Consider the following 57,671-nt stretch of genomic DNA (forward strand, 5'->3'; position numbering starts at 1 on the left):
TAGCTTTTCGCCGCTTCGCTCAAAGCACTGTCGAACCGGCCTACCGCAACGCGACGCGCCAGCGCCTGCAGCACCGCCTGATAATCCAGACGGACAATCGGGCTCACATCCTCGAAACTGTCTGCCAGCCCATGCGTGTCGTAGATCAGCATCTGTTCCTCGGGCGTAAATTCGCCGCCGATCCCGACGCGCCGAAAGGCGGCCAGGCAGGCGGGATCATCCAGCAGGCGCTGCGCAAAATCCTGTATCTGCCCGGTGCGAAACAACCGCTCGGTCATTTCCTCATGCGTGGGTTCACCCAGGCCGCTGTTTGTCAAACTCATATCATCACCCCAAAGCCAGCACCTGAAAACGCAGAGTCACGCTGCCATAGCGTACGGCATCATGTCGCCATCATCTTTGAAGAGGCCGCTTCGCTTGCTGTCGATGACGTAAAGTATACGCGGATCACCTGTATAAATGTTGCTGTAGAGATATTTGCAATAGCTGGTCCTCGTTGCCCCCAGAATGATAGCCATGCCATCCCTCATAAGTTGCGGAAGTTGCCCGGAGCTTTCCGTGCAATGTCAGAGCCAACGGGCATACCCAACGCCGTCTCACGCCCGATCAGGGTGCGCTGATCATCAGTGATGTAATCACGCACAATCGGTGCCGCATCCCGCTTGCGGGATAGCTGCATGTGGAACACAAGCTGACTGCCGGTGCGAAACATCATCTCAGCGCTGATCAGATAGAATTCCCACATGCGCGCAAAACGCTCATCATAGAGCGCGATCACTTGATCACGGTTTTGCGCAAACCGCTCCGCCCAATGGGCTAGCGTGGTCGCATAGTGCACGCGCAGAAACTCGAGATCTGTGACCCACAAGCTGTTGCGCTCCACAACGTCAAACACTTCTGACAGGGCCGGAGAATACGCGCCCGGAAAGATATATTTGCGCAGCCATGCGCTTGCCATTCCCGGCGGGCTCATATGACCGATGGAATGCAACAGCGCGACACCGTCATCGGGCATCAAAGTGTTCAGCTTGGCAAAAAACTCGTCATAATGGTGTACGCCGACATGCTCGAACATGCCGATGGAGACGATCCGGTCAAACTGCGCGTTAACGTCCCGGTAGTCCCTCAGTTCAAATGTCACCCTATCGACCACGCCCGCATCGATTGCCCGTTGCGTTGCAAGCACCTGTTGCTCTTTGGATAGTGTCACACCCAACACGGTAACATCCGCGATGGCTGCCAGATACAGCGCCATATCCCCCCAGCCGCAGCCAATATCCAGCACCCGCATGCCGGGCTGAAGACAGAGCTTGGCAGCAATCAGCCGCAGCTTGTTGCGCTGGGCCTGCTCAAGTGTATCTTCGGGATTACGAAAATAGCCACAGGAATAGAGCATGTTCTCATCGAGAAACAACTTATAGAACGGATTGCCGAGATCATAATGGTGCGCAACATTCTGCTGCGCCTGGCCTTTTTTGTTGGACTGCTGCCGCTTGCGGAAGCGCATTTTCACGGCCCGCAGCCATTTTTGTATGGGATACGACCCCAGTGAAAGGCGATTGATGGAAAACAGGTAAAGAAAGTCGCGCAAGGTCGATCCTTCTTCAAACCGCATAGTTCCATCCATATAGGCTTCGCCTGCCGCCAGCTCGGCATTCAGCACCAGTGAACGATAAAGCTTCTTGTCGGTCAGCCGCATGGTAACGGCGGGGCCATCGGTTCCGGAATAAACGTGCCGCTGCCCCTCGGCATCGATAACGGTCAGTTGACCCTTTTGAATAAACGCCTTCAACATATGCGAGAGTAGAAACATGCACGTCCCCTCGTTGTGGCAATGAGAACAGACTGGAACCCTCGGTGGCGCAAGTCAATCTGTTTCACGTGAAGCCAACGTCCGTGCTATTCCTTCACACCTGAAAAGGCGTATAATTCCGATTTTGGGAGGATACCATGCTCACCGAACTCACCCCGCAGGAATGCGTTGATTTCGTCAATTCGGCGTCGCTCGGACATCTGGCCTGCGCTCAGGAAGGCCAGCCCTACAGCGTGCCGGTGCGCTTTGCCTGTGAGTATCCCTACCTCTACAGCTTTTCCATGCCTGGGCAAAAGATTGAATGGATGCGGGCCAACCCGCAGGTCTGCCTGTCCGTGCTGGAGCTGAAGTCCGATCATGACTGGCGCAGTGTCATCGTCACCGGCCGGTTTGAAGAACTGCCGGATACGCCGGAACTGCATACAACGCATCACCACGCATGGACCCTGCTGCAGAGCAGACCGAACTGGTGGGAGCCGGGGGCTATCAAGCCGGATACCACGCCCGGAACAACGTCCGTTGCGCCGGTGTTCTACCGCATTCACATGGCACACCTGACGGGCCGGCGTTCTTCACCATCATGAATGCACAAGATGAACGGACGCCGTTAAAGACACATATGCGCCTTTTCTATCTGGCAGCCGGTTGGGCTATGGTTGTTCTTGGCGTCGTTGGTATTTTTCTGCCCCTGTTGCCCACCACACCCTTTCTGCTTGCTGCTGCCTGGTTTTTCTCTCGTGGCTCGCCGGTCCTGGAACGCTGGTTGCTGAACCACAAAACTTTGGGCCCGCCGTTGCAAGACTGGCGTGCCCGGGGCGCGATCTCCCGGCGCGCGAAAATGACGGCCATCGCTATGATCATCGCCAGCTACTGTCTTCTGCTTTTCTATGTGCAGCCCTCAACCATCGTTTTGGTCGTGGTGGGTATAACGCTGATGGGCAGCAGCACATTTATTCTGACGCGGCCCGGACGTTAAAGTTCATAACCGCGTCAAAGATGTTTTGCATCGCAGCGAATGTTGGGTAATGTAAGCAGGAGCTTGTTCGGCACCTTGGAGGGCACCGAACAGTGGGGGGAGCCACTGATGCCAAACAATTGCCAAAGGCGTTCGTAAGCCACCCCCATCATTGTGATTGTGCGCATCTGTTGCGCCTGATGGAGGAGTAGAGTGTGAAACAATTTTTTCTGGCATCTCTCGTTGCGGGCGCTCTGTCGCTGCCTGCCTTTGCAGCTGATTATACGCTGATCGCACCGGCCAACCCCGGCGGCGGCTGGGACCAGACGGCCCGTTCCCTGCAAACGGTCATGCAGGAAGAAGGCATTTCCGGCAACGTACAGGTACAGAACGTACCCGGCGCCGGTGGCACAATCGGTCTTGCGCAGTTTGCAAGCCAGGCCAAGGGCAACCCGAATACGCTGATCGTCGGCGGCTATGTCATGGTCGGGGCCATTCTCACCAACAAATCACCCGTAACCCTCAAGGATGTAACCCCGATTGCCCGCCTCACCGGCGAGTACGAGGCCATTGTGGTTCCAGCCGCGTCGCCCATTCAAACCATTGCGGACCTGATTGCCGCCCTGAAGGCCGATCCGGGTGCGGTATCCTGGGCCGGTGGGTCTGCGGGCGGTACGGACCATATCGCCGTGGGTCTGGTTGCAAAGGCGGCCGGTGTCGACCCCAAGAAAATCAACTATATCGCGTTTTCCGGCGGTGGCGAGGCTTTGGCCGCAATTCTGGGCAATCAGGTAACGGCTGGCATTTCCGGGTATGGCGAGTTTGAGTCGCAGGTCAAATCCGGCACCTTGCGGTTGCTGGCTGTCACCAGTGCCGAGCGCATTGCGGGCGTTGATGGTCCGACGTTGAAAGAGTCCGGCCTCGATGTGGTTGTCGAGAACTGGCGCATGGTTGCGGCTGCCCCCGGCCTGACACCGGAGCAAACGGCTGTGATTTCCGCTGATGTGGAAAAGACTGTGAAATCGGCCAGCTGGCAGGAGCTTTTGAAAACCAAGGGCTGGCAGGATACCTATCTGGCCGGAGATGCGTTCAAAGCCCAGCTTGACAAGGATATCGCATCCTCCGAAGCGGTCCTGAAAGAAATCGGGCTGGTTGAATGAGCATCGACGCGCCTCAAACGCCAACACGCAGCGGCCCCAACAGGGCCGCTCTTGTCATTGCCCTCTGTCTCTTCGCCCTTGGCTGCCTGATTCTCTGGGATACATCACGCCTGAGTGCCATGGCGAGCTATGCCCGCATCGGCCCCGCAACCGTGCCCAACATCATCGCCGGGGGCCTTGTCATTCTGGCGCTTTGCACCGGTTACACGGCCTTTCGTGGTGGCTTTCCGGAAATGGAGCAGCTTGATGTGCCTCCGGTGCTGTGGATCGTGGCGGGCCTTGTGGCGCAATTGCTGCTGCTGAAACCCCTTGGATTTTCGATTGCCACAGGCCTTCTGTTCGCGTTGACGGCGCGGGGTTTTGGCAAGCGCAAATTGTGGTTCTCCATTCCAATCGGCATTGTCATCTGCTTTGTCGTGTGGATCATCTTTTCCAAGCTGTTGCAGCTTTCGCTTCCAGCCGGCCCGCTTGAGCGGCTGTTTTTCTCGTGAGGCACAATGGCTACGTTTGAATTTCTGCTCCAGGGTATCGTCGTCGCCTGTCAGCCGATGAATCTTCTTTATGCCCTGATTGGCGTAACCCTCGGCACCGCCGTGGGTGTGCTTCCGGGCATTGGTCCGGCACTCACCGTCGCGCTGCTGCTGCCGGTGACCTACAAGCTCGATCCGGCTGGCTCGCTCATCATGTTTGCCGGCATCTATTACGGTGGCATGTATGGCGGCTCGACCACGTCCATCCTGCTGAATACCCCCGGCGAAAGCTCGTCCATCGTTACCGCGCTGGAGGGCAACAAAATGGCCCGGGCGGGCCGTGGAGGACCGGCGCTGGCCACGGCTGCAATCGGCTCCTTTGTGGCAGGCCTCATTGCTACCCTGGGTTTGGCGTTCATTGCCCCCTTTATCGTCAAGTTCGCGCTTGTCTTCGGTCCGCGTGAGTATTTCGCGCTGATGGTGCTGGCCTTCATCACCGTGTCCTCAGCGTTCGGGGATTCGACACTTCGCGGTCTTACCGCGCTGTTCATCGGCTTTGCGCTTGCGATTATCGGCATTGATCAACAGACCGGTCAGGCCCGCATGAGCTTCGGCATTCCCGATCTTCTGGACGGGATCGAAGTTACGACGCTGGCTGTCGCCATGTTTGCCATCGGGGAGAGCCTCTACATCGCAGCACAAGGCGACCGGGGTCCCGACAAGGTGGAAGCCGTGCGCGGCTCTGTGTGGATGACAGCACAGGACTGGGCGCGCTCGTGGAAGCCATGGTTGCGCGGTACGTTGATTGGTTTTCCAATCGGTGCCATGCCCGCGGGCGGTGCCGAAATCGGCACTTTCCTGTCCTACGCCACGGAAAAACGGCTGACCAAGCATCCGGACGAGTTCGGCCACGGTGCCATTGAAGGCGTTGCGGGACCCGAGGCGGCCAACAACGCCTCGGCGGCTGGCACGCTGGTGCCCCTGCTGACGCTTGGTCTACCAACCACCGCAACTGCCGCCATCATGCTGGCGGGTTTCCAGCAATACGGTCTGCAACCCGGTCCACTGCTGTTTGCAACCAACCCGCAACTGGTCTGGGGGCTGATCGCCAGCCTGTTGATTGCCAACTTCATGCTGCTGGTTCTGAATCTTCCACTTGTGGGCCTTTGGGTACGGCTTCTGACCATTCCCAAACCATGGCTTTATGCAGGCATTCTGCTGTTTGCGACCCTTGGCACCATCGGCGCAAACCCGTCGGTCTTTGAACTCGGAATGTTGCTTGCGTTCGGGCTTCTTGGGTTTGTCATGCGTATCTTCGGCTACCCGATTGCACCAGTGGTCGTGGGCCTTATTCTTGGCCCCATGGCAGAACAGCAATTGCGCCGTGCGCTGGCAATCAGCCAGGGCGATCTGACCACGTTGGTGGCCTCGCCAATTGCCGCCGTCCTTCTTGCAGTCGCGGCAGCGGCGTTGGTCGTACCGCTGATCCTTCGAGCACGCGGTAAAGGCAAAGTTCTGTCGGATCTCGCTGCCAGCGAAGACTAATCAGCCGATACCATCTGGAATGAAAAAAGGCCGCTCTTTTGACGCGGCCTTTTTCTTGCTCTTATATCAAGCGCCTTACATTTTTGCATGGGAGATGTGAAAAGCTGCAACTTGTGCCTGCAAGCTTGAAAGATCATCTTAAGTCCATCAACACTTTGAGGCATCTCATGAGCAACCGTAACACACATAGTCAGAACATCTTCACACGCGCCTTTGCCGTGTTCAGTGCTGCCACAACGGCTGCAGCTGCTATCGAAGGCCGTCGCCGCCCCACAGACCGCGACCTGCGCACCCTCGGTATCGATCCAAACCACTTCAACGATGTTGGCCGTGGCTAAGCATGTCCATTAAAAGCGGGATCGCTTTTACCTCTAGCAAATGCCTTGAATGCTTCAAGGCATAAAAAACACCGGCACGAGGTCCCGCGAGACGGGCGAGCAATCAGCGTTCGTTTCCATGATATCGGCCATGTGCGCCCACCAGCGCTGCATCACCGGATGCTCTGGCAGACTGTCCATGGAGTGGCCCGCGGCGCGGGTCAAAACACCGAACAGCGTGTTGGTCTGTTGATCCAGATGGATTGAGTAATCCGAAACGCCTGCGTCGTGCAGAAGCTCCCTCAGTTCCGGCCATAGGTCATCATGGCGGCGCTTGTACTCGGCCTCCATGCCGGGGTTCAGTTTCATGACAAATGCGTAGCGTTCACTCATCGCAGGCTGCGTCCCTTCATGCGTCGCGCTACGATGGGCAGCGCAATCGTGATGATCAACAGCAGGCCGATGAAAATCGACATGACGATTCCAGGGACATTAAGAAGCCCAAGGCCGAATGTCACCAGCCCCATGACGAACGCCGCAATCACGACGCCACCAATGGTGCCGGACCCGCCCAGGATCGAAATACCGCCCAGCACGACCATGGTTACCACTTCCAACTCCCACCCTTGAGCAATGGAGGGACGGGTAGAGCCAAGGCGTGAGGTCAGGCACACAGCCGCTATGCCGCTCATCAATCCTGTGAGCAGAAACAGAATGAACTTGACCCGCTCCACTGGCACACCGGAAAAGCGCGCCGCAAACGGGTTGTTTCCGATGACATAGACCTGACGTCCAAAATTGGTTGCGTGCAGCAGGACAGCAAACACAACAGCCGCTACGGCAAACAGCGCGAACTCGAAAGAAAACACCCAGACGACATAGCCCTGCCCGAAATAGGCAAAGCTTGCCGGATAACCGCCATAGGCCTTATCGCCTAGCACCATGTAGGATAGGCCGCGAAACAAGCTCATCGTACCGATGGTGACAACGATGGATGGCAGCTTCAAACCGGACACAAGGAAACCGTTGACCGCGCCACAGGCAAGCCCGGTACCGACCCCGATCAAAACCAGTGCAGGTGTGCCCAATCCCATCTGCGCCGCCGCACCCATAGCGGTTGAGGCCAGCGCGATGATGGCGGCCACCGACAGGTCAATTTCGCCCGCGATAATCAGCAGCGCCATGGCGAAGGCGATCAACGCTTTTTCCGTAAAGTTGAAGGTTGCGTCCGACAGGTTCCACGCGTTGAGGAAATAAGGGGAGGCGAACGCATTGGCGATGAAAATCACCACCGCGACAATCAGCAGCAACACTTCCCAGCTTGCCAGAATGCGGGTGAACGGTGTTCCCAGCCGGTCCGGTATGGCGCGGCGGGTCTGGGCGCTGTCGCTGTTTGTGGGGTCCGTCAAAGCGCTCATGCACCACCCTCTGCTTTCGAATGGGCGCGCAGAATCATGCGGCCCCGGTTACGCTCTGCACGCGCATTAAAGATGACCGCCAGAATGATCACGAGACCGGAAATAGCCATCTGCGCGAAAGGCGAGATGCCAATGACCGGCAATGCATTCTTGATCACGCCGAGGAACAACGCTCCCAGCACCGCACCGCCCACGGAACCAATGCCGCCGGCAATCGAAATGCCGCCGATCACGCAGGCTGCCACACTGTCCAGCTCAAAACCGGCAGCAATATCCACATAGGCAACTGCGTAGCGTGAAACCCATAGATAACCAGAAAGACCCGCCAGCGCACCGGACAGCACAAAGGCGTAGAACTTGGTTCGGCCCACATCGATGCCCGCATAGGTCGCCGCCACCGGGTTACCACCGGATGCATAGGTCGCGCGGCCAAAGCCGGTGCGTGACAGCACGAACACCATCAGTGCCACGATCAGAATGGCAACCCAGCCCAGCACCGGCAGACCCAGGAGCATGGTGCGCGGTGTGTTGAGAAAGGTCGGCGTCATCTGATGCGCATTGATCCAGCTTCCACCGGACAGAACAAAGGCCATGCCGCGATAGATCGTCAGCGTTCCAAGCGTCACCACAATCGGCGGAATGCCGAGCGCCCAAACGAGATAGCCGTTGATTGCGCCCAGAGCCGCTCCCATGCCAATGGCAACACCAAGGATCAGCACCAGCGGCAGGGCAGGATAGGCTGCATTCAACATGGCCACCGCCATACCGGTAAACGCCAGATTGGCGGCCACTGACAAATCAATGGATTTTGTAAGGATAACCGTCATTTGCCCCAGTGCCAGAATGATGAGGATAGACGTATCGTTGAAGATATTGGCGAGGTTTTTGGGTCCGGCAAAGCCCGGTGCCCGCGTGGCGAACAAGGCAATCATGACAGCAATAATCACGACCAGCAGGACTTCACGGTTTTTCAGCAGATGTTTCATTCCTGTCCCTGCATATTTCCAGTTGCGGCGCGCACCAGCGTTTCGGCGTTCAATTGGTCTCGCTCGAACAAGCCAGCACTTAAACCCTCATGCATGACTAGCACCCGGTCCGACATGCCCAATATCTCCGGCAGTTCGGAGGAAATCATGATGATGGATAGCCCTTCCGCCGCCAGTTCACTGATAAAGCCGTGCACCGCCGCCTTGGAGCCGATGTCGATCCCCTTGGTCGGTTCGTCCAGAATGATTACTTTTGGCCGGGTCGCGAGCCATTTGCCGATCACCACCTTTTGCTGGTTGCCACCTGATAGCGTGCCGACAGGCACAGACAGGGCAGCCGCGCGCAGGTCCAGCCGCTCCGCATAGGTGCGCGACAGTTTGAGTTCTTCCGCCGCGCGTAGAAAACCGCTGCGCGACGTGCGCGATAGTGACGGCAAGGACATGTTCTGAAAAATCGGCATGGGCAGCGCCACCCCGTGGCGGCCACGCTCTTCGGGCACATAGACAATACCAGCCGCAATGGCATCTGCCGAGGAGCGGATGCTTAAGTCCTTGCCGTCCATGGTCAGGCGACCGCTGGATGGCCGGGAAATGCCGAACAGCGACTGGCAAATTTCCGACCGCCCCGCGCCGATCAGCCCATACAGCCCAAGTATTTCACCGCGACGCAGATCAAACGAGATGTCGCGATACTCCGTCTCGTGGCAATAGTTCTCAACAGTGAGAACGGGCCTGCCGATGGCTACATCCACCTTGGGAAAAGCTTTGGCAACATCTCGCCCTACCATCAGGCGCACGATTTCGTTCTGGCCCGCATCGGCCAGTTGTCCTGCCCCCACCGATTGCCCGTCACGAAAAACCACGTAGTTTTCCGCGATTTCGTAGACCTCATCGAATTTGTGGCTGATAAACAGAATGGCTTTGCCCTGCGCCTTCAACCGCGTCACGATGCGGAAAAGGTCGTCAATTTCCTTGCGCGACAGGGCCGCCGTTGGCTCATCCATGATAACAATGCCGGATTCCACCGACAGAGCCCGCGCGATGGCTACCAGATGCCGCTGAGCAATCGACAAGTCCCGCAGCCGCATGGCCGGGTCTATTTCCGTTTCCAGTGCCTGCAACAGGCTGGCCGCCTTGGTATTCATCGTCTTCCAGTCGATCAGCCCGAAACGCGTGCGCGGCGCATGACCCAGATAGATGTTTTCACCCACCGTCAGATCATCAAACAGCACGGTTTCCTGATGAATGGCTGTCACACCGGCGTCAATCGCGCCTTGCGCATTGGTGAATGTTACCGGCTGGCTATCCAGCAAAATTTCACCCTCGTCAGGCTGGTAGATGCCGGTCAGAATTTTGACGAGCGTGGATTTTCCTGCGCCGTTTTCCCCGATCAGCGCTGTTACCTCACCGGCTTTCAGCGCAATATTGACCCGGTCCAGCGCCTTGATGCCCGGAAATATCTTGGAAATGCCGCGCATCTCCAGCCGTGGAGCGGCCATGTCGACGGCTGGCTGTCGAAGAGCTGTGGTCATGTTGGAGTCCAGGTTGACGTATGTTCAGGCATAATCTGGTTGATCCTCGTTCACTCCGGTCGGATCAAGCCGGTGACGATCCGGTGACGTGCCACCGGATCGCCATGCGCATCAAAATACTTTAGAGAATTCGTCGATGTTCGACGCGTTGTAGATGAACGGGTCGGCCATGGCCGCTTCGCCGCCTTCACCTACCTTGATCTTGCCCATGCGCCCGGCTTCGATTTCAGCGCCGACCGCTGCGTCCGTATCGCCCTTGACAAGATGATAGGCGATTTCTGTAATGGAATAGCCAAGATCGATCGGGTTCCAGATCGCAAATTCCTTGGTCGCCCCGGACTTGATCGCACCGGCCATTTCCGAAGGAAGACCCAGACCCGTCACGTAGACTTGACCGATCTTGCCCGCATCCTTTACCGCCTGCGATGCAGCCAACACGCCCACCGTTGTTGGCGCTACGATAACTTTCACATTCGGCTGCGACGTCAGGATGCCCTGTGCTTCGCGATAGCTTTTGTCGGCCAGATCATCCCCGTAAACCGTGGTGACGAGATTGAGGCCCGGAAAATCGCCCATCTGCTTCTTCATTTGCTCAATCCAGATATTCTGGTTTGTGGAGGTCGTTGTGGCCGACAGGATTGCAAAATCACCCTTGCCATCGGGCAAATGGTTTTTCACCAGTTGCAGGCACATCTTGCCGATCAGCGCATTGGATGATGGCGTCAGGTGCATGATACGGCCTTCTGCGGCCACGCCGGAATCCCAGGAAACGACCTTGATACCACGGCTCATCGCGCGCTTCAGCGCCGGGACCACAGCATCCGGATCATTGGCGGAGATGGCGATTGCGTCCACCTTCTGCGCAATCAGCGCATTGATCACTTCAATCTGGCCTTCTGCGGTGGTGGATGTAGGGCCGGTATAGATTACCTCTACACCACCTAGCTCTTTCGCTGCTTCCTGCGCGCCCTTGTTGGCAGCTTCAAAAAAGCCGTTGCCAAGCGATTTGGCCACCAGACCAATTTTTATATCGGCAGCGTTGGCCATACCAACTGCCGCCAGTGTTGCGATTGCAAAGGCCACGCCCGCGGCCAGTGTCTTGAACCTGTTCATAATGTCTCCTCCCAATGAACCCGATGTATCATCCCCGAACCGGCATCATGCCGTCAACGAGGCCGTCTCTCTCCCCGCCGCCGTCGCTTTCGCCACAACGAGCGTAATTCCTGCGTTTTCAATCATCGTGCGGGAGGCATCGCTGATGCCTTCGTCCGTGATGATCGTGCTGACCCGTTCCAGCGGACATAACAGCAGGCTGGACCGCCGGTCGAACTTCGATGAATCAACCATCACCACCAGTTCATCGGCTTGATTGATCAGTTTCTGCTCGCTTTGGATAATCAGCGCATCCGATTCCATAATTCCCAGCGGTCCCACCCCCTGCGCGCCCATGAACATGCGCCGGGCCGAAAAATTCCGGGTCGCGTCATTGTCAAAGGGTGACAGGATCAGGCTCTGTTCGCGATAGATGGCGCCGCCCGGCACCGTCACGGTGCTTTTGGAATGCTTCACCAGATGCTCGGCGATGGCGAAGGAATTGGTCATGACCTGCAAGCGGCGCGCCGCCATGAAGTGCACCATCTGGAAAGTCGTCGTCCCGCCATTGATAATAATGGCGTCACCTTCCGCACACAAATCCACAGCAGCGCGTGCAATGGCGCGCTTGGCGGACGCGTGCTCCGTTTCCGATACCCGGAATGGCCGCCCCGCAAGGTTACCGAGCTGCGGTGGATGCAACGCTTCCGCGCCGCCGCGCACCCGCCGCAACTTGCCTTGCAGGTGCAACGCCGCAATATCGCGCCGGATCGTCGCCTCGGACGCCTCCGTCAACCCGGCAATATCCAGCACGGTTACGACAGGCTTCTCCTGTATCGCGCTCAAGATAATGCGGTGGCGTTCACGTTCGTGCATCGGCTCTCCTCTTGTGCCCGATACTTGGCTGAAATCCAGCCGTTGTCAATCGTCTTCGCTCACGAACATTCAATGTCCGCCATTTTTGCGCGTTTATGATCGTTATAGATTGACAGACTTTGTGAAATTGGGCGATACCGGTGCAGGAACGATCAGGCTTGGTCAATGGCCGCCTGATCCTGAGGATTTTGGGAGGATACCATGACTGGCACGCCAAACTTCGTTGAGAAGGCAGGCCTTCTTGACAACCGTTGGGATGATACCATTGCCGCGACACTGGATGAGCCCGGCAAGCTTCTTTACCGCTCCAATCTTCTGGGCGCTGACAAGCGCATTACAAATTACGGCGGCGGCAACACCTCCGCCAAGGTTATGGAAACCGATCCCCTGACCGGTCAGCCTGTCAAAGTCCTGTGGGTCAAAGGCTCCGGCGGCGATGTCGGCACTATTAAACTGGATGGTTTCGCGACGCTCTATCAGGACAAGCTGGATGCATTGAAAGGCATTTATCAGGGTGTGGCGGACGAAGACCGCATGGTTGGCTTCCTGCCCCATTGCACCTTCAATCTCAACAGCCGGGCAGCGTCCATCGACACGCCCCTGCATGGTTTCGTGCCGTTTACCCACGTCGATCACATGCACCCGGACGCCATTATCGCCATTGCCGCCTCCAAAAATTCGCGCGAACTGACGCAGCAGATTTTCGGCAGTGATATCGGCTGGCTGCCATGGCGGCGCCCCGGTTTTCAACTTGGTCTGGATCTGGAAGCGTTCGTCAAGGCGAACCCGTCAGCCAAGGGCGTCGTGCTGGAGAGCCATGGCCTCTTCACCTGGGCCAATGATGCCAAGGTCTGCTATGAGTTGACGCTTGATATCATCAACAAGGCAATCGTCTGGTTTGATCAGCAGACCTCTGGCAAGACCATTTTTGGTGGAGCCGTAGCGCAGAGCTTGGCCCCCGATCAGCGTCGCGCAATTGCAGCCCGCCTTATGCCGGAAATTCGCGGCCGTATCGGCAAGGCGGAACGCAAGCTGGGCGACTTTGATGATCAGGACGCAGTGCTGGAATTTGTCAATTCCGCTCAGTTGCGCCCTCTCGGCCAATTGGGAACGTCCTGCCCGGACCATTTTCTCCGCACAAAAATTCGCCCGTTGATCGTTGATTTCGATCCCGCCAACCCGGACGTTGATACCATCGTCGCAGGGCTGGATGCGGCTTTGGAAGACTACCGGGCCGATTATGCCCGGTATTACAACGCCTGCAAGCACGATAACTCCCCGGCGATGCGTGATCCCAATCCGGTTATCTTCCTGATTCCCGGGGTTGGTATGCTGTCATTCGCTCGGGATAAGGCCACCGCGCGCATTGCGGGTGAGTTCTATGTCAACGCTATCAACGTCATGCGAGGCGCATCCACCGTCTCGGAGTATCAAGGGCTGCCGGAACAGGAGGCCTTTGATATTGAGTACTGGTTGCTGGAAGAAGCCAAGCTCCAGCGTATGCCGAAGCCAAAGAGCCTTGCGGGCCGCGTTGCATTCGTTACGGGTGGTGCGGGCGGCATTGGCCGCGCGACCGCAGAGCGTCTGGTGGCTGAAGGTGCCTGCGTGGTTCTGGCCGATATCGATGCCGCAGCACTCGACACCGCAAAACAGGATTTCACCAAACGCTTTGGCGCAGACAGTGTGCGCGGCGTCCATCTGGATGTAACCCGGGAAGACTCCGTCATCACGTCCTTCATCGAGGCCTGCGTCGAGTTCGGGGGCATTGATATTCTGGTGTCCAATGCGGGTATCGCATCGGCATCCGCGGTAGAGGATACGGAACTCAGCGTCTGGAACCGCAACATGGAAATTCTTGCGACCGGGTATTTCCTCGTTTCACGTGAAGCATTCCGGCTGTTCAAGCGTCAGAAAATCGGCGGCAATATCGTGTTTGTTGCGTCAAAGAATGGTTTGGCGGCATCCCAAGGTGCGTCGGCCTATTGCGCCGCAAAGGCTTCGGAAATCCACTTGGCCCGGTGCCTGGCGCTGGAGGGTGCCGATGCAGGCATTCGTGTCAACACGGTAAACCCCGACGCAGTGCTGCGCGGATCCAAAATCTGGAACGGCGAATGGCGTGAGCAGCGTGCGGCGTTATCCAATCTCGCTGTGGACGATCTGGAGGAGCACTATCGCAAGCGCTCACTCCTGAAACTGAATGTTCTTCCAGAGGATATTGCCGAAGCCATTTACTTCCTCGCATCGGATGCGTCCGCGAAGTCAACCGGCAATATCATTAACGTGGATGCGGGCAACGCGCAGAGCTTTACCCGCTAACGCAACGGTGGGCTACCGACGCAGAATCACCCAGATGGCATGGATGATGCCGGGAACGTAGCCCATCAGCGTCAACAGAATATTCAGCCAGAACTGAAGACCAAGGCCAACCTGCAGGAACACGCCAACGGGCGGCAAGAGGATGGCAAGAAGAATACGAAGAATGTCCACTGGCGCCTCACGGGAGTTGTAGGGGGTTTCAGGGATGATAACGCATCATATGCGTTTTTGTTCAAATACCATAGGGGAGGAGCAATCCGTGGAAACCAGAATTTCGCCTGACCTCGTTCAGTCAGACAATGACGCACGCGCAAAAGCCCTGAATTCCGACTATCAGGCGTTAGGGAACAAGCTATCACGCAGCGGGATAGATATTGACGCAGTTACAGCCAAAGTGTCTGAATTCTTCGTTGCCGTTCCCTCATGGGGTGTCGGCACGGGCGGCACACGCTTTGCCCGCTTCCCCGGCATCGGCGAACCACGTGGCATTTTTGACAAGCTGAATGACTGTGCGGTTATCCAGCAACTGACACGCGCGACGCCCAACGTCTCGCTGCATATTCCCTGGGACAAGGCCGACCCGAACGAACTGCGTGACCATGCCACGGCGCTAGGGCTTGGCTTCGATGCCATCAACTCCAACAGTTTCTCCGATGCGCCGGACCAAACGCATTCCTATAAATTCGGCTCTCTCAGCCATGTGACACCGGAAACGCGTGCGCAGGCGGTGGAGCACAACATCGAGTGCATTGAAATAGGCGACGCACTTGGCTCAAAAGCGTTGACCGTCTGGATTGGGGACGGGTCCAACTTCCCCGGTCAAACCAATTTTACCCGCAGTTTCGAGCGCTACCTTGACGCCATGGGCGATATCTACAAAGCGCTGCCCGATGACTGGCGTATCTTCTCCGAGCACAAGATGTATGAGCCGGCGTTCTACTCTACCGTTGTACAGGACTGGGGCAGCAACCTGCTGATTGCCCAGACCCTTGGCGAAAAGGCTTTCTGCCTTGTTGACCTCGGCCATCATGCGCCCAACACCAATATTGAAATGATCGTAGCCCGTCTGATCCAGTTCAAGAAACTGGGTGGCTTCCACTTCAACGATTCGAAATATGGTGATGACGATCTGGATGCCGGGTCCATAGACCCGTACCGCCTGTTCCTTGTCTTCAACGAACTGGTCGATGCCGAGCACCGCGGGGTTGAGAATTTCCATCCGGCCCACATGATCGACCAGTCGCACAATGTCACTGATCCCATCGAAAGCCTGATGGCCAGCGCCAACGAGATTCGCCGCGCCTATGCGCAGGCCCTGCTGGTGGACCGGGAAGCCCTGTCCGAATATCAGGATGATAATGATGCCATTATGGCAACTGAGACACTGAAACGCGCTTTCCGCACCGATGTGGAGCCCATTCTTGCACAAGCTCGCTTGCGGTCCGGCGGTGCCATTGATCCCGTGGCTGCCTACCGCGCCAGTGGCTACCGGGCCAAAGTGGGCGCGGAGCGGCCCGCATCCAAGGCAGGCAGTGGCGGCATAGTGTAACGCGAAAGCATTTCCGGTAAAAAAGCGGAGTTGCTGTTACGTCCGGACAATGCGTCAACAAAGGTTATAAAAAAACCCGCCTGAACCGGCGGGTTTTTCATTCGAAGCCTATCGTTTAAGCGACGTGCAAGGTCCGGCGCACGTCGTCATCGGTCAGAATACCGCTGGCGCGCAGCAAGCCGGCGAAGCGGCCATTGCTCTGGCTGAGTTCATCGAACCCGCCCATTTCGACCACACGACCGTGATCCATGAAGATCACCAGATCGGCCTCGCGAACCGTCGACAAACGGTGGGCGATGATGAAGGTTGTGCGGTCCTTGCGCAGGTTGTCAATCGCAACCTTAACACGGGCTTCCGTCTCGACATCCAGCGCGCTGGTTGCTTCGTCCAGAACCAGGATCGGAGCGTCCTTCAGAATGGCACGAGCGATAGCGATACGCTGACGCTCACCACCGGACAGACGGTTACCGCGTTCACCCACATGGGTATCAAAACCGTCCTGACGGCTCAGAATAAAGTCACGGGCAGCGGCGGCTTCAGCAGCTTCCGATACCTGCTCTTCTGTCGCTTCTTCGCGGCCAAGACGAATATTGTCGCTAATCGAACGGTTCAAGAGACCCGCATCCTGAAACACAGTGGCAATGGACTGGCGCAGAGACTTGCGTGTTACCGTGCTGATATCCGTACCATCGACAAGGATCTTGCCGTCCTGCGGCTCAAACACGCGCTGAAGCAGGTTGACGAGCGTTGTCTTACCGGCACCGGTCGGTCCGACGATTGCAACCGTCTGGCCGGCTTTCACCGTAAAGGAAACATCCCGCACGCCCTGTGTCGTATTGGCAAAATCGAAGGACACATCGCGGAACTCGATATCGCCACGCACCTTGCCCAGGATCTTGGCATCAGCAGGCTCTTCACGGTCCTGAACCGAATCTTCCAGAACGAAGAAGTCTTCGAGCTTTGCACGGGCTTCAAAAATCTGCGTTACGAAAGCCTTCATCTGGTCCAGACGACCGATCAACAGACCGGCAAAGCCGATGAACGCAATCACATCACCGATTTTCAGCTCGCCGCGCTGCACAAGGAAAGTACCGAGAACCAGAATCACCATCATGGAGATTGTAGAGGCCATGCGGTTCAGCGCACTGGCAAGCGCCCACCAGTCCAGCACAGGAAGCTGTGCGGAAATCAGACGGTTGGCAAAGTTCTTCAGTTCGCGTGTTTCGGTTTCGATACGGTTGTAGCTGTGCACGACCGATACGTTGCTGATGGCATCAGACACATGGGCAAACACGGTGTGGTAATGGCCTTCAACCTGCGCCTGACCCTCTTTGGTGCGGTCCATCACGACCTTGCCGATGATGACATAAAGCGCACCGAGAACAACAAGCACGATAGACATACGCACGTCCATGCTGAACGCGGTCGGCACCAGCAGAACCAGGGCAACGGCGGTAGCCAAGTGCGTCCGCATGAATTCCAGCCAGAGGCTGAACAGCGTTTCACACGCGCGCAGCAGGGTGTGCAGCGCATTCGATGTGCCACGCTTGCTGTGCCAGGACAGCGGCATGGAGATGATTCGACCAAACGCCTCGGTAATCAGCGACGCACGGCGGCCATGGGCCAACCGGTCGGCTTCGCGCGCCACCAGAACGAACGCAATGGTGTTGAACACGCCGAGACCGGCCCACATGAACAACATGGGAGCAACATCGTCACGGCTGGAAATCGAATCGATGATACGGCCAAACAGAATCGGCTCCGCGATGGTGATCAGCGCCAGAACGATATTGGCCGCTACAATCGACGAAACACGAAGTTTATAAGCCGCAAGATATTTAAGAGCTCTTGCATAGACCTGAAACAATGTCACTGTTAAACCCCTTCTCGGGTCGCCTGTTTTTACGCCGCAACACGCTGCATGCGACCAGTGCAGATCGACAGGAACTGGAGTGGAAAGGATCACCTGTGATTTCAATTCTGAAACGGTCGGGACCGGCTTTGTCATTCCTGCTCTGTCGATGATTGCGAACCAGACACGTTGCTCTGGGAGGAAGCAGGAGGCCGATCCACAATTCGTAGTCGGATTATCGACTCGTGAACATGAATGAGCGCTGAACGCTTTGGCTGCCGCGGCAGGTATTTACCAAGGTCCGTAAGGGGGAAATATGAAGACAGACTTGTTGCTGACATTTAATCATAAACTGGACGAATACGAGACCGTTCAAGACATTGTTTCCGCCTTTGCCCAGATCATGGATCAGTACGGGTTTCGCTTCTACGGCCTTTTGCGACAACCCAAACCGCATGAGAACCCGGCCAGTCTGGTTCTGGCCGGTCGATGGCCGGAAGAATGGCCCGAAGTCTACATTCGGAAGAAATACGTGCTGATTGACCCGACTGTGCGCTATCTCAACCATGCCCAGCGCGGTTTTCGCTGGGCGGAGACCATGGAAATCTATAAGTCCGACCCCCTGCGCAAGCGCATGGAACGCATGATGGTCGACGCTCGCAGCCACGGTATGGAAGATGGCTATATCTTCCCCATCCATGGGCGACAGGGCCTGCTTGGCAATCTTTCCATGGGCGGCAAGACCGTTGACCTGCCTACGCTGGACATGCTGCTATTTGAGGCGCTGGCCAAGAAGATGTTCTGGCGGATGCTGACGCTGCAAGACCCGATTGCCAGTTCTCTCCTGCAAGCCGCAGCAAACATTCAGTTGACCCGACGGGAAATGGAAGCCCTGAACTTTCTGGCCGACGGCATGACCTCCATCGAAATCGGCAAAGTGTTGCAGATATCCAACCATACGGTCGACTGGTACATGAATGGCATTCAGGAAAAGCTGAACGCGAAAAACCGCCAGCATGCGGTGGCCATTGCCTACCGTCTCGGTCTGATTTCCTGACCCCGAATCACCTACATTGAACTTTTCACCGGAGAACGCTACACCTGTTCTCCGGTGCTTTTGCGCTGTTTCAAGTCCTGAGGAGTCCGACTTGCCTATATCCAAGATTCTCGTCGCCAATCGGTCTGAAATCGCTATTCGCGTGTTCCGCGCGGCCAATGAGCTGGGTATAAAAACGGTCGCGATCTGGGCGGAAGAAGACAAGCTTTCTCTGCATCGTTTCAAGGCAGATGAATCCTATCAGGTGGGCCGCGGTCCGCATCTGGCGCGCGATCTTGGTCCTATCGAAGCCTATCTGTCCATTGACGAGGTGATTCGCGTTGCGCGGCTCTCGGGCGCCGATGCCATTCACCCCGGCTACGGCCTTTTGTCAGAAAGTCCGGAATTCGCCGATGCGTGCGCTGAGGCCGGTATTATCTTTATCGGCCCCAAGCCCGATACCATGCGCCGGCTGGGCAACAAGGTAGCGGCGCGTGAACTGGCCATCAGCGTGGGCGTGCCGGTGGTCCCGGCTACCGATCCCCTGCCCGACGATATGGACGAGGTTGTCCGAATGGCCGAGGAAATCGGCTATCCCGTGATGCTCAAAGCATCCTGGGGCGGCGGCGGGCGCGGTATGCGCGCCGTGCGCGATCCCAAGGATCTTATTCGCGAGGTGACAGAGGGCAAGCGCGAGGCCATGGCTGCCTTCGGCAAGGACGAGGTCTACCTCGAAAAGCTGGTGGAACGCGCCCGCCATGTGGAAAGCCAGATTTTGGGCGATACTCACGGCAATGTCGTGCATCTGTTCGAGCGCGACTGCTCCATCCAGCGCCGAAATCAGAAGGTTGTTGAGCGCGCGCCCGCACCGTATCTCAGCGACGAACAACGACAGGAATTGAGCAGCTACTCGATCAAAATTGCGCAGGCGACCAATTATATTGGCGCGGGCACGGTTGAATATCTGATGGATGCCGACACCGGCAAGTTCTACTTCATTGAAGTGAACCCGCGTATTCAGGTCGAGCATACGGTGACCGAGGTCGTCACCGGAATCGATATTGTCAAGGCACAGATCCACATTCTCGATGGCTTTGCCATCGGCACCCCGGAATCGGGAGTCCCTGCGCAGAAAGATATCCGGCTAAACGGTCATGCGCTCCAGTGCCGCATCACCACCGAAGACCCGGAGCAGAACTTTATTCCCGACTATGGCCGCATCACTGCCTATCGCGGTGCGACTGGTTTCGGCATTCGGCTGGATGGGGGCACAGCCTATTCCGGCGCGTTCATTACCCGCTATTACGATCCGCTGCTGGAGAAAGTCACCGCTTGGGCCCCCGGCCCGCAGGAGGCCATCCAGCGGATGCACCGTGCGCTTCGCGAGTTCCGCATTCGCGGTGTTGCGACCAACCTGACCTTTCTTGAAGCCATCATCACCCATGAGAAGTTTCGTGACAGCACGTACACGACGCGCTTCATCGACACGACACCGGAGTTGTTTCAGCAGGTCAAGCGTGCTGACCGCGCAACCAAGCTTCTCACCTATCTGGCCGACGTCACCGTCAACGGCCATCCAGAAGCCAAAAACCGCCCGCGCCCGAGCAGTGATGCTGCCGAACCCATTGTGCCGTATATCGACGCCAAAATTCCCGATGGCACGAAGCAGAAGCTCGATGAACTCGGTCCCGTAAAGTTCGGCGAATGGATGCGTGCGCGCAAAGAGGTGCTGATCACCGATACCACCATGCGCGACGGGCACCAGTCATTGCTTGCCACGCGTATGCGTACCTATGACATTGCGCGCATTGCCGGAACCTACGCCCGCGCGTTGCCCAATCTTTTCTCACTGGAATGCTGGGGCGGTGCGACGTTCGACGTGTCGATGCGCTTCCTGACCGAAGACCCATGGGAACGGCTGGCCATGGTGCGCGAAGATGCGCCCAACATTCTGCTGCAAATGCTGCTGCGCGGTGCCAACGGCGTCGGCTACAAAAACTACCCGGACAATGTAGTCAAATACTTTGTCCGTCAGGCGGCTGCGGGCGGTATCGATCTCTTCCGCGTCTTCGACTGCCTGAACTGGGTGGAGAACATGCGCGTATCGATGGATGCCGTGGCAGAGGAAAATAAGCTGTGTGAGGCCGCCATCTGCTACACCGGCGATATCCTGAACTCGGCCCGGCCAAAATACGATCTGAAATACTATACCGCACTCGCCGCTGAGCTACAGGCAGCCGGTGCGCATATCATTGCCGTCAAGGATATGGCCGGATTGCTGAAGCCCGCCGCCGCCCGTGTTCTGTTCAAGGCACTGCGTGAAGCGACCGATCTTCCTATCCACTTCCACACGCACGATACATCCGGCATTTCCGCCGCCACGGTTCTTGCGGTGGTTGAGGCTGGCGTGGACGTGGTAGATGCCGCCATGGACAGCTTCTCCGGCAACACGTCGCAACCGTGCCTTGGCTCCATCGTCGAAGCGTTGCGCGGCACGGATCGTGATCCCGGTCTGGACCCGGAATGGATTCGCCGCATTTCCTTCTATTGGGAGGCGGTGCGCAACCAGTATGCGGCGTTTGAAAGCGACCTGAAAGGTCCCGCATCGGAAGTCTATCTGCATGAAATGCCCGGCGGTCAATTTACGAACCTGAAGGAACAGGCGCGCTCACTGGGACTGGAAACCCGTTGGCACGAGGTGGCGCAGGCCTATGCGGATGCCAACCAGATGTTTGGCGATATCGTCAAGGTTACGCCGTCCTCCAAGGTTGTGGGTGACATGGCGCTGATGATGGTCAGCCAGGATCTGAGCGTCGCGGACGTCGAGAATCCGGCGAAAGACATGTCATTCCCGGAATCTGTCGTGTCGATGCTCAAGGGTGATTTGGGTCAGCCGCCGTCCGGCTGGCCGGAAGCGTTGCAGAAGAAGGCACTGAAGGGCGATGCAGCCTATACGGTGCGTCCGGGTTCGCTGCTGCCAGACGCCGATCTCGACGCCGAGCGCAAGGAGATCGAAACCAAGCTGGAACGCGAGGTCAGCGATAACGAGTTCGCGTCCTACCTGATGTATCCCAAAGTCTTTACCGATTATGCTTTGGCTGCGGAGACCTACGGCCCGGTCAGCATTCTACCGACGCCCGCCTACTTCTATGGTTTGGAAGCGGGTGACGAGTTGTTTGCCGATCTCGAAAAAGGCAAAACGCTGGTGGTCCTCAATCAGGCGATCGGGGATGTTGATGACAAGGGCATGGTCAAGGTCTTCTTTGAGCTGAACGGCCAGCCCCGCCCGATCAAGGTTCCAGACCGCACCCGTGGCGGTTCCAGTGCTGCGCGTCGGAAAGCAGAAGCTGGCAACGCGGCCCATCTGGGTGCGCCCATGCCGGGCGTAATCTCGGCGGTATCCGTACAGCCGGGTGCGGCCGTTAAAGCAGGCGATGTGCTTGTGTCTATTGAAGCGATGAAGATGGAAACCGCGCTTCATGCTGAGAAAGACGGCACCGTCGCCGAGGTTCTTGTGAAGATCGGAGATCAGATTGACGCCAAGGACCTGCTGATCGTCTGGGGCTGAATGTGCTGTGACCAATGACAAGGGAGGCCGAAGCCTCCCTTTTTTATGTCTTGTTGGTGCCAAGGCTGACTAGATTGTCAGCCCGTCATCTGTACCAACGTCAACACCGTCGATTGTGACAGCGTAGCCACCCTCAGCGCGTGTGACGGCGATAGTGCGTGGCTTGCCGTCCAACACCAGCGTGGCAGTGAAACCCGGCCATTCTGTCGGAAGAACCGGCTTCACAAACAAGCGGTCGCCCTTCTTGTGAATACCGAGAATGCCTTCTATAGCAGCGCGGTACAGCCAGCCCGCCGAACCGGTGTACCACGTCCAGCCGCCGCGGCCGGTCAACTGGCCCTCGCCGTAAATATCAGCTGCAACGACATAGGGTTCGGTGCGGTACAGTTCGGCCTCGCCTGCGTTTTCCGCATGTTTGACCGGGTTCAGCATTTGGAAGCAGCGATAGGCATCGTCGGCCCGGCCCTGCGCCGCCAGAGCCAGCACCACCCATGTGGCTGCGTGGGTATACTGGCCACCATTTTCACGCACGCCTGGCGGGTACGACTTGATGTAACCGGGTTCCTGCTTGGTGTGCGACAGCGGCGGCGTGAACAGGCGGATAATACCGTGCTCCTCATCGACCAACTGCGCCAGTACGGCATCCATGGCGCGGTGAGACCGCTCCGGTGTTCCCTCGCCGGAAAGAACACTCCACGACTGGGCAATAGAGTCGATCCGGCATTCCTCGCTGGAGGCGGAGCCGAGCAGTTCACCATCGTCAAACGTTCCGCGACGATAATAGTCACCGTCCCATCCAGCCGATTCCAGTGCGTCCTTCAATGCTGGAAGATGCGCTTCCCACGCCTGTACACGGGCGGTATCGCCGCGTGCTTCGGCAATGGGCAGAAATGCGCGCAACGTGCCGGCAAGGAACCAGCCGAGCCAGACGCTGGTCCCCTTGCCCTTCTCGCCAACGCGGTTCATGCCATCATTCCAGTCGCCACCGAGTATTAACGGCATACCGTTTTCACCCGTGCGCTGAATGGCGAGGTCGAGGGCCTTTGCGCAATGCTCGTAGAGGCTCGCGGTCGTTTCCGAGATTTTGGGTGTGAAGAACGAATCGTGCTGACCTTCGGCAAGCGCGGCACCCTCAATGAACGGAATATCCGTATCCAGAATCGCCTGATCACCTGTCACGGACACGTAGTTCTGTACCGCATGGGCCAGCCAGACCACATCATCGGAGATGATCGTGCGCACCCCCGCACCGGTGCCCGGTAGCCACCAATGCAGCACATCTCCCTCGATAAATTGACGGGCTGACGCGTTGAGAATTTGCGCGCGTGCCAGTTCCGGCTGGTGGATGAGGAAGGCCAGAGTATCCTGCAACTGGTCGCGGAACCCGAATGCGCCGCTGGCTTGATAGAACGCCGAACGCGCCATGATGCGGCACCCCAGACTCTGATAGGGCAGCCAGGCGTTGACCATGTTGTTCAGCGCAACGTCCGGCGTATCCACCTGCAACGTTCCCGTAAAGCTCTTCCAGAAGGTGCGGTTGTCTTCCAGAACCTTGTTGACGTCATGCAGTCGCACATCGCCCAGCACCGCCCGGGCCTGCGCTTCATTTTCTGCATCTCCAAGAAGGAAGGTAACGCTCTGCGATTCACCGGCCTTCAGGGTGATGTCAACCGCGAGCGCTGCGCACGGGTCTCCATCGGCATCCGTTGTGCCGGACAGAAGCGATCCGCCCAATACGGACTGCGGCGCATAGATACCGCCGCCCCGGCCCAGAAACTCCCGACGGCTGGCTGTGAAGCCAGAGACCGGCTCGCTGGCCGAGAAGAAGGCGGCCCGCGTGGAGTTGTCAACGCTATAGGGGTTGGATGCCATCAGCGCATTCTGCGCCTGTTCATGCGTGGTCATCACAAAAGGCGCGGTTTTGGTGGGGTTGTTGCCGAGCACCCATTCCACATACCCATAAAGCCGCAGCTTGCGCCGCACTCCGCCTGTGTTCGTCAGTGTCATGCGGGCGTATTTGACCGGCTTCTGGCGGTCGACCGTCTGCAACACCTCGATATCAAGACCATTCTGCTGGCTGGAAAACACCGAATAGCCAAGGCCATGACGGGTTTCAAACACGACTGAGCGATCCCGCGACAGTGCGGCGTAGGGCGTATAGACCTCGCCATTACCGAGATCCTTGATGAACAGCGCTTCACCGGGACGGTTGATCACCGGATCATTGGTCCAGGGGGTGAGCTGATAATCACGCGAGTTCTTGCTCCACGTAAATGCCGCACCTTCGGAAGACACATGGAAGCCGAACACATCGTTGGAGATCACGTTGATCCACGGATGCGGGGTCGCTTCGCCACCACGCAGCCGTGTTACATACTCATCACCATCGGGTGAAAACCCGCCGAAGCCGTTCCAGAACGTCAAGCCATCGCCATTCACCGCTGCATCGGCAATCGGCTCAACCGGCAACATGGCAGACACCAGCAGTGGCACCGCAGGCTCTGCCTTCACACCGGGGGTTACGAACAGGGATGCTGCGCGCAGTATCTGGTCGGCAATCTTGCCATTGCGGGCGTGGAAGACCGCACGCGCCGAGGCCAGAAGCGCCTGCCACGTCGCTGCGTCCATCACATCGCGGCGAACCGCAAAGATGTGCTGACGCAGACCATCGCCGTGGCCACGCAGGTTTTCGCACATGGCATCCAGCGTGTGCTGCATGTCCTGCGCATAGGATGCCGCCCGCTCATTGATGATGACCAGATCGGCAATCACGCCGCGCGCCCGCAAATATTCCTGAGCCCGCAGCGCTTCCTTGGCGATGCCGAGATCGACATCGTCATTGATGCGCAGAGCAAAGATCGGGAAATCTCCGGAAATGGCCAGTGGCCAGAGCAGAGACTGAGGACCGAGACCGGCCTGCACGGTAGCAAGGTCGGCGCGCAACTGCATATCCGGGTAAGTGAGATAGCGACCAAGGGTCTGGAAGCTGGCAGCTTCCTGCGAGGTAATGCCCACATGGCGCATCTGCACCTGGCTTCGCGTCCATGCATGGCTGAGTTCGTGCGTGAAGCTGTCGGGGTGGCGATAGGCATCCACCGCCCGTTCCACTTCCTCCCGGCTTGGTGCAGCGATGGTCCAGAAGATCACCGCTACCTTCTTGCCGGCGGGAATGCGCACCACGCGCCGCAGCGCCATGATGGGGTCCAGCGTAAAGCCATCCGTACCAGACAGCTTGGCATTGCTGTCAAACGCTGCGGCTTCGGCCAAGGTGCGCCCGCGCCCGATAAAGCGGCGGCGGTCCGTCTCCACTTCGGTGTGGCGCGAGGTTCCAGCATTGTCGGCAATCATATGCGCAACCTGAATATCAGGCTCGCTTGGGCTGCGCTTGTTGCGGGCGACATAGATCACATCACCGGTTTTGCCAATTTCCGTTTTCAGGAACATTTTTGAAAACAGCGGGTGCGCACTGTCGGCATCGTCCGAGCCGACAACAGGCTCGGCGTAGGACGTGACTTCGATGAAGCGGTCTTCCGTGCCGAAATTGTGCAACGTGATCCGGCGACCTTCGGCGTCATGCTCGGTTGCGATGATGCATTCGACCTCGCTGGTGAGATCGCCAACGGATTTGACGAATTCCACCTTGTCGTCGCCGAACAGCGCTCTTGTGGTTTCCCCTTCCGCGCGGCGCGGCTCGGCAGTGGCAGACCACCACGCGCCGCTTTCCGTATCCCGCAGGAAGATGAACGTGCCCCAGCGATCTTCCGTCGGATCGGGCTTCCAGCGGGTAACCGACTGGCCGTTCCAGCGCGAATAGCCCGAACCGGATGCCGTCATCATGACGGAGTAATGGCCGTTGGACAGGAATGCGGTTTCGCGTTCCTTCGCCAGCGGTTCCACGATGGTCCGCACTTCCGGGCGCAGCAGATCGTCCTGACCCGTGCCAAGAGACTCCGGCTCCCGTTTTGCATTTATGATCGGAATGTCGCGCGGTGCCTTTTCCTGCAACAGCAGTTCAGCAGCCTCGATCACGGGATCGGCATGGAAGCGCTCACGCAAAATCCCGTCAAAAGCGACATTGGCGACGGCGGCAATCGACATGCCATGGTGGTGCGCATAGTAGTTGCGCACAACGGCATAGGTCTGCCCTTCCGGCACGCGGGTCGGCGTGAAGTCCACCGCATCGTGGTAGCCATAGGCACCCATGGCACCGAGTTTGCGCAGGCGCATAAGGTTTTCCAGCGATGCTTCCGGCTCATACTGGCTGGCGAGAATCGAGGCATAGGGTGCCACCACCGCATTTTGACCCAAACCGCGCTTCAGGCCGAGGGTAGGTACACCGAAGTTGGTATACTGATAGGTCAATTCGTGGTCGCGCGCATTGAAAGCGGCCTCTGAAATCCCCCAGGGGATATTCAGACGGCGGCCATGATTCATCTGCTCCTGCACGATCAAATTGTTGGTTTGGTTGAGAATACCGCCTTGACGCTCCTGCATGACCAGCGGGGGCATCAGATATTCGAACATCGAGCCCGACCAGGAAATCAGGGCACCCCGTGCACCGATCGGCACGATGGGGCGGCCAAGCTTGTACCAGTGCTCGGTGGGCAAATCGCCCTTGGCAATGGCAAACAAGCTGGTCAGACGTGCTTCCGAGGCCAGAAGATCGTAGCAGGATTCGTCCAGTTCGCCGGAATCGACACGGAAACCGATGGACAACAGGCGACGCTCGTGACGGAACAGGAAGCTGAAATCCATTGAGAACGCGATGTCGCGGGTGCGGTCCCGCAGCACGTTCAGCCGCTGGCGCATGGATTCGATAGCGCCGATATCATAAACGCTGTCGGCAATATGCGCCTCGCAGGTGTGCACCAGCGTGTTGGCCCAATAGGTCAACTCGCCGCTTTGGACACTGCGCACTTCATGGTCGAGGTTGACGGTCAGCTTGTGCAGATCCCGTGCCAGCACCGCCAGATTCAGCACGCGAATGGACGCGAACTCCGGCTCCCGCTGCACGGCTTGCAGGGCGTTGCCAAAGCCTGTGATACGCTCTTCAATCAGACGGCGCAAAGGACGCACGGTCTTGCGGTCATCGGGTAGATCGTGAAGGGCTTCGCCCACGATGGCCGCAACATCACCAATGCCGGTAAAGCTACCCTGAACATGCGCGGATGGCGCTTCTGCCCACTCACGGCACATGGAGGAAACGGCAACCAGATGGCCCGCAAGGTTTCCGCTGTCGACAGCAGAAACATATTTCGGCTCCATCGTCGCCAGCGTGTCGGTGGTGTACCAGTTGAACAAATGGCCGCGATATTTCGGCAGACGGTCGATGGTGGCGACGGTCTGTTCCAGACGGCGAATGGTCTCCTCGAAACTGATCCAGCCGAAATCACGGGCCGAGATGACCGACAGCAGGTAGACGCCCATATTGGTCGGCGACGTGCGCGCCGCAATGACCGGCTGCGGGGTTTCCTGATAATTATCCGGTGGCAGGAAGTTCTGTTCCGGCGTAACGAAGGTATCGAAGTAGCGCCATGTACGCCGCGCAATCATGCGCAGTTCATGCACAACGCTTTCCGACACCACGAGTTGGTCTTCCGTTTCGGCGGACTGGCTGACGAACCACGCGACGGCGGGGGAGAGGGCCCAGATCAAGGCAAATGGAATGCCAATAAACGGCAGGCCGGTTGATGAGACAGCCGCCAGCGCGAGCGACAGAACAGCTAGAGCCGGGGCAGCCCACATGGCCTTGTAGTAATCGGCAATGCTGGTGTGGGCAGAGCTTTGCGCCTGCGCTGCCGTGCGCCATTCCAGCATCAGCTTGCGGCTGACGAAGGTGCGGTACAGGGAGCGCACGATGGCGTCCGTCATCATGGCAGCGCCATGGGCGATGAAGATAATCCGCAACGCTACCTGTGCATTGGCTGCACGGATTTCCGACAGGACCGCATGGAAATGTGCACGTGCAACGATATCATTGCGGCGCGGCATCAGGCCGGATACGAGCGAAAGCGTGGGCGCCACGAACAGGCTGAAAATCAGTACCACCTGCCAGATCAGCGCCTGTGTGGGCTGCATGTAGTACCAGCCCATAACGGAGGCCGCCAGCCACGCCAGCGGAATGAGAGAGCGACGCAGATTGTCGTACATTTTCCAGCGGCCCAGCATGGACACGCCGTTGGTCAGATCCGCCATGTACGGCAGCAACTGCCAGTCGCCCCGCGCCCAGCGGTGCTGACGCGACATTTCCACCTCGTAGCGGATCGGGTAGTCTTCCACCAGTTCCACATCCGTCACCAGCGCGCAGTGCGCCATAGAACCTTCCAGCAAATCGTGGCTCAGAACCGAGTTTTCCTCGATCTTGCCTTTCAATACCGTTTCAAACGCGTCGACGTGGTAGAGACCTTTGCCGGTAAACGTCCCCTCGCCCGCGATATCTTGATAGACATCGGATACGCTGAACACGTAGGGGTCGATACCGCGGTTGACCGAAAAGATGCGCTGGAATGCCGAGGCCTCACTGCCGGTGGTGAGCGACGGTGTGACGCGCGGCTGCAAGATACCGTAACCGCCAACAATTTTCTGTGTCTTGAAATCGATAACCGGACGGTTGATCGGGTGGTACAGCTTGCCGACAAGCTTGGTCACCGCATCGCGCATCAGGCGGGTATCGGAGTCCAGCGTCATCACATACTGCACATTGTCCGGCACCGTATTGGCACCCTGAATATAGCTGGTGTCACGGTCGCCGCGCAGCAGCATGTTCAGTTCATGCAGCTTGCCGCGCTTGCGCTCCCAGCCCATCCACACGCCTTCGGCCTCATTGTAGAGGCGACGGCGGTGCAGCAGAAAGAAACGGTTCTTGCCGTCAAAGGCATAGCGCGCTGAAAGCGTTGCAATTTCCTGCTTCGCGTAATCCAGCACATCCTGATCGGCAGCGTTTTCCTCGTAAGCCGCGTCCGGCCAGTCGGACAGCAGCGCGAAATAAACTTCGCCCTTGGGGTTGGCGAGATAGTGCACTTCCAGATTGCGCACCAGCTCGTCCACATGGTCGCGCTTGGCAATCATACACGGTACAGCCACCAGCGTACGGGCCTCCGGCGGAATACCCTCTAAAAACTCGTAGCCAACGAGGCGCGTCGGTGGCACAAACATGGTGACCAGCGTGTTGAACAGGCCCATTGCCCCTTCCGAAGCAGGCAAGGCAAACAACACAAGGATGATGATCTTGGCACCATTGGGAATGTCCATGGGGCCAACGAACAAGTACACAGCCACCATGGCCAGAATGGTCAGGATGACGTTTGGCGCCGCAATCGCGACCCAGTCGAGGGAGCGGCCCATGCGCACGATACCGTGAAGAAGATTGGGTGTGTAACCAATCTTCTTTTCCAGCTCCATCCGGCGCTTGCCGACCAGGAACTCGCCGACATTGGCACCCTGAGTGCTGGCCCCCTGACCATTGGAAAGTGCATCGCGCGTCAGTTCAAGAGCTGTCTGCGTAACTTCATATTCACTTTTGCCGCAGCGGCGGGCCAGGCGTTCGATGGTGCTGCGATATTTGTTGCGCGAGCCGAAATCCAGATCGGTATAGTCGGAGCCTTCACGCAGCGCGGCGTCCACCTTGCTGACGCTTTCAAACCAGACCGCCCAGTCGGTATCGTCAATTTCGCGCAAGCTGCGGATCAGGTTGCCCATGGTTACGTTGCCTGAGGCCAGACGACCGTGCTCGGCCATCAGGGCTTCGTCGGCATCGCTGTTGCGGGCTTCCAGCTTTTCTTCCAGCCAGTTGATAACCATGGCAGACGCATGCGAACCGTCACGCAGACGGTAGAGCATTTGCGTCACGAACGTATTGTCAGAGGTGTATGGCAGAATTTCCGACAGGATGGTGCCGGATTTGTCCATGTCGTTCAGCCGCACGATTTCATCGGCAGCCTCATTGGCGCGGCGGCGCATCAGGCGCGAGCGCTCTACCCGGATGGAAATACGGCGCAGATTTTCAATCAGCACAAAGCGCACGATGGATGGCAGCGCCCACAACTCGCCGATTTTCAGCGTATCGCGGCTTTGGAACCCTTCCACCATCGCCGTGATGCTTTCACGTGAAACAGAACTGTGCGAGTGCGCCACATAGAGCCACGCCAGCGCCAGCACGCGGGGAATGGCCGCCCCGGCAACGATGACAGTGGGAAGCTGACGGTAGAACTTGCGCGGAAAATCACGCCGGACTTCCTGAATGGCCTCTTCCACCAGATAGTGATTGTCCAGCAGCCATTCGGCGGCCGGCGTAATGGTTGCTCCGGACGCAACGTCGCCGGCCGTGACCTGATAAACGCGGAAGATTTCCTGCTCGTTTTCCAGATGCCGCTTGTGAAACTCAATCGGGTAGAACCCGGGCAGGGTTTCCATACGCCCTTCTGCCAGTGCCGCACCGGCATCGCGAAGCTGATCCATGGAATAATAAGCAGACCGAATGGAATCGTTGAAATCAAACTGCTTGGGTTCCGCGTCACGGGAGGCGGCTGGCGATTTGTTTTGAAGGGACATGTGTATGAGTTTAATCCAAGTTGAATGGTTCGGCATGCAAGAACTCATATGCCGGTATGCTTATGGTCTGTCGAGTGCCCGTCAGGGCAGAATGGGCGTATTCCGCTTCTGGCATGAAAGTGGCATTTTTTTGCCTGCAAGCCAAGCAGTTGGCACAGGTCAGAGTCCGAAATTAGGCGAGCAGCCATAACGGCTTGAACGGGGATTGGTTCCGGTGTCGCGGCGTTCAGCAATCACCGACCTTATCGGTCAATCCGGGTTGATAGAATGATAGAGCTTTGCGTGCGCTCCACCCCGTCAATGTCTCCAATGCGATCAATGATAAGATCAAGCTCCTGAATAGAGCCTGCGGACACCACGGCGATCAAATCAAACCCGCCACTGACGGAGTGAAGCTGGCCAACGGCGCGAATGGCTTCCAGCTGCGGCGTCACCCGCGCCAGCGCTTTGGGAGCAAGCGTTATCATGACATGGGCCCGCACAATGCCCCGCTGGAATTCGTCGGATAGCCTGACCCCGTAGCCGGTAATAACGCCATCGCGCTCCAACCGCTCCAGCCGCGCCTGCACTGTCGTGCGTGACAGGTTTAGTTTCCGCGCCAGCATGGCGGTGGATAACCGGGCATTTTCACTCAACAGGGAAATCAATTCCCGGTCCTTCTCACTCATCGGCATTCTGCACACACGTTTCGGCGTTTCGTCAAAAGAGTGTGTCGTTTTAGATCATTTCACCGCTTCACATCAACCTGCAGGACAATCATCATTGAACCAACAAACCAGCGGGGATAAAAATGAAACATGTTGTCGTCATCGGCGCAGGCAAAATCGGCTCAACCATTACGCGGCTTCTTAGCCATTCCGGCGACTACCACGTAACGGTCGCTGACCGGAGTGACATTCACCTGTCGCACATCGAAAAACACGAGCGGGTTTCCACCGCCACCCTGGATATTGCCGATTCCGATGCGTTGCAGGCGCTTTTAACGGGCAAGTTCGCCGTGCTCAGCGCGGCACCGTTCCATCTGACAGTGCAGATCGCCAAAGCAGCTGCCGATGCGGGTATCCACTATCTCGATCTGACAGAGGATGTGGAATCCACCCGTGTAGTGAAGGCGTTGGCTGAACAGGCCAAGACGGCTTTCATTCCGCAATGTGGGCTTGCGCCCGGTTTCATTTCGATTGTCGCCCATGATCTCGCCAGCCAGTTCGACACGCTTGACAGCGTCCGCATGCGGGTCGGTGCCCTGCCGCAATACCCCTCCAATGCGTTGAATTACAATCTGACCTGGAGCACGGATGGTGTTATCAATGAATATATTGAGCCATGTGAAGCAATTGTAGACGGCCACCTCACGGAGGTTCCGGCACTGGAGGAGCGCGAAGAGTTTTCGCTCGACGGTGTGACCTACGAAGCCTTCAATACATCCGGTGGTCTTGGTACGCTGTGCGAAACCCTAAAGGGCAAAGTGCGCACGCTGAATTACCGCACCATCCGCTATCCCGGTCACGCAGCCATTATGAAAGCGCTCCTGAACGATTTGGGATTGCGCCATCGCCGTGACGTGCTGAAAGACATTCTGGAAAACGCTCTGCCGTCAACAACGCAGGATGTGGTCATTATCTTCGTTACCGTCAGCGGTCGGAAAGATGGGCGTTTGGTGCAGGAAACCTATGCCAACAAGGTTTACAGTGCCGTTGTTGCAGGACGCATGATGAGCGCCATTCAGATCACGACAGCCGCGTCCATCTGCGCCGTGCTGGATATGCTGGCCACAGGCGCTTTGAAGGCTCAAGGCTTCGTCCGTCAGGAGGATATCGCGCTGGATGCGTTTCTGGACAGCCGCTTCGGCAGTCATTACCGGCAGGAGAACCGGGTGCGCGCGGCGAGCTGACACAAAAAACCTCCGGTTTTCACCGGAGGTTTCTTTAAGGACGATCGACAATACTAGTCGCGCTTGATGACCATCGTGTTGACGTCGATGTCAGCTGCCGATTCCAGCTGTTCCTTGGTCAAAGTTGGCGCGGTGATGCGAACGTCGTTGTTTTCAACAACGATATTCAGAGCTTCCCAGCTGACCAGCACTTCTTTTTCACCCATTCCGAGGAAGCCACCGACTTCAACGAGAGCAGCAGCGATCTTGCCATCGGTACCGACGATGAAGTCTTCAATTTCGCCGACGACTTCGTTGTTGACACCGTAGATGTTCTTGCCATCCAGATCATCGAGAACGTAGTGCGCACGAGCGGCACCGGCCTGTGCAGGCGGTAGCACGACGATGGCCGAATTGGTCGCGCCGGGAGCTGTTGTGGTTGCCGTCGTCGCGGTCTGTGCCATTGCAGTTCCGCCGATAAGGGTAGCCAAGCCGGCTGCGATAATAAAGGTTTTCATACGTGCCTCATAATGTTGTTTTCGGTCCGAACCACTGGTCGTTGCCAGCGGCTTCGTATCGGTAATGCACAGGATGCGCAGTTGTTCCCAATATTTCTAATTTTGCCCGGAGACATAAGCGCCAGCCTTGTCGTGGCTTGACAACGATGCTATGCACGTTTTTACACGATTGTGCACGATTGCGGCGTTGATGATGAAACCTTTGATACAAGAGAGACTGTCTGTCATCTCGGCACGGTTAGCCGAGCACGGGCGCGTGCTCTCCAGCGAACTCGCCGCAGAGTTCCACGTTTCTGAAGACACCATACGTCGTGATCTGCGCGAGCTGGCCGCTGCCGGGTTGTGCAAACGGGTCTATGGCGGGGCGTTGCCGACCGCAACGCCCAAGGTTCATTTCAACACCCGTTTGACGGACAATCGGGATGTCAAGGCAGCGCTTGCCAGAGCCGCTATCGCTACTCTCAGACCAAACATGACGGTGTTTCTGGATTCTGGCACAACCAACCTTGCCATTGCCTTCGCCTTGCCGAAAGATCTGCCGCTGACTGTTGTAACCAACGCACCGACAATCGCTGCTGCCATTATTCAAACTGCTCAGGTCAATACAACGGAGCTCATCACCATCGGCGGAAACATTCCGATTGCAATTGGCGGTGCAGTGGGGAGTCGCGCCCTGCGGGATATCGAGGCAATCACGTTCGATATTGCCTGTCTCGGTGCCTGTGGCATTGCGCCCGATACAGGGATCACAGCAGATTATCTTGAGGATGCACACTTTAAACAGGCGGTAGCTGCGCGCAGCCGTGCTGTCTTGGTAGCGGCAACAAATGACAAGCTTGGCACCGCTGCCGCTCACGCAGTTGTTCCTTTAGACCAGTGCGATTTTCTTTGCGTCGAGCATGATGCACAGGCACTCGGTCTGTACGAGCGACCGGACTTGACGATACTGCGTGCACCTGACGGTCTTGAGAGATCAGGACAAACAAAATTTGACGAGAGCATAACGCGACCGGAGCGAAGCGAGGATCGATGATATTATGCTTTTACAATATAGAGCCAGAGCGCCGATCTGATTCAGTCCGATCGAATAGCGTTCTCATTCTCTGGAGATTTCCGTGGATCAGACGTTGAAGACGACCTCCCCTGCCCGCCGCACCATGCCCATGCCGCCCCCACGGCTGGCCGTGTCCCTGCTGTTTTTAATGAACGGATTTATTGTCGGCAGTTGGGCACCCAAAATCCCCGAACTGAAGGAGCGGTTGGCGATATCCGAGTTCACCCTTGGCTTGTTGATACTGGTTTTCGGCGTCGGGTCTTTGATTCTAATGCCGGTCACCGGTGCGTTTATTTCGCGCTACGGCTCCCGTTCGCTTGTCCGCATAACCTCCGTCATTGCATGTCCCATGCTGTTGATGATGACGCTGGTGCCGAACCTGGGTCTTGCCTGCATTGCCATGTTTTTCTTCGGCGGGTTTGTTGGCGCGATGGATGTCGCCATGAACAGCAACTCGGTTGCTGTCGAAAAGTCGATGCGCCGTGCCATCATGTCCTCATGCCACGGCTTCTGGAGCCTGGGTGGTGTACTGGGTGCCGCGACCGGCGGCGTCTTGCTGGCTCATTTTGGGGCGTTGGTGCATGCCGTCTTCGTTACAATCGCCTGCGCAGCCATGGTTGCCTTGGCGTGGAACAAGCTGTTTGCCGATGCGCCGCACAGCGACGTCACGCATGAAAAGCTACGCCTGCCTCTCAATCCGCTACCCTGGATCATTGGCATGATGGCCCTTTTCTCGATGATACCGGAAGGTCTGGTGCTGGATTGGGGCGCGCTTTATCTTCGCAACGAACTCGGTGCATCGGTCGCAGTATCAAGCTTCGCGTTTGCGGCGTTTTCAGCCACAATGGCCATCATGCGATTTGCGGGAGATCTGGTGCGGGACCGGTTTGGCGCAGTGCGCACGTTGCGCGTCAGCGCCGTGTTCGCGCTGATCGGCCTGACGCTCGCAGGCCTTGCGCCAAACGCCGGGTTTGCTGTTGCCGGTTTTGCGTTGGCAGGTCTCGGGATCGCCAATATCGTGCCGATCATCTTTTCAGCTGGCGGCAATATTCCGGGTCTCGCCCCCGGCATTGGCGTGTCGGTTGCAACCTTCATGGGGTATTCCGGCTTGCTCTTTGCGCCTTCGACCATCGGCTTCGTGGCGGAACATACGGGTTTGGCCGTTGTGTTCTCCGCTGTCCCCGTCCTTCTTCTGATCGTGCTCGTGCTGTCTCACCACGCGCGCCACGCAGACTTTTCGCCGCAGGAATAACCTTCCTCAAGGGATGACTGTCGTTAAACCAACGCAATTATGCATCATGGTCGCAGGCAGGTGGTGTTGACAACACACACAACATCCTCCACCTGAAGAAGGAAAAACGCTGGTATTTGTGCCACAGACGACGCGTTCAATGAGGCTTTGATGTCATTTTTCGATTTTGACCCGAAACCCCGCAGGTCCTCTGTCGGCGTAGATGTCGGCGGCATAATGGTCGGTGGCGGTGCGCCCGTTGTCGTCCAGTCCATGACCAACACCGACACGGCCGATATCGACGCCACTGTTGCGCAGGTCGCAGCACTGCATAAAGCCGGCTCTGAAATCGTTCGCATCACCGTGGATCGGGACGAAAGTGCGCGCGCCGTACCCTATGTGCGCGACCGGCTCTTGCGCCTTGGCATGGACGTGCCGCTGGTGGGCGACTTCCACTATATTGGCCATAAGCTTCTGGCAGATCATCCCGCCTGCGCGCAAGCGCTGGCGAAATATCGTATCAATCCGGGCAATGTCGGCTTTAAAGACAAGAAGGACAAGCAGTTCGGCGATATCATTGAAAAGGCGATTGAACACAACAAGCCTGTCCGTATCGGCGTCAACTGGGGGTCTCTCGATCAGGAACTGTTGACCGGCCTGATGGACGACAATCAGGCCAAAGGCTTTCCCCTGACAGCGCAACAGGTCATGCGCGAGGCAATTGTGCAATCCGCTCTGCATTCCGGCGCATTGGCGGAAGACATCGGTCTTGGACGGGACCGCATCATCCTGTCCGCCAAGGTCAGCAATGTGCAGGACCTGATTGCCGTTTACGCCATTCTGGCTTCGCGCTGCGATTATGCGCTGCATCTCGGCCTGACCGAAGCGGGCATGGGCAGCAAGGGCATTGTGGCGTCTGCGGCATCGCTCAGCATTTTGTTGCAGCAGGGCATTGGCGATACGATCCGTATTTCACTGACCCCCGATCCCGGTGGCGCGCGCACGACCGAAGTGCAGGTGGCGCAGGAATTGTTGCAGGTCATGGGCTTTCGCCAGTTCATCCCCGTCGTCGCGGCGTGTCCCGGCTGCGGGCGCACCACGTCCACCGTGTTTCAGGAGCTGGCGCAGAAAATTCAGAGCGACATTCGCAAGAACATGCCCGTCTGGCGGCAGAAATATCCCGGCGTCGAGCAGTTGAAGGTGGCCGTCATGGGCTGCATCGTCAACGGTCCCGGCGAGAGCAAACATGCCGATATCGGCATTTCGCTTCCCGGCACCGGTGAAACCCCATCTGCCCCGGTTTTCATTGATGGTTTGAAAGCCATGACACTGCGCGGCCCCAACATTGCCGGTGATTTTGAAGCGCTGGTGGCAGATTACATCGAAAAGCGGTTTGGGCTGACCGCGGGTCAGGCAGCCGCCGAGTAGTTTGAGTATTCCCCGCAAAAGTGCGTAGCGGTTTTACGTCCGGAAATGCGTAAAACAAACAGGTGGAGCGTTTTTGCGTTTCGAAGCAAGGCGGAAATGCTCTACAGCCGGGCAGTCAGCAGTCTCAAGCCCGCGATACCGTAAAAACCGGCCATTGTCCCCTCGATCCAGCGGCGCAGCGATCTGTAGATCGCCGCTGCCCTGTGGGTGGAAAACAACAGGGCGTATCCCATAAACGCGGTAAAGCCGAGCGCCATGCAACCGCCAACGATGACGAAGGTGATGCTGGCGGGGGCGCCCTGTGGCACCCCAAGCGCAATCAGGGACAGCCAGCCAAAAATCGCCTTCGGATTGGTGAGATGGATCGCATAGCCGCGCAGAAAATATGTTTTCATTGGCATATCGCTGGTAGAAACCGCACCAACCGTCATTGGTGCATCAACAGTTCGTGCAGCCCGAAATGCCTTATAGGCCAGATACAACAGATAAAGCCCACCGAATATCTTGAGAATTTCAAGAGCCGAACCGTAGGTTTTCAAAATGGCGGCAAGACCAAAGGCTGCCGACAAGCCCCAGGTGAATGAGCCTGCGAAAATGCCAAGAGCCGTTGCGATACCCGCCTTGCGTCCTCTCGCCATCGATGCGCTCATAATGGCAAAGGTCGCAGGACCGGGGCTGAGGATCAGCAGGATATAGGCTGCGTAAACCGCCAGAATGCTATGATAAAAACTGCTGATATCGCTCACGGACTCAATCCTTTTAACGTCCCGTACATTGAATGCCGGAACCATCGCCGTCAACGTCATGGATTCAGTTTCTACGCTCCGCCACAAAGTACGCGGTCTGTTTGAGCATATCGGCCTTTCCCGCAAACGGTTCGAGCAACGCACACGCGTCGTTCACCAGCGTTTCAAGGGTCTGCCGTGCCCACGCTTCGCCGTGCAGGGACACCAGCGTTCCCTTGCCGCGTGCGGCATCCTTGCCGGTGGCCTTGCCCATGGTGGCGCTATCGGCAGTCACATCCAGAAGATCATCGGCAAGCTGAAACGCAAGACCGATGGTTTCACCATAGCGGCGCAGCGTGTGGCGATGCTGCGGCGCGTCGGCAATCATGGCGCCGGCTTCACACGCAAAGCGGATCAACGCTCCGGTCTTCATGGATTGCAGCGTACGAATACCCGCCTCGTCCGGTGCCGTGACTTCGGCGGCCAGATCGAGCGCCTGTCCACCTGCCATGCCACCAAGCCCTGCGGCGCGCGACAATGCCAGCACCAGCGCAACCTTCTGCGCGTCCGGTAGCGCCGTTTGGGGCGCAGCCACGGTGTCGAAGGCGAGCGTCAACAGACTATCACCGGCCAGGATTGCCGTAGCATCATCATAGGCAATATGAACGGTCGGCTGACCGCGTCTGAGATCATCATTGTCCATGGCGGGCAGATCGTCGTGCACAAGGGAATAGCAGTGGATGCACTCAAGCGCCGCGGCAACACGAAGGGCCGCTGTCGGATTGCCGCCCAGCAAAGCGGCGGTTTCCATCACCAGAAAGGGGCGCAGGCGCTTTCCCCCGTTCAGCACACCATGGCGCATAGCGCTCAAAAGGCGTTCGGGGCGCGCAATCTCATCGGCAAAAGGAGTTGAGGACAGAAGCCGCTCCAGTTCCCCTTCCACAGTTGCCGCGTGGGATTTCAAACGTGATAGAAACTGTGTGCTCAACTCGGTCATAGGGCTGTGTGGCATGACAGGCCGTTCAGTTGCAATCTGGAATATAACCGCACGGTGCGATTTTTTGCCCGCCCTTGCTGGCAAAGCATTGTGTGGACCGCTATGAAGCCACAGACACGCTTTGGAACCACAGGTTTGCAGTTGGACGTTGCACCGGAGACACGCGAGGAAACGACGATGCCTGTCCACGGCCTTTTCACAATGCGCCGGGGCCGAATATCGTATGTGCGGACCGGACTGAAGGCTCTGCTCGTGCTGGTGTTTCTCCCTTATGTGCTGATTTTCTTCTACGCTATTGACGGGGTAAGACCGGTTTCCACGCTGATGATACGCGACTTCGTGCTGTTGCGGGGCTATGACAGGCAGTGGGTGCCGTTTGAAGATATCGCGCCTGTGCTGGTTCAATCGGTCATGATGTCGGAAGACGGGCAATTCTGCGCGCATGACGGGGTGGATTGGGTGCAGATGAACGACGTGATCGGCAGCGCGCTGGATGGCAGCCCTTCACGCGGTGCCAGCACCATTCCCATGCAGACGGTCAAGAACCTGTTTTTGTGGAATGGCCGCTCGTTCGTGCGTAAAGCCCTGGAATTGCCTCTGGCAATCGTCGCCGATTTTGTCTGGACCAAGCGGCGGACTATGGAAATCTATCTGAACATAGCCGAATGGGGCCCAGGCATTTACGGCATCGAAGCCGCCGCACAGCATCATTTCGGTGTATCCGCCGCCAAACTCAGCCGCCGTCAGGCAGCCCTGCTAGCGGTGTCACTGCCAAATCCGATCGCGCGCAAACCTGCCAAACCCGGTCGCGGACTTTCAGGTCTGTCCCGGATCGTGGAGCGCAGGGCACAGGGGTCCGGTCCCTATATCAAGTGCGTATTCTGACTAACTTGCTTAGTGATCCAGGCGCGAAATGCCTGACTGACGGTATTTTCCAGTTTTCCTTCCGGCACCACCAGATAGTAGCTGTTTTCCGTCTGCATGGGCCTGTCGAACAGCACGTGTAAACGACCTGCTTCCAGCTCCTGCTCGATCAGATAACGCGGCAACAGCGCGTAGCCGAGACCGGCGACCGCCGCCTCGATCACCATGGAGAATTGATCGAACCGATGGCCGCTATAGGCGGTGCTGAGGTCCGTCCCATTCATCTCGAACCATTGCGCCCACATTTTGGGACGGGTGGCCAGGTGCAGCAGGGGTTGCCCCTCCAGATCCTGCGGGGTTGCCATGCTGTTGTCCGCCACCATTGACGGAGAGGCAACAGGCACGATGATTTCGCTGCACAGATAGGTGCAGGTGGCGTGCGCCCAGATCGGCTGGCCGTAGTGAATAGCGAGATCGAAATTCTCCTCCTCGAAATCAAAGGGGTTGGAGCGGGAGGCGACATTCAGCACCGTTCCCGGATGATCGCGCAGAAAGGCTGGCAGGCGTGGGGTGAGCCAGCGGCTGCCAAACGTGGGCAGGGTGGCGATGGACAGCGTGGATTCCGACCGCGCTGACGCCATAGCCCGCACCATGGTTTCTTCCGTCAGATTGAGGAGACGCCGCACCTCGGGCAGAAACTTCTGCCCCATGGCCGACAGAATGACGCGCTGGCGCACGCGCTCGAACAGCAACACGCCAAGCTGGCTTTCCAGATCCTTGATTTGGCGGCTGACGGCGCTTTGGGTCAGGTTGAGTTCTGTCGCGGCCTGTGTGAAACTGCCGTGGCGCGCCGCACACTCGAACGCTTGCAGCGTGGTAACGTCCGGCACCAGTCTGCGGCTTAACTTCATTCCATCCTCGCATGACTATAGTCGAAAACAGCGCTGCCAAGACGGGTTAAACCGGCATATGATCTAAAACACGAATGATCTGCGCTCCAACCATCCATACTGCGAGGGCCACGACAGTGAAAGCAAATAATTTTGTACCGGCTGACGAGATTCGTGCAGCTTTCTCGCGCGCCATGTCCGCCATGTACCGAGACGAGGTTCCGGCTTACGGCACGCTGATGGAACTCGTTTCCAAGGTGAACGCTGCAACGCTGGAGGCCGATGACAAGTTGCGCACCTCGCTGACGGAAACCGATTCGCTGGAGCGCATATCCGAAGAGCGTCACGGCGCCATTCGCCTTGGCACACCACAGGAACTGTCCACGATTTGCCGCCTGTTTGCCGTCATGGGCATGTGGCCGGTGGGCTATTACGATCTGTCCGAAGCCGGCGTGCCCGTGCACTCCACAGCCTTCCGCCCCGTGGGAGATGCCAGCCTGAAGCGCAACCCGTTCCGCGTTTTCACCTCGCTGCTGCGGCTGGATCTGATTGCCGATGAAACGCTGCGCGCAGAGGCCAAGGTCATTCTCGATGCACGGCAGATTTTCACGCCCGGCGCGCTGGCCCTGATTGAGAAAGCGGAAGCCGAAGGCGGCTTGAATGCAGCCGATGCGGAAACCTTCGTAGCGGAAGCGCTCGAAACCTTCCGCTGGCATGACCGTGCCAATGTTGACAGTCCGATGTACAAACGGCTGCACGATGCGCACCGGCTGATTGCCGACGTGGTTTCGTTCAAGGGTCCGCACATCAACCATTTGACACCGCGCACGCTGGATATCGATGCGGTACAGACGCAGATGCCGGATTACGGCATTGCCCCGAAAGCCGTGGTTGAAGGACCGCCAACACGGCAATGCCCTATCCTGCTGCGTCAGACATCATTCAAGGCTTTGGAAGAACCGGTTTCGTTCCGCGATAGCGATGGCAACTGGAAGCTTGGGTCCCACACGGCGCGGTTCGGCGAAATCGAACAACGCGGCATCGCACTAACGCCAAAGGGTCGCGCCTTGTATGATGAGCTTTTGACGGCGTCCCGCGCCATTGTCCGCCCGGCGGCGGATGGTTCCAATGCGGCAGAATACGCGGCGGCACTGAAACAGGCTTTCACCCCTTTTCCCGATAGCTGGGACAAAATCCGCCTCCAGAAGCTTGGCTATTTCAGCTACCGGCTGACGGGGGCCGCCGAAGGTGTGGTCTTGGACGGCGACCTTGAAACTCTGATTGCCGATGGGCTCGTGACGTTTGACCCGATTGTCTATGAAGACTTTCTTCCGGTGAGTGCAGCGGGTATATTCCAGTCCAATCTGGGGGATGATCAGGCACAGGACTTTACCGCAAGCCCCAACCAGCAACGATTCGAGGATGATCTGGGGGCTCGGGTGCTGAACGAATTTGACCATTATGCGCAGATCGAGCAGGACTCGATTGATGCAAGTCTGTCGGCATCTTTGGCGCGAAGCGCGGCGGAATGAGTCTGGACGCGCATATCGCCGCGTTGACTGCGCTGCTTGGCGACAAGGCCGTGGTGACGTCTGCAAACGACCGTGCCGCTTATGAGGCCGGGGCCCGCTATGATACGGGCAAGGCGGCTCTGGTGCTGCGCCCTGCAAGCACCACTGAGGTATCGGCAGCGCTTGCCTATTGCGTGGCGCATGAGCTGGCCGTGGTGCCGCAGGCGGGCAATACGGGTCTTGTTTCCGGCTCCACGCCGGATGAGAGCGGCGCGCAGGTTGTCCTCAGTCTTGACCGGATGACCAGCCGGTTTGACCTCGATCTCGACAACAGATCTCTGCATGTCGATGCCGGGTTCCGGCTTTCAGAGATCAACCGGCGGCTGGAGCCGCATGGCCTGTTTTTCCCGATCGACCTTGGTGCCGACCCGCGTATCGGCGGAATGCTGGCCACCAATACGGGCGGCTCCCGCTTTCTGAAATACGGCGATGTGCGGCGCAATACACTCGGGCTGACGGTGGTGCTGGCGGATGATACCGGCACCGTGCTGGACCTTACATCCAGCCTGCGCAAGAACAATACCGGCGTGGACTGGAAGCAGATCTTTATCGGCACGTCCGGTGCCTTCGGTGTGGTGACCGATGCCGTGCTGACGCTGGAACGGCTGCCAAAACAGACGGCAACAGCGTTTCTGGTACCGGCCAGCAGCTCAAGCGTCCTGCCGTTGCTGACAGCGATGGAAGACCGGCTCGGGGCCTATCTCTCAGCGTTTGAAGGCATGTCGAAAGATGCGGTTGCGGCAGCCCTTGCCCATGTGCCCAGCCTTCGCAATCCCTTTCAGGGCGGCTTAATACCAGACTATGTGATTCTGGCGGAAATCAGCCGCACCTGGGCACCGCGTGCGGGCGAGCAGTCGCTGGACGATGTGCTGGAAAGTGTGCTGGCTGACATATGGGAAGCCTCCGATGCGCCGCTCAGCGATGCGTTCATCGGCCCACCCCACGACATGTGGGCTTTGCGCCATGCCCTCTCGGAGGGGGTCAAGCACCTTGGACGATTGATTGCGTTTGATCTGTCATTCCGCCGCGGCGATATCATGGCGTTCTGCGCGCGTATGAAGGCGGATCTGCCCAACCATTTTTCAGGCGTCACTGTCTGCGATTTCGGCCATATCGGCGACGGTGGCGTGCATTTCAATCTGGTGGTTCCCAAAGACAGCGAACACTGGAACGACCCCACCTTCGAGCAACGCTTGCGCACGTTCGTGTTTGCCGTCGCGGTCGAGGAGTTCAATGGAAGTTTCAGCGCCGAACATGCCATCGGCCGCAAGAACCAGCCTTTTTACAATCAATACACCCCTCAAGAGATCAAGACCCTCGCCGCAGGGCTCAAATCAATGACATCGCCGGGGCATCTCGGCACCGTGTCTTTCGGCGAACGCATAATCCGACCGGCGTGAAGCGAGGATCGACCAAGATTATGCTTCCCCATAAACGAGATAGGAAAGAATTATGGATGCTTCTACCAAGGTGAATGTCGTAAACGAAACCGCCGCAATTCTGGCAAAGCTGGGCGTGGATTCGGCTCTGTATACGGGCGGCACGATGGCGTCGTTCAGCCCTGTCAGCGGAGAGCAGATCGCGAGCCTGAAAAGCCATTCGGCTGATGAAGCCGCCGCCATGATCGAAAAGGCCGATGCGGCCTTCCGCGCCTGGCGTCTGGTGCCTGCCCCGCGCCGTGGCGAACTGGTCCGGTTGCTGGGCGAGGAACTGCGCGCCGCAAAGGCCGATCTCGGACGCCTTGTCTCTATCGAAGCAGGCAAGATTCCCTCCGAAGGCCTCGGCGAAGTGCAGGAAATGATCGACATCTGCGATTTCGCCGTCGGCCTGTCCCGCCAGCTTTACGGTTTGACGATTGCCACAGAGCGTCCCGGCCACCGCATGATGGAAACCTGGCATCCCCTGGGCGTTGTCGGCATTATCTCGGCGTTCAACTTCCCTGTTGCCGTCTGGGCGTGGAACGCAGCGCTGGCGCTGGTGTGTGGCAATGCCGTCATCTGGAAACCATCGGAAAAAACACCGCTCACCGCACTGGCATCGCAGGCCGTTCTGGAGCGTGCGCTGGCCCGCTTTGGCGAGGCGCCCGAGGGCCTGTCTCAGGTGCTGATCGGCGACCGCGCTGTTGGGGAAGTGCTGGTCGATCACCCCAAGGTGCCGCTGGTTTCCGCCACCGGTTCCACCCGGATGGGCCGTGATGTCGGTCCCCGTCTGGCCAAGCGTTTTGCCCGCGCGATTCTAGAACTGGGCGGCAACAATGGCGGTATCGTCTGCCCCTCTGCCGATCTGGATATGGCGCTGCGCGCCATCGCCTTCGGTGCCATGGGCACGGCTGGCCAGCGTTGCACGACGCTCCGCCGTCTGTTCGTGCATGAGAGCGTGTATGACACGCTCGTTCCGCGTTTGAAAAAGGCCTATGAAAGCGTATCGGTCGGCAACCCGCTGGAAAGCACGGCACTGGTCGGGCCGCTTGTGGATCAAGCCGCCTATGAAGGTATGCAGAAGGCCATTGATGCTGCGAAGGCCGCAGGCGGTTCCGTCACAGGCGGGGACAGGGTTGATCTCGGATCGGACAAGGCTTTCTATGTTCAGCCGGCGCTGGTGGAAATGCCCGCACAGGTATCCCCGGTGACGGAAGAAACCTTTGCGCCCATTCTCTACGTGATGAAGTATACGGACTTTGATGCAGCCGTGGCTGACCACAATGCGGTTGGCGCGGGCCTGTCTTCCTCCATCTTTACGCTGGACATGCAGGAGGCCGAACGGTTCCTCTCCGCCGATGGCTCCGATTGCGGCATTGCCAATGTCAATATCGGCACGTCAGGCGCGGAAATCGGCGGTGCCTTTGGCGGCGAAAAAGAAACCGGCGGTGGCCGCGAATCGGGTTCGGATGCGTGGCGCGCCTATATGCGTCGGGCGACCAACACCATCAACTATTCGAAATCCCTGCCGCTGGCGCAGGGCGTTTCCTTCGATATTGAATAGGAAAAACGAATGGCTGTCACCGCAAACGAGGCGGGGTTTCGGCCCGCCTCTCGCATTGCCACACTCGGTGTATCGGAAATCCTGCAGATTGGCGCACGCGCCAGCGCCATGAAGCGGGCTGGTGCGCCCGTTATCATTCTGGGTGCCGGTGAGCCGGACTTCGATACGCCGGATTTCATCAAGGATTCAGCGGCTGACGCCATGCGCAGGGGGCAGACCAAATATACCGCTCTCGATGGCACACCGGAGCTAAAGGCGGCAATTGCCGACAAGTTTGCGCGTGAAAACGGGCTTGCTCTCAGCGTAGACCAGATCACGGTGGCGACAGGTGCCAAGCAGATCCTGTTCAATGCCATGATGGCGACCTTGGATGCGGGCGACGAGGTTATCATCCCCACGCCCTACTGGACCTCCTACTCCGACATTGTCAGGATCTGTGAGGGGGAACCGGTGCTGATCGAATGTCATGCTGACGCCGGATTTCGCCTGCAGGCCGCGCAACTGGAAGCAGCCATTACACCCAAAACACGCTGGGTGATGCTGAATTCGCCCTCCAACCCATCCGGTGCCGCTTATAGTGCTGTACACTACCGCCCTTTGCTGGATGTGCTGCTGCGCCATCCGCATGTGTGGCTGATGGTCGACGATATGTACGAGCACATCGTCTATGACGATTTTGATTTCGTCACGCCCGCTGCCCTGGAGCCGAAACTTGCGGACCGTACTCTGACGGTGAACGGCGTGTCCAAGGCCTACGCCATGACCGGCTGGCGCATTGGCTATGCCGGTGGGCCTGCAGCGCTAATCAAAGCGATGGCGGTGGTGCAAAGCCAGGCGACCTCGTGCCCTTCCTCCATTAGTCAGGCTGCCGCACTGGCGGCGCTGACGGGCCCGCAGGACTTTCTGGCCGAACGTACGCAGAGCTTCAAGGAAAGACGCGATCTGGTCGTGTCCGCACTCAATGCCATCGACGGAATCACCTGCCGGGTGCCGGAAGGTGCATTCTACACCTTTGCCCATTGCGGCGGCTTGCTTGGCCGCACAACGCCGAACGGCGTGGTGATTGAGAGTGACCGGGCATTTTGCGCCTATCTTCTGGACGAGGCACATGTAGCCGTTGTACCCGGCTCTGCATTCGGACTATCGCCGTTCTTCCGCATATCCTATGCCACATCGAAAGAGGAACTGGGCGAAGCGCTTCGCCGTATTACGCAAGCTTGCGCGAAACTTACGTAATATGGGCTGGCTGCCAGGACGTCAAAAAATACGTCCGGGGACTGGTCAAGTGGGCATAACGCATGTATAAGCGCGCCAAAATTACAAAATTGAACCCTGTTTCTTGCGGCCTGATGATTGGCTGTCCGGCAGGGCCTGACCGATCAAGTGGAGTTTGAAATGGCCGTTCCAAAAAGAAAAACAAGCCCGTCCAAGCGCGGTATGCGCCGCTCTGCTGACGGCCTGAAGTCTGCTACCTTCGTTGAAGACAAGAACTCCGGCGAACTGCGCCGCCCGCACCACATCGACCTGAAGACAGGCATGTACCGTGGCCGCCAGGTTCTGACACCGAAGGCAGAAGCATAAGTCTTCTACATTGATTTTAAAAAAAGGCCGGTTTGACCGGCCTTTTTTATGTCTGCAGCGTCTTATTTCGTTTGTCTTATCGGAAACCGGTTTCCGCTTTTCCCCTGACACACTTCAGAGGCGACAGTGATGCATGGTCATGCCCGTGGCTCCGTGCCGGGCTTCTGACTTGCAAATGTCTGCATGGAATCCTCTAGAAATCCCGGCACCGCTCGCTGACGCGGATCACCATAAAATGTAATCAGTTGCCGCATGAACGAGACCGGCAGCAATGTTTCGCCGGTCTTTCCTTCCTGCTCGACAATAATCTGCGTGAGGACAGAGCGGGTAATATCATCGCCGCTGCGCGCATCCTGTACGCTGAAGTCATCACCACGCTTGATCAGCTTCGCCAGATCATCCAGCGTCACGTAAGCGCTGGTCGCGGTGTTATAAAGCCGCCTGTTGGCGTATTTTTTGATGGTTATGGGCGCGTTATTCCCGGCCATAGTGTTTAATCCTCCCTGATCTCCCACGCCAACCTTATGCGTAAAGAAACCATCCTGACAATGTTTTTGTGCAACGCCACACGCCATCGCCGCGTTTGACATTGACAGCACGGTCCGCCCCTCTCCATCTTGGAAAATGTGTCGTAGGAATTTGAGGGCATAAGAATGAGCCAGCCTGCAATTGTCATCGCCAGTGCAGCGCGCACAGCCGTCGGCAGCTTTCACGGTGCCCTTTCGGCCATAGCAGCGCATGAACTGGGTGCCTGCGTCATCCGCGCCGCGCTGGAGCGGGCCAGTGTGGACCCGGATGACGTGAATGAAGTGATCATGGGGCACGTTCTGGCAGCAGGCGAAGGGCAGAACCCCGCACGCCAGGCCGCCATGAAGGCCGGACTGGGCCATGGGGTTACTGCCTTCGGCATCAACCAGTTGTGCGGCTCCGGTCTCCGGTCCGTAGCCCTCGGAATGCAGCAGATTTTGACGGGCGATGCGCAGATCGTTGTTGCCGGCGGCATGGAGACCATGTCGCTGGCACCACATTGCACCCATCTGCGCAACGGGCCGAAGATCGGCGACATATCCCTGATCGACACGATGCTGAAGGACGGTCTGACAGATGCCTTCTACGGCTACCCCATGGGCATGACTGCAGAAAACGTTGCGCGTCAATGGAATATTTCACGCCAGGTGCAGGATGAATTCGCCGTTCAGTCGCACGCGAAAGCCCATGCAGCACAAACTGAGGGGCGATTTGCCGAAGAGATTGTACCGTTTATCGTGCCAACCAAGGGCGGCGATACGGTGTTTGACACGGACGAGCACGTGCGCGCCAACGCGACACTGGAAGGGCTGGCAAAGTTGCGTACCGTGTTTGACCGGGATGGCAGCGTGACCGCGGGCAATGCCTCGGGCATCAATGACGGAGCGGCAGCGCTGGTATTAATGAGCGAAGCGGAGGCCGTGCGGCGCGGCATCACGCCGCTGGCACGCATCGTCTCCTGGGCGACTGCGGGGGTCGATCCGCAAATCATGGGAACAGGACCGGTGCCCGCCTCCCGCAAGGCGCTGGCAAAAGCAGGCTGGCGAGTGAGCGATCTCGATCTCATCGAGGCAAACGAGGCCTTTGCGGCGCAATCCTGCGTCGTTCAAAGCGAACTTGGACTGGACCCCACACGGCTGAATGTGAATGGCGGCGCTATCGCGCTCGGCCACCCCATCGGGGCATCAGGTGCGCGCGTACTGACCACCCTGCTCTACGCCATGAAGCATCGTGAAGCCGCGAAAGGCCTAGCAACGCTCTGCATCGGCGGTGGCATGGGCATCGCCATGTGCGTGGAGCGCGTTTGAGGCTAGAGCACCTGTTTTGTCGCATTGCCCAGACGTGAAACGACTCCGTTTTCACTGGAAATGCTCTAGAAACAACGCAACCATGAAGCGCAGCAGCACAAAAAAGTCCCCCTGCCTCTTGCCTTTAGGGCGTGGCATGGGCATGTGTTGCACGTCCGTCGCAGGCATCATCGTGCGCCGTGCGGCAAAACTCTTACGCTTGCGCCGGGATCATTGCCCTTGCCTGCCCAACCTATGATCCTCAGCGGACGCGGCGTTACCGCCGTGCTCGGGCCAACCAATACCGGAAAGACCCACTACGCGATTGAGCGTATGGTGGGCCATGAGAGTGGTGTTATCGGCCTGCCGCTCCGTCTGCTGGCGCGTGAGGTCTATACCCGCGTGGTGGAGCGTGTTGGCTACCACAATGTGGCGCTGATCACGGGTGAAGAGAAAATCACCCCCGCCAATGCCCGCTTTTCCGTGTGCACCGTAGAAGCCATGCCGCGCGAAACCATGGCCTCTTTCGTAGCCATCGATGAGATTCAACTGGCGGGCGATCTGGAGCGGGGCCATATTTTCACCGACCGGCTAATGCATTTGCGCGGACGGGGTGAAACACTGCTGCTGGGCGCAGCCACGATGGGCCCGATCCTGCAGCACCTGCTGCCCGGCATCACCATCGTCGAGCGTCCGCGCCTGTCGCAGTTGTTTTATTCCGGCAGCAAGAAGATTACCCGCCTGCCCCAGCGCACGGCCATTGTCGCGTTTTCCGCTGACGAGGTTTACGCCATCGCCGAACTTATCCGCCGTCAGCGCGGCGGGGCAGCCGTGGTGCTGGGTGCGCTGAGCCCGCGCACGCGCAATGCACAGGTAGCGCTGTATCAGGAAGGCGACGTGGAATATCTGGTGGCAACCGATGCGATCGGCATGGGTCTGAACCTTGATGTGGACCATGTTGCCTTTGCACAGGACCGGAAGTTCGACGGCTACCAGTACCGCAACCTCAACCCCGGCGAACTGGCACAGATTGCCGGGCGCGCCGGTCGGCATTTGCGTGATGGCACCTTTGGCGTGACCAGCCGGGTCCAGCCGTTTGACGAGGAACTTGTCGAGCGGATCGAGACGCACCGGTTTGACCCGGTCAAGGTCTTGCAGTGGCGTTCCAAGCAGATGGATTACTCATCGCTGCAAGCGCTCAAGAACTCGCTTGAAGCCGCTCCCCGCATCAGCGGCTTGACCCGCGCCCTGCCCGCAATCGATCAGCAGGCGCTGGAGCACCTGTCCCGCTACCCCGAAGTAACCCGCGTTGCAACGACACCCGCCAATGTGGAAAAGCTGTGGGAAGCCTGCGCCCTTCCCGATTACAGGCGAATCACACCGGCGCAACATGCTGATCTGATCTCGACGATTTACGCCGATCTGGTAAAATTTGGCCGCGTGAACGAGAATTTCATGGCCGAACAGGTGCGCCGGTCCGATAGAACGGACGGTGAGATCGATACTTTGTCGGCGCGCATTGCGCAGATACGAACTTGGACCTATGTGTCGAACCGGCCAGGATGGCTTGCCGATCCGACACACTGGCAGGAAAAGACGCGGGAAATCGAAGATCGATTGTCCGATGCGCTACATGATAGGTTGACGAAACGCTTTGTTGATCGCAGGACATCTGTGCTCATGAAGCGCCTGAGAGAGAATGCGATGCTGGAAGCCGAAATCAGTGTAAATGGTGATGTCTTTGTTGAAGGGCATCATGTGGGTCAATTGGCCGGGTTCCGGTTCACGCTGGTAGCGGGAACCGAAGGGCCGGATGCCAAGGCCATACAAGGGGCTGCGCAAAAGGCGCTGGCGCTGGAATTTGAAGCCCGCGCAGCACGTCTGCACGCAGCCGGTAACGGCGATCTGGCCATGAGCTCCGATGGGCTGGTGCGCTGGCTGGGCGACCCGGTGGCACGCCTGACGGCAAGCGACCATGTCATGCGTCCCCGCGTTATCGTTCTGGCCGATGAGCAGCTGACCGGCAACGCCCGCGACCATGTGGTTGCCCGTATCGAGCGCTTCGTCAATTATCATATCTCGACCGTGTTGAAGCCTTTGGACGATCTGTCGCGCGCCGAAGACCTCGAAGGTCTGGCCAAGGGCCTCGCGTTCCAGCTGGTAGAAAACCTCGGCATTCTGTTCCGCCGTGATGTTGCAGACGATGTCAAATCCCTGGATCAGGATGCGCGCGCCTCCATTCGCCGCCATGGTATTCGCTTCGGTGCCTACCACATCTTCATGCCAGCGCTGCTGAAGCCTGCTCCGGCTGAAATCATTACACTGCTCTGGGCATTGAAAAATGATGGTCTCGACAAGCCCGGTTACGGGGATCTGATTCCCGTTCTTGCGGCCGGTCGCACATCCGTTGTCACGGATCATTCATTCGAGCGCACGTTCTACAAGCTGGCGGGCTTCCGCTTCCTAGGCAAGCGCGCAGTTCGCATCGATATCCTGGAACGTCTGGCGGATATCATTCGTCCACTGCTACAGTGGAAGCCCGGCACGACGCCGCGCCCTGACGGGGCGTATGACGGTCGCCGGTTCACCACCACGACGTCCATGCTGTCCATTCTCGGCGCAACGCCCGATGATATGGAAGAAATTCTGAAAGGTCTCGGCTACCGCGCCGATAGTGTAACGGCAGAAGAAGCTGCACGTTTCCTCGGCACGCAGACGCCCGCAGAGGCGAAAGCTGCTGCAACGCCTGAGGCAACACCGGACTCTCCTGAGACTACGGCGGCACCGGTGGAACCAAAAGCGGAAGAAACCGCAGCCGAGACACAATCTGAAGCACCGACAGACGTGGCTGCAGAACCAGCGGAACCCAAGCCTGTTCTCTTGTGGCGTCCGGGTACGCGTGGCGACCAGGGTACGCGTGGCGACAACGAACGTGGCGGTCAGCGTGAAGGCCAGCGCGATGGAAACCGCGGTCCTCGCCCGCAGGGCGACCGTCGTCCGCAACGCGCGCAGGCTGCACCGGGCGGCGAACGCCGCGAGGGTGACGATCAGAACCGCAAGAGCGGCGAACGTTCTGAACGCAATGACCGCAACAAGCCCCGCCACGGCGGCAAGCCACAGAGCGGCCCCCGCCCCGATGGCAACCAGCCACGCGGCGAGCGTCAAGATCGTGGCGGCAAGCCATCCAACACTCAAGGCCAGAGCTATCAGGCAGCCGCGCCGCGCAAGGAAAAGCCAATTGACCCCGATTCGCCCTTTGCAAAGCTGGCCGCGCTGAAAGAACAGATGAAGAAGTAAACGGCGATATCGCCCATCTGCCTTGTTTGAGTGTTGTCTTATGACGTAGAACCCTGTCGATTCGTCATCGGCAGGGTTCTATGTATGGATAGAGATCAGATATCTCAGGTTCTATCGCAAATCCCCAACCTTCGATCAGCGAAGGGCTTTGTCTGTCACGTCTTGTTCGGACCTGCCGCAAAACTTCGTCGTCTGCGGACAAAAATCAAACACAGGGATAGTGGAGCGGTTTTTGATATTTCCGGTGACAGGCTGACTGTGAAATGTGTTCATACTCTTGAGCTGAATGATATTCACCATTGCATCTCCCAGTTGGAAAGCGACGCGGAAGCATTTGGCATAGAGTACGATGGGTTCGAAATTGATCTGGATCGGCGCGAGCCGGACATGCCGCTTGAACCCTTCGAGTTGTCTTTTTCCGCAAACACTTATGTTCGCTTTCGTCTTCGCACCGGTCGCTTTGGATATCTGCATTTTTTGGGTGGTGACAGGAATAGCGGTTATCTTTTTGATTGCCTTGAGCTGGTGGATGACGGAAACGCCGGCATTTGCGACCTTATCAGCGCCCCGCGTCTTTATCGTCAGCCTATTCAGGCAAACATTGATCCTACAAAAGTAGAAGCGGTTGGGGCAGGTCCAAGCCAAACAGGCCCCTTATGCGTGACCTTCCGGCTGGCAACCGGATTCCCGCTACCGGACAAAATAGAAGCTTTTGTTTCCAAACTTGGCATCGAGATTCCATACAGAGAAACGGACTGGCCTATTATTTTGGAGAAAATGGCCGCACACGGTATTTCCTTGCGATGCGGTGAGCCTATTGATTATACGGCTGAACTTTCCAAGAAGGGCCGCTTGTCCTGGACGATGGGTGATACGATAATTGAAGCTCGTACTCCTGAACCGATGTTATTTGGGACATATGCCACCCTTGATATGCTTGAAGACGCCCTGTTAGGCACCTACGATAGGATATCGTACACCGATATAGTTTTTTGACCGCAGCTTTGCGGCAATCCACGCGCGCAAGGAAGGTAACGTTTGGAAAAAGACAGTCTTCCAACGGGTTTGAAACCGGAGCAAAGCGCACCTGTTGAGCGGCAGAGGCTTGATAAATGGTTGTTCTTTGCCCGGTTTCTGAAGTCGCGCTCTCTGGCGCAGAAAGCGATTGATGCCGGTGATATCCGCGTTAACGACACGCCGGTGCGCCAGTCTTCGTTCACCGTCAAGACCGGCGATATCGTCACCATTGGTCTGGACCGGCGTGATCTTGTCGTTCGCGTTCTGCATGGCGGCGCGCGGCGCGGGCCCTACGAGGAAGCCCGGCTTCTTTACGATGATCTGACGCCGCCGCCCGAGCCGCTGACCAAGTTTGAGCACGCCACCAGAGAGCGTGGCTCGGGACGCCCGACCAAGAAGGACAGAAGGGAGATCGACCGGTTTAACCTGTTGAGTGCCCCTGATCTGCCAGCACAACCGGACGATGAGCAAGTTTAGAAATCTCTGCTAAAGCTGGCGGTTTTTTCGGGATTGTTTGCTCTTGCAATGGGGTATCAAAGCCTTTACCTCCAACGCATCCGCACCATTCAGATGAAAGAAACGAAAATGTGCGTCTGACACTTTGATGCGGGGTGGCCGTCCAAGCCACTTCAATGCGCTCTATAACGTGAAAGTTCGCCGGAGTTCTCCCCATGACGTACGTCGTTACCGACAATTGCATTCGCTGCAAATATACCGATTGCGTGGAAGTGTGCCCGGTTGACTGCTTCTATGAAGGTGAAAATTTTCTCGTCATCAATCCGGATGAGTGCATTGATTGCGGCGTGTGTGAGCCGGAATGTCCCGCCGGGGCGATATTCCCCGATACGGAGCCGGGATTGGACAAGTGGTTGGCGATCAATGCAGAATTTGCCGAAAAATGGCCAAATTTGACCGTCAAGCGCGATGCGATGGACGGTGCCAAGGAGATGGACGGCGAAACCGGCAAGTATGAAAAGTACTTCTCGCCGGAGCCGGGTACAGGCGACTGACACCTGTTCGGTTGAAAATGCTGCAAAGGACGATTCGAATCGCCCTATAGCGATCTTTGCGCTCATGTGAAGCAAATAATTGATTTCCGCAGATTTTTGTGTTAGTGTCGCAACACTGATCCAAAATCGGTGCGCATTTTGCTGTCATCGAACACACCCACGAAAGCAGATGATCTTCCATACGGCGGTACTTTTTCATAGGCGGCCAAGGTTCATAAGTGACCAAGGCTGCTGACGGCGACCGCAGTGGGAGAGTGTTTGCGCTTTGATGGCCGGACCAGGAAATGGAGTCCCCGACGGTGACCCCGTCTTTCCCGGGCCTGACTGACCCGGCCCCGGCTATACCGGGAGCATAACAGGGAGTTTTTGAAACGAATGACGACACCACAGAAAAAATCTTCCGCGCGCCATGGCTTTAAGACCGGCGAATCGATTGTTTATCCGGCCCATGGCGTTGGCCAGATTGTGACCATCGAAGAACAGGAAGTAGCAGGCATGAAGCTTGAACTTTTTGTCATCGATTTCGAAAAAGACAAGATGCGTTTGAAAGTGCCTGTTGCCAAGGCCGTTAGCATTGGCATGCGCAAGCTGTCAGAGACGGATTTTGTCGAACGCGCCCTTAAGGTCGTTCAGGGCAAGGCCCGCGTCAAGCGCACCATGTGGTCCCGCCGTGCGCAGGAATATGATGCCAAGATCAATTCTGGTGACCTGATTTCGATTGCTGAGGTTGTGCGCGATCTCTACCGCGCAGAAAACCAGCCTGAGCAATCCTATTCCGAGCGCCAGCTGTATGAAGCTGCCTTGGACCGAATGGCGCGTGAAATCGCGGCGGTCAACAAGATGTCCGAGACGGAAGCTGTTCGTCTGGTTGAGACGAACCTTGCCAAGGGTCCCAAGCGCGGCAAGGCAACCGATGAAGACGATAGCCAAGACGAAGCGGCTTAACCTTCTTCATGGGGCTGAATTCAGCGGCCCTTGCTTTTAAAAGACCCGGCCCTAGCGCCGGGTTTTTTGTTGGGAACTTTCCTTAAGGCGGTGCGTTTCAAAAACAACCCCAGAGCAGGCGCGCTCGGGAATGAATCGCTTTTCGCCCCGTTATGCCTGAGGTCAATCTTGGGCACGACCAGCGACCTTGGAGAAAGCCTCATGAAACATCTTTCCGCAGACAGGCGCATGATCAAAATTGCCATGGCGGCGCCCTATCTGGCACGGTCGGAAGAACAAGCTCTGGCTCAGGCGTGGAAAGATAATGATGACCAAGGTGCACGCAACAAGATTGCCATGGCGCATATGCGGTTGGTGATTTCCATGGCCGGGAAATTTCGCAATTTCGGCCTGCCGATGAATGATTTGGTTCAGGAAGGCCATATCGGACTTCTGGAGGCCGCAGCTCGCTTTGAGCCAAGTCGTGAAGTGCGGTTTTCGACCTACGCCACGTGGTGGATTCGCGCTTCTATGCAGGATTATGTGCTGCGCAACTGGTCAATTGTCCGTGGCGGCACCAGTTCGGCACAGAAGGCGCTGTTCTTCAACTTGCGTCGTTTGCGTGCCCGTTTGGCGCAAGGCGATCGTCAGTTGACGGCACAGGCGATGCATGAAGAAATCGCGGGCGCTCTCGGTGTCAGCCTTGCTGACGTGCAGACCATGGACGCGCGACTGTCCGGTAACGACGCGTCACTGCAAGCGCCGATCTCATCGGGTGATTCCGACAGCGGTGAACGACTGGACTTGCTGGCAAGTGATACCCCGCTGCCCGACGAGCAGGTTAGCGATATCATTGATACGGAGCGTCGGCGCGATTGGTTGAACCACGCTCTGGGCCATCTGAATGATCGCGAAATGAAGATTATTCGGGCCCGGCGCCTTTCAGACGACAGCGCAACGCTGGAAGAGCTGGGTGTGGACCTTGGTATCAGCAAGGAGCGCGTTCGCCAGATCGAAACCCGCGCCTTGGAAAAGCTGAAAATGGCCTTGGTAGCTAAAGCCCCTGCCCTTGCCGTTATGCATTGAAACTTTGAAACCAAGTATCGGGAACGCGGACTGGAAACAGCCCGCGTTTTTTTATTCAGCGACGATTTTCAGCTTCTGTCCGGGCGTCAGACTTGCGGTCATCGGCAGGGCATTTAGCACACGAAACAGATCAAGCTTACGGTCAGTCCCCATCATGCGTTGCGCAAGGGATGCCATGGTATCGCCGGGCTGTACGGTGATGATCCGGATTGCCAGCGGCTTCAGGCTAGCTACTTCATCCGGTGTCATGCGCCGGAAGGTTGCGCGCAACGTCTGCGCGGTCGGGTCCAGCGCGGTTGACCCCTTCGGCACCGCCGTCAAGAACCGGTAAATCTGTGTATCCAACCGGATCACGGTCACATCGAAGTCCCACCGCTCGGCCGATGCGCGTGCTGTGGCTGCTTCCAGACCGTTGATGGTTGTCGCCCGGATGGTTTCGGGCTGCAGCCCCGTCACCCACCCGCTGGCAATGTAATTCGTCAGGCTGCGGCCTTGCGAATCAGCCACGCCGTCAAAGCGGATTGCCGTTTCGTTGGGACCGGTCGCCAGAACTGCTTCCGCTTTGTTGTCGATGCGAAACCCGATGGGAACGTCGAACCGGATTCCCAGCTTTCCGTGCAGAAAGGTCTGGCCGCGCACATAGCCTTCCTGCGGGCTGTCGCCAAACAACAGGCCATCAATACCGGCGAGGTAATAATCGGCACCCTTATCGCCGTTTTCACCTTCCGCGCCAAAGGCACGGGCATGGCGCCGTGCAAGTTCCAAACGCTGCGGTGCATTGGGGTGGCTGGAGAGAAAGTCGAGGCTCTGGTCCGTATCAGGATCAACCGACATGAACCGGCTATAGGCGGACATGGATTCCAGAAAACGCGCAGCCGCGTACGCGTCATAGCCCGCCTCGCCCAGCATGCGCACACCGATCACATCGGCCTGAAGCTCCTGATTGCGGGAGAAGGCCGCCATACGCAGCTTGCCCCGCGCCAAAGCCTGCTTTCCGGCAATGTCGCTGGATAGAAGCTCGGATGCAACCCGGCTGGCAATGACTTCGGCCTCTTCCCGCTGCTGGCGTTGAATGCCGTGATTGGCTGTCACATGGCCCATTTCATGAGACAGTACCGCTGCAACTTCGGAGGCATCGTTGGCCAGCGCCAGAAGGCCGCGTGTGACATAGAGATAGCCACCGGGCAGGGCAAAGGCATTGATGGCGGGCGAGTTGAGTATGGTAATGCGGTAGGACTGGCTCGGGTTTTCCGATACTGCCGTCAGGGCACCGGTGATGCGCGCCACCAACCGCTCTGTCTTGGCATCCTTGTACTCGCCGCCGTAGCTTGCAACAATGCGCGGATGCTCACGCGCCCCGATTTGAGCCCGTGGATCGTTCTTCTGTACCTCGGAAACGATCTGCGGATTGGAGGAGGGAGCCACTGTCGGCTGGTAGCTCTGGTCCAGCACGGACTGGCAACCCGCCAGAAGAACGGACGCGCTTAAGGCTCCCCACAGTAGACTCGTGCGCAAAATGCGATTGCCTGGCAAAACGCCCCTCTGATCTTCCATTCCGTTTAGCCCGTCCAGTCTGTCTGCTACCTTACCGCGACCGCAGGTCAACATTTGTGACGCGCCCTATCCGCTTCAACAGATAAGAACCCACAGCGCTGGCGGCAACAGCCCCACGCTGTAAAAACCTGCGGTATTTCAATATCGTACTTACCATATCCTTCGGCACACGCTGAAATGAACTGCCCCCGGACACACTCACCCATGCCGATTTCTGGCGACT

The 57,671-nt window shown here is 57.7% G+C and carries 45 protein-coding genes and 1 pseudogene; 27 read left to right on the forward strand and 19 right to left on the reverse strand.

The genetic code is table 11. From position 1 onward, the window contains the following. The 3 genes from IFT84_RS19390 to IFT84_RS19400 all read right to left on the reverse strand — a co-directional run. Positions 1-323: hypothetical protein (locus tag IFT84_RS19390; RefSeq protein WP_192122273.1), on the reverse strand; the 323-nt coding region annotated here is incomplete at its 3' end. 36 nt (positions 324-359) lie between these two features. Beyond that, on the reverse strand, positions 360-518 hold the full coding sequence (locus tag IFT84_RS19395; RefSeq protein ID WP_192122274.1) for a hypothetical protein: 159 nt from the start codon (positions 516-518) through the stop codon (positions 360-362). An 8-nt stretch (positions 519-526) separates the two neighbouring features. Next, positions 527-1,813 (reverse strand): SAM-dependent methyltransferase, encoded by a 1,287-nt coding sequence (locus tag IFT84_RS19400; RefSeq protein ID WP_192122275.1) that lies wholly within the window; start codon positions 1,811-1,813, stop codon positions 527-529. A gap of 137 nt (positions 1,814-1,950) precedes the next feature. On the opposite strand from IFT84_RS19400, the gene IFT84_RS19405 reads away from it, so the two are divergent. From IFT84_RS19405 to IFT84_RS19430, 6 genes are all read left to right on the forward strand, one after another. Next, positions 1,951-2,397, forward strand: coding sequence for a pyridoxamine 5'-phosphate oxidase family protein (locus IFT84_RS19405; RefSeq protein ID WP_192122276.1), 447 nt, complete (start codon positions 1,951-1,953; stop codon positions 2,395-2,397). 35 nt (positions 2,398-2,432) lie between these two features. Further along, positions 2,433-2,789, forward strand: coding sequence for a YbaN family protein (locus IFT84_RS19410; protein WP_192122277.1), 357 nt, complete (start codon positions 2,433-2,435; stop codon positions 2,787-2,789). Between the two features lie 194 nt (positions 2,790-2,983). Further along, on the forward strand, positions 2,984-3,928 hold the full coding sequence (locus IFT84_RS19415) for a tripartite tricarboxylate transporter substrate-binding protein (protein ID WP_192122278.1): 945 nt from the start codon (positions 2,984-2,986) through the stop codon (positions 3,926-3,928). Further along, complete coding sequence (locus tag IFT84_RS19420) at positions 3,925-4,419, forward strand: tripartite tricarboxylate transporter TctB family protein (RefSeq protein ID WP_192122279.1); 495 nt, start codon at positions 3,925-3,927, stop codon at positions 4,417-4,419. The genes IFT84_RS19415 and IFT84_RS19420 overlap by 4 nt, the downstream gene beginning before the upstream one ends. Positions 4,420-4,425: 6 nt before the next feature. Further along, positions 4,426-5,943, forward strand: a complete 1,518-nt coding sequence (locus tag IFT84_RS19425) for a tripartite tricarboxylate transporter permease (RefSeq protein WP_192122280.1) — start codon at positions 4,426-4,428, stop codon at positions 5,941-5,943. Between the two features lie 167 nt (positions 5,944-6,110). Then, positions 6,111-6,281: a hypothetical protein gene (locus tag IFT84_RS19430; protein ID WP_192122281.1), complete on the forward strand. Its 171-nt coding sequence runs from the start codon at positions 6,111-6,113 to the stop codon at positions 6,279-6,281. Between the two features lie 54 nt (positions 6,282-6,335). On the opposite strand, the gene rhaM is transcribed toward IFT84_RS19430, so the two are convergent. The 6 genes from rhaM to IFT84_RS19460 form a co-directional block, all read right to left on the reverse strand. Beyond that, positions 6,336-6,653, reverse strand: a complete 318-nt coding sequence (gene rhaM / locus IFT84_RS19435) for an L-rhamnose mutarotase (RefSeq protein ID WP_192122282.1) — start codon at positions 6,651-6,653, stop codon at positions 6,336-6,338. After that, positions 6,650-7,678 (reverse strand): ABC transporter permease, encoded by a 1,029-nt coding sequence (locus IFT84_RS19440; protein WP_192122283.1) that lies wholly within the window; start codon positions 7,676-7,678, stop codon positions 6,650-6,652. The genes rhaM and IFT84_RS19440 overlap by 4 nt, the downstream gene beginning before the upstream one ends. After that, positions 7,675-8,664, reverse strand: coding sequence for an ABC transporter permease (locus IFT84_RS19445; RefSeq protein ID WP_192122284.1), 990 nt, complete (start codon positions 8,662-8,664; stop codon positions 7,675-7,677). The genes IFT84_RS19440 and IFT84_RS19445 overlap by 4 nt, the downstream gene beginning before the upstream one ends. Beyond that, the gene (locus IFT84_RS19450; RefSeq protein WP_192122285.1) at positions 8,661-10,196 is read right to left on the reverse strand and encodes a sugar ABC transporter ATP-binding protein; all 1,536 of its coding nucleotides are present in this window, start codon (positions 10,194-10,196) and stop codon (positions 8,661-8,663) included. The genes IFT84_RS19445 and IFT84_RS19450 overlap by 4 nt, the downstream gene beginning before the upstream one ends. 111 nt (positions 10,197-10,307) lie before the next feature. Further along, on the reverse strand, positions 10,308-11,309 hold the full coding sequence (gene rhaS, locus IFT84_RS19455; protein ID WP_192122286.1) for a rhamnose ABC transporter substrate-binding protein: 1,002 nt from the start codon (positions 11,307-11,309) through the stop codon (positions 10,308-10,310). A gap of 45 nt (positions 11,310-11,354) precedes the next feature. Next, positions 11,355-12,164 carry a DeoR/GlpR family DNA-binding transcription regulator gene (locus IFT84_RS19460; protein WP_192122287.1) on the reverse strand — a complete coding sequence of 270 codons (810 nt, stop codon included), beginning with the start codon at positions 12,162-12,164 and terminating at the stop codon, positions 11,355-11,357. 201 nt (positions 12,165-12,365) lie between these two features. Here IFT84_RS19460 and IFT84_RS19465 point away from each other — a divergent pair, with 201 nt between their 5' ends. Further along, positions 12,366-14,480: a bifunctional rhamnulose-1-phosphate aldolase/short-chain dehydrogenase gene (locus IFT84_RS19465; RefSeq protein ID WP_192122288.1), complete on the forward strand. Its 2,115-nt coding sequence runs from the start codon at positions 12,366-12,368 to the stop codon at positions 14,478-14,480. Between the two features lie 12 nt (positions 14,481-14,492). Here the strand turns inward: IFT84_RS19465 and IFT84_RS19470 are convergent, their stop codons facing one another. After that, a complete protein-coding gene (locus IFT84_RS19470; RefSeq protein WP_192122289.1) occupies positions 14,493-14,651 on the reverse strand; it encodes a YqaE/Pmp3 family membrane protein in 159 nt (52 codons plus the stop codon). Positions 14,652-14,700: 49 nt separating this feature from the next. On the opposite strand from IFT84_RS19470, the gene rhaI reads away from it, so the two are divergent. Then, entirely contained in the window at positions 14,701-16,029 is a 1,329-nt protein-coding gene (gene rhaI, locus IFT84_RS19475) for an L-rhamnose catabolism isomerase (protein WP_192122290.1), read from the forward strand. A gap of 115 nt (positions 16,030-16,144) precedes the next feature. Here the strand turns inward: rhaI and IFT84_RS19480 are convergent, their stop codons facing one another. Continuing rightward, the gene (locus tag IFT84_RS19480) at positions 16,145-17,902 is read right to left on the reverse strand and encodes a glucan ABC transporter ATP-binding protein/ permease (protein WP_192122291.1); all 1,758 of its coding nucleotides are present in this window, start codon (positions 17,900-17,902) and stop codon (positions 16,145-16,147) included. Between the two features lie 295 nt (positions 17,903-18,197). On the opposite strand from IFT84_RS19480, the gene IFT84_RS19485 reads away from it, so the two are divergent. Further along, positions 18,198-18,938: a LuxR family transcriptional regulator gene (locus IFT84_RS19485; RefSeq protein WP_192122292.1), complete on the forward strand. Its 741-nt coding sequence runs from the start codon at positions 18,198-18,200 to the stop codon at positions 18,936-18,938. A gap of 91 nt (positions 18,939-19,029) precedes the next feature. Then, positions 19,030-22,485, forward strand: a complete 3,456-nt coding sequence (gene pyc, locus IFT84_RS19490; RefSeq protein ID WP_192122293.1) for a pyruvate carboxylase — start codon at positions 19,030-19,032, stop codon at positions 22,483-22,485. A gap of 69 nt (positions 22,486-22,554) precedes the next feature. On the opposite strand, the gene IFT84_RS19495 is transcribed toward pyc, so the two are convergent. Both IFT84_RS19495 and IFT84_RS19500 read right to left on the reverse strand, forming a co-directional pair. Then, positions 22,555-31,035: a GH36-type glycosyl hydrolase domain-containing protein gene (locus tag IFT84_RS19495; RefSeq protein WP_192122294.1), complete on the reverse strand. Its 8,481-nt coding sequence runs from the start codon at positions 31,033-31,035 to the stop codon at positions 22,555-22,557. A gap of 242 nt (positions 31,036-31,277) precedes the next feature. Then, positions 31,278-31,709, reverse strand: a complete 432-nt coding sequence (locus tag IFT84_RS19500) for an Lrp/AsnC family transcriptional regulator (RefSeq protein WP_192122295.1) — start codon at positions 31,707-31,709, stop codon at positions 31,278-31,280. Between the two features lie 116 nt (positions 31,710-31,825). On the opposite strand from IFT84_RS19500, the gene IFT84_RS19505 reads away from it, so the two are divergent. Next, the gene (locus tag IFT84_RS19505; protein WP_192122296.1) at positions 31,826-32,926 is read left to right on the forward strand and encodes a saccharopine dehydrogenase family protein; all 1,101 of its coding nucleotides are present in this window, start codon (positions 31,826-31,828) and stop codon (positions 32,924-32,926) included. A gap of 53 nt (positions 32,927-32,979) precedes the next feature. Here the strand turns inward: IFT84_RS19505 and IFT84_RS19510 are convergent, their stop codons facing one another. Next, a complete protein-coding gene (locus IFT84_RS19510) occupies positions 32,980-33,423 on the reverse strand; it encodes a PRC-barrel domain-containing protein (protein ID WP_192122297.1) in 444 nt (147 codons plus the stop codon). A 193-nt stretch (positions 33,424-33,616) separates the two neighbouring features. Here IFT84_RS19510 and IFT84_RS19515 point away from each other — a divergent pair, with 193 nt between their 5' ends. The 3 genes from IFT84_RS19515 to ispG all read left to right on the forward strand — a co-directional run bounded on the left by IFT84_RS19515 (position 33,617) and on the right by ispG (position 37,136). Then, complete coding sequence (locus IFT84_RS19515; RefSeq protein ID WP_244651304.1) at positions 33,617-34,456, forward strand: DeoR/GlpR family DNA-binding transcription regulator; 840 nt, start codon at positions 33,617-33,619, stop codon at positions 34,454-34,456. Between the two features lie 130 nt (positions 34,457-34,586). After that, positions 34,587-35,729 carry an MFS transporter gene (locus IFT84_RS19520; RefSeq protein WP_192122398.1) on the forward strand — a complete coding sequence of 381 codons (1,143 nt, stop codon included), beginning with the start codon at positions 34,587-34,589 and terminating at the stop codon, positions 35,727-35,729. 147 nt (positions 35,730-35,876) lie between these two features. Then, positions 35,877-37,136: a flavodoxin-dependent (E)-4-hydroxy-3-methylbut-2-enyl-diphosphate synthase gene (gene ispG, locus IFT84_RS19525; protein WP_192122298.1), complete on the forward strand. Its 1,260-nt coding sequence runs from the start codon at positions 35,877-35,879 to the stop codon at positions 37,134-37,136. A gap of 101 nt (positions 37,137-37,237) precedes the next feature. Here the strand turns inward: ispG and IFT84_RS19530 are convergent, their stop codons facing one another. Next, positions 37,238-37,882 (reverse strand): LysE family translocator, encoded by a 645-nt coding sequence (locus tag IFT84_RS19530; RefSeq protein WP_342212896.1) that lies wholly within the window; start codon positions 37,880-37,882, stop codon positions 37,238-37,240. A gap of 64 nt (positions 37,883-37,946) precedes the next feature. Continuing rightward, positions 37,947-38,873: a polyprenyl synthetase family protein gene (locus IFT84_RS19535; protein WP_446737627.1), complete on the reverse strand. Its 927-nt coding sequence runs from the start codon at positions 38,871-38,873 to the stop codon at positions 37,947-37,949. Between the two features lie 186 nt (positions 38,874-39,059). Here IFT84_RS19535 and IFT84_RS19540 point away from each other — a divergent pair, with 186 nt between their 5' ends. Beyond that, complete coding sequence (locus tag IFT84_RS19540; RefSeq protein WP_446737629.1) at positions 39,060-39,743, forward strand: transglycosylase domain-containing protein; 684 nt, start codon at positions 39,060-39,062, stop codon at positions 39,741-39,743. On the opposite strand, the gene IFT84_RS19545 is transcribed toward IFT84_RS19540, so the two are convergent. Beyond that, positions 39,722-40,633 (reverse strand): LysR family transcriptional regulator, encoded by a 912-nt coding sequence (locus IFT84_RS19545; RefSeq protein ID WP_192122301.1) that lies wholly within the window; start codon positions 40,631-40,633, stop codon positions 39,722-39,724. The two genes, IFT84_RS19540 and IFT84_RS19545, sit on opposite strands and share 22 nt — an antisense overlap. Before the next feature lie 116 nt (positions 40,634-40,749). Here IFT84_RS19545 and hglS point away from each other — a divergent pair, with 116 nt between their 5' ends. The 5 genes from hglS (at position 40,750) to rpmF (ending at position 46,746) form a co-directional block, all read left to right on the forward strand. Beyond that, positions 40,750-42,144, forward strand: a complete 1,395-nt coding sequence (gene hglS, locus IFT84_RS19550) for a 2-oxoadipate dioxygenase/decarboxylase HglS (protein ID WP_192122302.1) — start codon at positions 40,750-40,752, stop codon at positions 42,142-42,144. After that, complete coding sequence (locus IFT84_RS19555; protein ID WP_192122303.1) at positions 42,141-43,583, forward strand: FAD-binding oxidoreductase; 1,443 nt, start codon at positions 42,141-42,143, stop codon at positions 43,581-43,583. Before hglS ends, IFT84_RS19555 begins: the two co-directional genes overlap by 4 nt. A 52-nt stretch (positions 43,584-43,635) precedes the next feature. After that, positions 43,636-45,165: an L-piperidine-6-carboxylate dehydrogenase gene (gene amaB / locus IFT84_RS19560; protein ID WP_192122304.1), complete on the forward strand. Its 1,530-nt coding sequence runs from the start codon at positions 43,636-43,638 to the stop codon at positions 45,163-45,165. Positions 45,166-45,174: 9 nt separating this feature from the next. Beyond that, the gene (locus IFT84_RS19565; protein ID WP_192122305.1) at positions 45,175-46,401 is read left to right on the forward strand and encodes a pyridoxal phosphate-dependent aminotransferase; all 1,227 of its coding nucleotides are present in this window, start codon (positions 45,175-45,177) and stop codon (positions 46,399-46,401) included. A gap of 159 nt (positions 46,402-46,560) precedes the next feature. Then, entirely contained in the window at positions 46,561-46,746 is a 186-nt protein-coding gene (gene rpmF, locus IFT84_RS19570; RefSeq protein WP_192122306.1) for a 50S ribosomal protein L32, read from the forward strand. Positions 46,747-46,907: 161 nt separating this feature from the next. Here rpmF and phaR read toward each other — a convergent pair. Then, positions 46,908-47,234, reverse strand: a pseudogene (gene phaR / locus IFT84_RS19575) (polyhydroxyalkanoate synthesis repressor PhaR); the annotation flags it as partial. 165 nt (positions 47,235-47,399) lie between these two features. Between phaR and IFT84_RS19580 the strand changes: the two are divergent. The 7 genes from IFT84_RS19580 to IFT84_RS19610 all read left to right on the forward strand — a co-directional run bounded on the left by IFT84_RS19580 (position 47,400) and on the right by IFT84_RS19610 (position 55,894). After that, positions 47,400-48,581, forward strand: a complete 1,182-nt coding sequence (locus IFT84_RS19580; RefSeq protein WP_192122308.1) for an acetyl-CoA C-acetyltransferase — start codon at positions 47,400-47,402, stop codon at positions 48,579-48,581. A 234-nt stretch (positions 48,582-48,815) separates the two neighbouring features. Beyond that, positions 48,816-51,857 carry a helicase-related protein gene (locus IFT84_RS19585; RefSeq protein ID WP_192122400.1) on the forward strand — a complete coding sequence of 1,014 codons (3,042 nt, stop codon included), beginning with the start codon at positions 48,816-48,818 and terminating at the stop codon, positions 51,855-51,857. A gap of 84 nt (positions 51,858-51,941) precedes the next feature. Beyond that, positions 51,942-52,853 (forward strand): hypothetical protein, encoded by a 912-nt coding sequence (locus IFT84_RS19590; RefSeq protein WP_192122309.1) that lies wholly within the window; start codon positions 51,942-51,944, stop codon positions 52,851-52,853. Between the two features lie 42 nt (positions 52,854-52,895). Beyond that, positions 52,896-53,351, forward strand: coding sequence for an RNA-binding S4 domain-containing protein (locus IFT84_RS19595; RefSeq protein ID WP_244651306.1), 456 nt, complete (start codon positions 52,896-52,898; stop codon positions 53,349-53,351). Positions 53,352-53,545: 194 nt separating this feature from the next. Then, the gene (gene fdxA, locus IFT84_RS19600; protein WP_192122310.1) at positions 53,546-53,884 is read left to right on the forward strand and encodes a ferredoxin FdxA; all 339 of its coding nucleotides are present in this window, start codon (positions 53,546-53,548) and stop codon (positions 53,882-53,884) included. A 375-nt stretch (positions 53,885-54,259) separates the two neighbouring features. Next, the gene (locus IFT84_RS19605; protein WP_192122311.1) at positions 54,260-54,829 is read left to right on the forward strand and encodes a CarD family transcriptional regulator; all 570 of its coding nucleotides are present in this window, start codon (positions 54,260-54,262) and stop codon (positions 54,827-54,829) included. A gap of 201 nt (positions 54,830-55,030) precedes the next feature. Further along, the gene (locus IFT84_RS19610; protein ID WP_192122312.1) at positions 55,031-55,894 is read left to right on the forward strand and encodes an RNA polymerase factor sigma-32; all 864 of its coding nucleotides are present in this window, start codon (positions 55,031-55,033) and stop codon (positions 55,892-55,894) included. Positions 55,895-55,945: 51 nt separating this feature from the next. On the opposite strand, the gene IFT84_RS19615 is transcribed toward IFT84_RS19610, so the two are convergent. Further along, positions 55,946-57,448, reverse strand: a complete 1,503-nt coding sequence (locus IFT84_RS19615; RefSeq protein ID WP_192122313.1) for a M48 family metalloprotease — start codon at positions 57,446-57,448, stop codon at positions 55,946-55,948. Between the last annotated feature and the right edge of the window lie 223 nt (positions 57,449-57,671).

This window comes from Rhizobium sp. CFBP 8762, from assembly GCF_014841565.1.
GTDB lineage: Bacteria > Pseudomonadota > Alphaproteobacteria > Rhizobiales > Rhizobiaceae > CFBP-8762.

Coding starts and splice junctions, on each gene's coding strand:
- IFT84_RS19395 (WP_192122274.1), bottom strand. CDS start 518: ATGGCTATCATTCTGGGGGCAACGAGGACCAGCTATTGCAAATATCTC.
- IFT84_RS19400 (WP_192122275.1), bottom strand. CDS start 1,813: ATGTTTCTACTCTCGCATATGTTGAAGGCGTTTATTCAAAAGGGTCAA.
- IFT84_RS19405 (WP_192122276.1), top strand. CDS start 1,951: ATGCTCACCGAACTCACCCCGCAGGAATGCGTTGATTTCGTCAATTCG.
- IFT84_RS19410 (WP_192122277.1), top strand. CDS start 2,433: ATGCGCCTTTTCTATCTGGCAGCCGGTTGGGCTATGGTTGTTCTTGGC.
- IFT84_RS19420 (WP_192122279.1), top strand. CDS start 3,925: ATGAGCATCGACGCGCCTCAAACGCCAACACGCAGCGGCCCCAACAGG.
- IFT84_RS19425 (WP_192122280.1), top strand. CDS start 4,426: ATGGCTACGTTTGAATTTCTGCTCCAGGGTATCGTCGTCGCCTGTCAG.
- IFT84_RS19430 (WP_192122281.1), top strand. CDS start 6,111: ATGAGCAACCGTAACACACATAGTCAGAACATCTTCACACGCGCCTTT.
- rhaM (WP_192122282.1), bottom strand. CDS start 6,653: ATGAGTGAACGCTACGCATTTGTCATGAAACTGAACCCCGGCATGGAG.
- IFT84_RS19440 (WP_192122283.1), bottom strand. CDS start 7,678: ATGAGCGCTTTGACGGACCCCACAAACAGCGACAGCGCCCAGACCCGC.
- IFT84_RS19445 (WP_192122284.1), bottom strand. CDS start 8,664: ATGAAACATCTGCTGAAAAACCGTGAAGTCCTGCTGGTCGTGATTATT.
- IFT84_RS19450 (WP_192122285.1), bottom strand. CDS start 10,196: ATGACCACAGCTCTTCGACAGCCAGCCGTCGACATGGCCGCTCCACGG.
- rhaS (WP_192122286.1), bottom strand. CDS start 11,309: ATGAACAGGTTCAAGACACTGGCCGCGGGCGTGGCCTTTGCAATCGCA.
- IFT84_RS19460 (WP_192122287.1), bottom strand. CDS start 12,164: ATGCACGAACGTGAACGCCACCGCATTATCTTGAGCGCGATACAGGAG.
- IFT84_RS19465 (WP_192122288.1), top strand. CDS start 12,366: ATGACTGGCACGCCAAACTTCGTTGAGAAGGCAGGCCTTCTTGACAAC.
- rhaI (WP_192122290.1), top strand. CDS start 14,701: ATGCGTTTTTGTTCAAATACCATAGGGGAGGAGCAATCCGTGGAAACC.
- IFT84_RS19485 (WP_192122292.1), top strand. CDS start 18,198: ATGAAGACAGACTTGTTGCTGACATTTAATCATAAACTGGACGAATAC.
- IFT84_RS19495 (WP_192122294.1), bottom strand. CDS start 31,035: ATGTCCCTTCAAAACAAATCGCCAGCCGCCTCCCGTGACGCGGAACCC.
- IFT84_RS19500 (WP_192122295.1), bottom strand. CDS start 31,709: ATGCCGATGAGTGAGAAGGACCGGGAATTGATTTCCCTGTTGAGTGAA.
- IFT84_RS19505 (WP_192122296.1), top strand. CDS start 31,826: ATGAAACATGTTGTCGTCATCGGCGCAGGCAAAATCGGCTCAACCATT.
- IFT84_RS19510 (WP_192122297.1), bottom strand. CDS start 33,423: ATGAAAACCTTTATTATCGCAGCCGGCTTGGCTACCCTTATCGGCGGA.
- IFT84_RS19515 (WP_244651304.1), top strand. CDS start 33,617: ATGAAACCTTTGATACAAGAGAGACTGTCTGTCATCTCGGCACGGTTA.
- IFT84_RS19520 (WP_192122398.1), top strand. CDS start 34,587: ATGCCGCCCCCACGGCTGGCCGTGTCCCTGCTGTTTTTAATGAACGGA.
- IFT84_RS19535 (WP_446737627.1), bottom strand. CDS start 38,873: ATGCCACACAGCCCTATGACCGAGTTGAGCACACAGTTTCTATCACGT.
- IFT84_RS19540 (WP_446737629.1), top strand. CDS start 39,060: ATGCGCCGGGGCCGAATATCGTATGTGCGGACCGGACTGAAGGCTCTG.
- IFT84_RS19545 (WP_192122301.1), bottom strand. CDS start 40,633: ATGAAGTTAAGCCGCAGACTGGTGCCGGACGTTACCACGCTGCAAGCG.
- IFT84_RS19555 (WP_192122303.1), top strand. CDS start 42,141: ATGAGTCTGGACGCGCATATCGCCGCGTTGACTGCGCTGCTTGGCGAC.
- amaB (WP_192122304.1), top strand. CDS start 43,636: ATGGATGCTTCTACCAAGGTGAATGTCGTAAACGAAACCGCCGCAATT.
- IFT84_RS19565 (WP_192122305.1), top strand. CDS start 45,175: ATGGCTGTCACCGCAAACGAGGCGGGGTTTCGGCCCGCCTCTCGCATT.
- rpmF (WP_192122306.1), top strand. CDS start 46,561: ATGGCCGTTCCAAAAAGAAAAACAAGCCCGTCCAAGCGCGGTATGCGC.
- IFT84_RS19580 (WP_192122308.1), top strand. CDS start 47,400: ATGAGCCAGCCTGCAATTGTCATCGCCAGTGCAGCGCGCACAGCCGTC.
- IFT84_RS19585 (WP_192122400.1), top strand. CDS start 48,816: ATGATCCTCAGCGGACGCGGCGTTACCGCCGTGCTCGGGCCAACCAAT.
- IFT84_RS19590 (WP_192122309.1), top strand. CDS start 51,942: ATGGATAGAGATCAGATATCTCAGGTTCTATCGCAAATCCCCAACCTT.
- fdxA (WP_192122310.1), top strand. CDS start 53,546: ATGACGTACGTCGTTACCGACAATTGCATTCGCTGCAAATATACCGAT.
- IFT84_RS19605 (WP_192122311.1), top strand. CDS start 54,260: ATGACGACACCACAGAAAAAATCTTCCGCGCGCCATGGCTTTAAGACC.
- IFT84_RS19610 (WP_192122312.1), top strand. CDS start 55,031: ATGAAACATCTTTCCGCAGACAGGCGCATGATCAAAATTGCCATGGCG.
- IFT84_RS19615 (WP_192122313.1), bottom strand. CDS start 57,448: ATGGAAGATCAGAGGGGCGTTTTGCCAGGCAATCGCATTTTGCGCACG.